Below are 57671 nucleotides of genomic sequence, written 5' to 3'. Positions count from 1 at the left end.
ACAACAGAAGATGGATGCCGAAAATGCGTGGGAAGCTAATTCTAATGCAAAGGCAGTCCTAACAAAATTAGGTATAACAGATTTTTCAAAGGTTGTTGGTGAGCTTTCAGGGGGACAAAAAAAGCGAGTGGCAATGGCGCAATGCTTAATCCAAACTCCTGACCTGTTAATTTTGGATGAACCGACAAATCATCTAGATTATTCAACCATAAAATGGTTAGAAGATTATTTATCTAGATACAACGGAGCATTATTACTCGTTACCCATGATCGCTATTTTTTAGATAGAGTAACAAATAGAATTTTAGAAATAGATCAAGGCAATCTATATAGTTATACCGGTAATTATGGTGATTTTTTGGAAGCAAAGGCGTTAAGAGAAGAGCAAGAACAGGCGAGTGAGTCAAAACGTCAAAATTTATTTAGAAGAGAGTTAGCTTGGATAAGACGTGGTGCAAAGGCACGGACAACAAAACAAAAAGCACGGATTGATCGGTTCGAGGAACTTGAAAAAACGAGTGGTCCTGTTGATAAGGAAAAAGTTGACATCGCTATTGGTGGAAGTCGTCTTGGAAAAAAAGTAATAGAATTAAAGGATGTTTCAAAAAGATTTGGAGTTCGAACTGTTTTAGACAACTTTAGCTTTCTAATTAAACCAGGTGATCGAATTGGAATTGTGGGTAACAATGGAAGTGGAAAATCTACACTCCTGAACATGCTCGCGGGAAGAGTGGGTGCTGATAGTGGAGAGGTCGAAGTAGGACAAACGGTTAAAATGGGTTATTATACACAAGAGAACGATGATATGGACGAAAATAAACGAATGATTGAATATATTAAAGAAACGGCAGAGGTGATTCGAACCTTAGAGGGAAAAGTAATATCAGCTTCACAAATGTTAGAGCGATTTCTTTTTCCTGTCCATACGCATGGTACACCAATTAGAAAACTCTCAGGTGGAGAAAAGCGGAGATTATATCTCCTAAAAGTACTTATGTCTGAGCCGAATGTATTACTCTTAGATGAACCAACCAATGATCTTGACACTCAAACACTTACAGTATTAGAAGATTATTTAGAGGAATTTCCTGGAGTTGTTATAACGGTATCACATGACCGTTATTTTCTAGACAAAATTGCAAAACAGCTGCTTACTTTTAATGAGAATGGAAATGTTGGTCATTATTATGGTGATTATTCTGACTATTTAGAGCAATTGGACCTGTCGATAAAAGAGAGAGAGCCTAAGCAAGAATCTAAAGTGGTTGCAGATGAAAAACAGACAAAGAAAATAAAATTAACCTATATGGAACAAAAAGAGTGGGGAGAAATTGAAGGGAAAATAGCTGTGCTTGAAGAAGAGTGTGTCGAAATTAATAAGAAAATTGAGCAAGCGGGTAGTGATTATGAGAAGGCACAAAGCCTATTACTAGAACAACAAAGTAAGAGTGAGGAGCTTGAATGGCTAATCGAACGTTGGACAGAGCTTTCTGAAATAGTTGAAGGTAATTAGAAAATTGTCATAAAATAAACCCGAATTACGCTATTTTTATGACATGTTTCCTAAGTTGTAAAAATGGAAACTGCTAATGGTCTATGATAGAATCTAGAATTATAACCCAGAAAGATACAAATTTTTAAGGGGCTGATAAAAGTGAAGATTACTTCAATAGAGCCGACTCCAAGTCCAAATACAATGAAGATAAACTTGGATCAAGAGCTTCCAGGTGGGAAAAGTAATAATTACAAAAAAGAAAATCGAGAAGAAGCTCCAAAACTTATCCAAGATATCATGTCAATTGAAGGAATCAAAGGTGTATATCACGTTGCAGATTTTTTAGCAATTGAACGAAATGCAAAGTACGATTGGAAGGATATATTACCAGAAGTTCGCAAAACATTTGGTGAAGACGTTGAGAGTATGAACGGAGAAAATCGAAGTTCAAGCGATTATGGCGAGGTTAAAGTATTCGTTCAAATGATACATGGTGTACCGATGCAGGTTAAACTAAATGATGGCAATGAAGAGGCTCGGTTTGGTCTTCCTGAGCGCTTTGTAAATGCTGTAATAGAGGTTCAAAAAAACAGTGAAAATGTTGTAAAGGAACGGACTTGGAATGAGCAGGGGGTTCGTTATGGGAAATTAGATGAAATAGGTAAGGAAGTTGTAGAGGAACTTTCTGCAGCATACAGTGATGACCGATTAGACAGACTTATTAAGAACTCATCAAGAGAAAAAGATTCAATTGTTGCTAAACGTGCAAGCTATAAGGTGACAATGGAGATGTTAGCTAATCCAGACTGGACCAAAAGATATGCCACACTAGAACAAATGGATCCAAAAGAGGATGATCTTCCTGTTTTAGAAAATGCACTATTTGATGAAAAGGCCTCGATTCGCCGTTTGGCTACTGTATATTTAGGGATGATAGAAACACCCAAAGCCCTCCCGTTGCTATACCTGGCATTAAAGGATAAATCAGTAACGGTTAGAAGAACGGCTGGAGATTGTTTGTCCGATATCGGTAATCCAGATGCGATAGGACCAATGGTTGATGCGCTTCAAGACCGAAATAAACTTGTCCGCTGGCGTGCCGCAATGTACTTATATGAAGTTGGAGATGAAACCGCACTCCCTGCACTAAAACAAGCGCAAGATGATCCGGAATTTGAAGTGAGCCTACAAATTAAACTTGCAATTGCACGTATTGAAGGTGGGGAAGAAGCAAAAGGCTCTGTTTGGAAGCAAATGACAGAAAGCCGTAATGAAAATAAATAGAAATAAAAAGACAAGGCTATTCTTATGAATAACGGGTTCTCTTTAAAGGTGCAAAACAGTAAATCACAATGCAAATAGGGTGCGAAATCATAGTGATTTTCTCACCCTTTTTTTTTTTGCTAGATCAATGTTTTTTTGCAATTTAACATATAAAATCGCATGATAAAAATAACTATTTGCGAATAGCAATTCTCTATCTGATAATTGCTATTCGCAAATAGATGTAAATTACTATGTTGAATTATGTATAAGATCGGATTATCGGAAATTTTGGCTCTATTATAACTAAATGCTGTACTTACCGTGTTTAAATAAAATTCCGTTTAAATTGGTAAATACGCATATTTTCCTAAAAATAAGGGAAGTTTTTCCGTTTATATTATCCAAATCCTTGGATTTTGTCTTATTTAGAGCAGTTAATCGGAATATCTCCGCTTATATCTGCATCTTAAGCCTCCACTATATACATTAGCAGGAAATTCTCCGCCTATGAATTCTTATTCCTACACGAAATTCAACAATGAATAATAACAGAGCCTTGATTTTAAGGACATTATTTATAAACCTTAAACACTATAAATTTTTGGGTTTTATTTAGGTTTAACGAAATATAAAAAGCATGGCGAATTGCCACGCCTTTTTGTAAGTTATATACCCTGTTTTTCACCTTTTGCACTAAAAGGGAACCCGTTATTCTTATGAATAGTTTGTCTTTTTAAAGCTCTTTGGCGCCCCCGCTTTTCCTAATCTGCTGGTCTAAATTGTAGGGGAGTTAGATCTTCTGTAATAGTTGAAAATGTATAGTCCTGATCGTCTAATAACTTGATAATAAGCTCTAGCGCTTCACTAGTTACTTTTTTATCATGAAATAGGATGACAGGTGTAATGTTTTTTTTGGCTAATTGTGCTAATTGTGTTTCCACACTGTTTTTCACTTGGTCATCGCTTGTTAAAGTCCAGTCCTCGCTATCTATGTTCCAGTCCCACATGATAAATCCAGCGTTATTGATAAGCTCCCTATGAGATTCTTTCATATAAGGGTAGCTTCCAAAGGGGACGCGAATGAGCTTTGAAGTATTCCCAGTTACATCAGATAAGCTTTGATTACAACTAAGTATTTCATTAAGGGTTGTGTTTGGGGTTGCATAAAATTGTGTAACATCATGGGTTACACCGTGACATCCGATTGCATTTCCTTCACGAACGATTCTCTTGACAATCTGAGGATATCTATCAATATTATTTTTTAGTGGAAAAAAAGTTGCCTTTGCCTGGTTTTCTAGTAATGTATCAAGTATTTCTTCAGTATATTTCGTAGGGCCGTCGTCAAAAGTTAAATAAACATTCTTTATTTCTTCTAAGGCATTTGACTCTGTTATAGCAGCTAGTGCCTTTTTAGCGGGGCTGGTTTGATTTGTTTTTAATATATTTACACTAGGTATTACCCGTTTTTCCTGTGCGGTCACAGTTAAAACAATTGCGTTTTTAAGAGTGGATTGGTTATTTATGATACCTCCTAATTCATAGGAACCAAGAAATAACAAAAAGGTCAGGACTGTTATCAATGTATAGAGGTGAAAGTATCGTTTTATCATAGGAGTAAGTATGGAGTTTCACCCTTTCTATCTTATAATCCTCTATTAATATAGTATATTTTTCGTAAGATAGATAGAGTTTTTTGGCAAAATTAGTAGAAAAATGCCTTTATTCAAACGAAACTAGGATTATGCACTTACTCATTGTTTGATTTTTTTACATAGCTTATAGTATGCTCTAAGTGGTAATTCTATTTTTTGGAGGGATATTTAATGTCGATGGCATATGAAGAATATATGAGACAAATGGTAATTCCAATGAGACAAGAACTTGTGCGAGCAGATTTTAAAGAACTAACTACGAGTGAAGAAGTAGAGGCATATATGGAGTCAGTAACTGGTACAACATTTGTTGTTATCAACTCAGTTTGTGGCTGTGCAGCAGGATTAGCTAGGCCTGCAGCAACACAATCCGTTTTGCAAAGTGATAAAAAACCTGATAACTTAATAACAGTATTTGCTGGACAAGATAAAGAGGCAACAGCAAAAATGAGAGAATACTTTGCTGGCTTTGAACCATCTTCACCTTCAATGGCTGTATTAAAAGGTAAGGAAGTTGTTCACTTTATACCAAGACATGATATTGAAGCTAATTCAATGGAAGCTATTATGGAAAATGTAATAACAGCTTTTAATAAATATTGTTAACATTAATGGGTGTCTTTGACATCCATTTTACTTTTTTACCCCGCATTAACGGGCAGTAAGACCTCCACTTCAAATCTTTGCGAATTCGAAGAAGTTTAAGTGGGGGAAATCAAGAGGGGGAATCGGGTTCGTCCGAGCGCTTCCTCTAAACGAGGATTAGTCCTCGTATGAACGGGGTAACAGCCCGTAAAAGCCCGATAAGTTCAACTAACCCTCAGTTGGGGATGAAAGAAAACCCCCACTGAGGGAAGTTTACTTTATCTTTATAGGACGAAAAGGTGATAAACTTGATTGTTACTACTGCAGGAAGAACGGATTCGCATATGATAGAGCAGGCCAAAGGTATTGCAAAAGATCTTGAATCAACCTTCATAGTTAGAAATAAAACGTCAATATCAGAACTTCAATCCCGAATAAATGATGATGTTTTAGTAGTTGGAAAAAGTCGATTGGAATTGTACGTTTTAAATGGAAAAGAACCCCTATTCTTTCATCCTAATTCTGCTATGTTTCGATTAAAACGGATAATAAGAGGAGAGGATGATCCTTTTTTAGAGGCAACTAAATTGCAAAAAGGGATGACGTTTCTTGACTGTACAATTGGTTTAGGTTCAGATTGTATTGTTGCTAGCTTTATTACAGGTCAAACTGGATCTGTTATTGGGATAGAGGGGAATCGATATCTTTCCTATCTGGTTGCTACTGGTCTAAAAACGTGGGACACAGGTATACCTGAAATAAATGCAGCAATGCAAACTATAGAAGTAATCTATTCAGAGCATCTTGATTATTTAAGGTCTTCTGCATCTAACAGCATTGATGTAGTATACTTCGATCCTATGTTTGAAGAAAATATAGCAGAATCTAAGGGGATAGAGGCTTTAAAGAAAGTGGCTATTTACCGTGATTTATCTTTTGAGATTATAGAAGAGGCAAGGAGGGTAGCTAAAAATAGAATTGTTTTAAAGGATCATTGGAAAAGTGAACGATTTATTAAATTTGGATTTAAAGTGAACAAAAGAAAAACATCAAAATTTCATTTCGGTGTACTAAATCTCTTATGAGGCTTTTCTAGGTTGGAGCTAATTCTATTATAATAATGGTTTTGATTGGACAAGGTAAACCTATGGAGGTGAAGAGAATGCCTAAGCGTCATAAAGATCCTTCAAAGGTAGGATTAAGTGCACCATCTGTTGAAGGTCAAGGGACTACAAGTAAAGAATACGACAATGTATCAAAAGATTCAGCTAGAAGAAAAACAAAAAGAAAATAATGAAAAAAACTCGTAGAACTTCTACGGGTTTTATTTCATTATCTGTGTAGAACTACTTGCTTACCTTGTAAGGGCAACTAGGCAGTCGCCACTTTATAAATGGTTTAATCTGCTATATTTAAGTAAACTAAGAATCCTAACGTAACAAAACTTGCAACTGCAAAAAACCAATCCATCCACCCTCACCTCGCATCATAGTTGTTTATCTTTATTTTACCAAATTGTGAATACTTTATGAACATATTATCAAACTATATTTAAAAAAACCAGATTATCTTCATTTCGTAGTATATATAGTGGATAATAGGTTCAAAGCTAAATTTTAGATTTCTGCTTCTACTAGAAAGAAACTTGTTAAAAATATTCTGGAAATGTGATAAAATAGAATAAATAATTTTTTATCTAGATTCTTTTACTAAAATTATTCCACTTGTTTACATAGCATTTGAAGGGATGAAATACCATGAAAAAATGGTTAAGGAAAGCGCTCGTAGTAACTTTTACGATTATGACGTTTGGATTAGTCACACCACCTTCGGCATTAACGATGGAGCAGACAAAGCCAGACGAACCATTAAAGCCAGATTTAATTGAAAGACATTCGTCACAGTCTCAAAGATTTTCTATAGAAAATCTTGAAAAGGATAGTACATCAGATTTTGTTGACTTTGCTATTAACCAAGCTGAAATATTATCTTTAGAAAAGTTTGGGAAAAAAATTGGACCTGTTATTGAAGATGAGTTTAGATCTGTTATATTACCACGTATTGAGGAAGTAATTTTATCTATATCTGAATTGTATCCTTATGAAGCTGTAAATAACTTAGTTATAACTGAACAACCTACTGGTGGAATAAGTGAGAAAATTTTTCATATCTATGATAAAACAAGTGGAAAAGATACTATTCGTTTTCACGTCAGACGTGACAACCCACCGCAGGAAGGGTTTTGGTTTAACTTTCATTACCACACCCACCATGATGCTTTTCAAGCTCATCACGAACTAGGTAAGATATACTGGGCTAAAAATACCCCTCCACAGTGGTTGAGTTAAAACCTTAGGCGAGAGTGAGCGTTGTAGGCTGCAACGTGGATACTGTATCCTAAACGTTGTGATTACTTTAAAGTATCCATTTGAGTTTACAGATTAGCGTTCGATACTTTAGAGAAAAAACGTCCTTATAGCATCTATTTAAAAGTGGTGAACCATTATCTGGGAAGCGGGGACCTTATTGCTTTGTTGTGAGTCTAACATTTGGGTATATAAAGAATAAGAGTATTGCAAGTAAGGCTAAGCTTAAAAATACCGTATTAAAAGAAAGACAGACACTTATGTCTGTCTTTCTTTTTTCATATTATATAAGGATAGATTATTTGGATTGGGGAATTTCTATATTTTTCATGCAATTCACATTAATCTATTATTCTGTTATACTATTTAAATAGTAAATAGTTTTTAATATTAGTATATTTACATTTTAATTTTATAAATTTCATCATTGATTATTACAAACATAAATAGGAGCGGTCCTTATGAAAAAAACCTTAGTCTTCCTACTAACAATAGCCCTCGTTTTCGTTCCGAACTTCAAAAAAGACATGCAAGCTTCACCAAATGGGATTATGCTTAAGGATTTTTCTTCAATAACTTTTTTTGTGAATAGTAAGCAAATATCTAATTACCAATTACTTGGAGATATTGTTGTCCTGCCAGAAGAGAATTTTAATGAAACAGAAGCGCTTAATATGATTAGACGGCTTGGTTTTGTGCATCCATCCATCCTTCGGGAGTTAATTGTTCAGGGTGTAACCATTAAGCTCTTCACAGGCACTTTAACAGATGAGCCATCAACAATACATCTGAAAGGAATTACACCCAGAGGCTACACAAGTAAACTCAAAACGTGGGATTCAGTCCCTGGAATTGGTGGTTCAAAAATTGTTCTTGCAAAAATAGGTTATAGTAACATAGGTCAGGGTCATGGTTCACTTAATTTAGAATTACACGAGCTAGCACATTCTGTTGATCGGTATGTCTTTAATTTAATAAGAGATGATACAATTTTTCAGGATATTTGGAGGCAAGAAGCGGGACAGTTATTTTCCAAAAGAAATTATTTTACTAAGTACGCAGAGGAATACTTTGCTGAAACCTTTGTCATGTATTATTTGAATCCCAAAACAAAAGATAAATTAAAAAATAAGGCACCATTAACCTATCAGTTATTTGAAAGATTGGAAAAAGCTGATTTGGATACAGGGATAAATGTTGCAACACATCGTTAGTAAGATTTGATATAATTAAATCTTATTAGAATTACGTAAAGGAAGTGCGCTAATGAAGCAATACTTAGATCTTTGTAAACATGTTCTGGAGAATGGTACGGTAAAGCATGATAGAACAGGGACAGGAACAATTAGTTCGTTCGGTTATCAAATGCGGTTTAATCTTCAGGATGGTTTTCCTGTTGTAACTACGAAAAAACTACATCTAAAATCGATAATTCATGAATTGCTATGGTTTTTAAGTGGCAATACGAACATAAAGTATTTAACGGACAATGGCGTTCGTATATGGAATGAATGGGCTGATGAGAATGGGGAATTAGGACCGGTATACGGGCATCAGTGGCGTTCTTGGCCAACTAATGGCGGGGAAACTATTGATCAAATTTCTAACTTAATTCAGCAAATTAAAAATAACCCTGATTCACGTCGGCTAATAGTAAGTGCTTGGAATGTTGCCGATGTTGACAATATGGCGCTTCCACCTTGCCATTGCTTATTCCAATTTTACGTGGCAGATGGAAAGTTATCATGTCAGCTTTATCAGAGGTCAGCCGATGTATTCCTTGGTGTTCCATTTAATATTGCTTCTTACGCTTTGTTGACGATGATGATTGCCCAGGTATGTGATTTAGAGGTTGGGGATTTTGTTCATAGTTTTGGGGATGTTCACATTTATTCAAATCATGCTCAGCAAGTAAAGCTGCAATTGACTAGAGAACCAAAAGAATTACCACAAATGCTAATAAACCCTAACATTAAATCTATCTTTGATTTCACGTTTGAAGATTTTACACTTATGAATTATGAAGCCCATCCACACATTAAAGGAGAGGTGAGTGTATGATATCTTTGTTGGTTGCGATGGATCGAAATCGTTTGATTGGAAAAGACAATGACCTACCATGGCATTTGCCAGCAGATTTGGCCTATTTTAAAAGAATTACCATGGGACACCCGATTATTATGGGTAGAAAAACTCATCAATCAATTGGACGAGTCCTTCCTGGTAGAGAAAACATTATATTAACTCGAAATCCAGATTATCTAGCGGAAGGCTGTAAAGTTATTCATTCAATTGAAGAGATTATAGCCATGAATAATCCTTCGGAAGAGTTATTTATAATTGGTGGTGCTGAAATTTTTAAAGAAATACTGCCCTTCTCTGACCGTCTATATATCACAGAGATTGATGAAGCTTTTACGGGGGATACGTTTTTTCCAGAGTTCTCAACGAATGAGTGGAAATTGGTTTCAAAAGAAACTGGAATAAAAAATGAGAAAAACCCGTATGCTTATTCCTTTGTTGTTTATGAACGTAATTTAAATTGAAAGATAAGTTGCTAATAAAACCCGTAAACCAAAATATGGTATACGGGTTCTTAAGTTGCTTCTAAAGATAAGTTTAAATTTAGACAAAAGGTACATCTGGCACGTAGAACAATATACTGAAGAACATTGCTGCACTTCCTGCTAATACAAATCCATGCCAAATTGCATGATGATAGGGGATTTTTCTCCATACATAAAAAATTGAACCTACTGTATAAAGTATTCCTCCAGTTAGAAGAAGCGTAAATCCTTCAGTCGTTAAACTTTGATAGAGTGGCTTTATAGCAATAATAATCATCCACCCCATCAAAATGTAAAACAACGTTGATAAGATTATAAACCGTTTAACAAAGAATATTTTTAGAATGACACCTAAAATTGCCAGTCCCCAGATGATTCCAAACAATGTCCAGCCTAATGAACCACGTAAAGTGACAAGCAAAAAAGGAGTATAGGTACCAGCAATAAGAAAATAAATTGCCGAATGGTCTAGAATTTCAAAAACATCCTTTGCTTTAGGGTGTTGAATACTGTGTACTAAGGTGGAAAATAAATATAACAGTAGCATTGAAACTCCAAAGATAGTGAAACTGACTACATGCCATACATCACCATATTTAACAGCAAAGATAATTAACATAACGAGTGCTGGAATGCTAAGTAATGCACCAATTCCATGGGTAATTGCATTAGCAATTTCTTCTTTTATTGAGTATTGCATTTAAATACCTCCTGCTAAATAATATAGGTCTCTAAAGACTGGAAGAAATCCAATCCCTCAGATGTAATTTTGGTTCCTGCCCGGCCCCGACCTTTTGTAACAAACCCATGTTTTTCTAAGAAATCGAGTCGATGGCGAATTTGTTGAGTTGTCAAAGGGTTAGTCCCTTTTTTACTTTTATCGGCTATGATACGTCTACTAGCAGGTTCACCATTTTCATTGCATTCCATGATTGTTTCGAGAATAAAATAATGTTCTTTCTTCTCCATTATACTTAAACCCTCTTGTTTTTCCTTTCGATCTACCGGAGCCTTTGTTTTCTTTTGGCTTTGTTTCTTAAATCTGTCAGGGGGTATATCATGTAGTTGGATAGAATGTCCATCACAAACGGTTAGCATGTATTCAATCGTATTTTTAAGCTCACGTACATTTCCGTACCACAAATACTTTGACAGTTTGGTAACAACTGCCTTATCTACTTTGATAGTTTTACCGCTTTTAGAAATAAAATGTTCTATCAATCCTGGAATATCCGATGAAATTTCTCGTAATGAAGGAAGACGTAAGGATAGTACATTTAATCTGTAATATAAGTCCTCCCTAAATGACCCTTCATCAATCAGCATTAGTAAATCTTTATTGGTAGCAGCAATTACTCTGAGATTGATAGGGACTTTAGCTGTCGCCATTTCCTGCAGCAAATGAAGTAGATGCGCCTGTGATCTTAGATTTAAATCACTAATTTCATCAAAAAAAATCGTACCACCGGTTTCTCGTTTAATTAAAGTTTGTGTCTGTGAATTATTTGCATCAGCAGTAGCTGAGACGTCATCTAAACCGAAAAGCGCATCATTTTCAAATTGGGTTTTAGATAATGTACTACAGGTTACAGTTCTGAATGGGCCCGGGGCTTGCCATGATTCATTGTGAATCGCTTGTGCAAACAGCTCTTTCCCTGTGCCAGTTTCACCTTCAATTAAAATAGGTAAATTTGTTTTTGCTAACTTTTGAGCGATGATCTTCGTTTCCTCTAAAATAGGATGTTTACCTATAATATGAGAAAATGAGTGCCTTGCTACCACGCCTTGTTCATATTGCTTATCATTTTCACCACGATGACTAGCCGTTGTTTTTTCAATATGGATACCATCTTTGGATAAAATTATATTTTTGTCTTTCAAAATACTTGAAAGGTTAGTATCCGCAGAAAAACTAGTAATTATCGATGAATCTCCATAAATAGATTTTAAAATTTCATGGACTTTCATTCTAGATGGTTCATTATCAGTAATTAAAATAAGACTATTTTCTTCGCTCATATAACTCCACCTTCTTAAGATTAATTTAATTATAACACCCAATTAGAACTAAATGGAACCAAAAGGATAAGATTTGTTTTAAAAAGTATAATTTCTGCTTGGTTTTAATGTATATTTTAAAGTCTCCGAAATAAAAATATAAAATTGTTAGAAAATTTACTTTTATAGAATCAAATTCGTGTTATAATGTACAAATTATAACCGTAACACTTTAAAGCATGAATTCACTAAGAAAGGATAAGAGGCAATATGGGACAACAAATTAAACAACAAAACGTTGGGATCCAAGTTGAGGATATACTTATTGCAAATCATCTTTTGAAAGATGTTGTAAACCATACACCTTTACAACGGAATGACCTTTTATCAGAACGATATGAATGCAATGTATTGTTAAAGCGAGAAGATTTACAAATAGTTCGTTCATTTAAACTTCGTGGTGCATACAATCGAATTAAAAACCTTTCTCAAGACGAACTTACTAACGGGGTAGTGTGTGCGAGTGCTGGAAACCATGCCCAAGGAGTGGCTTATTCGTGTCGAGCCTTAAAAATTCATGGTAAGGTGTTCATGCCATCAACAACACCAAGGCAAAAAGTGTCTCAAGTAGAACTCTTTGGCAAAGGATATGTTGACATCATCTTAACTGGAGATACATTTGATGACGCATATACTGAAGCAATTGCTTGTAGTTCAAAAGAACTTCGCGCCTTCATACATCCATTTGATGATTACGATGTCATTGCAGGTCAAGGAACTGTTGCCGTTGAGATCTTAAATGATGCTGACGAACCAATTGATTATGTGTTTGCAAGTATTGGTGGTGGTGGACTTGTTTCGGGAATCGGAACGTATTTTAAAAGTATCTCTCCATTAACTAAACTAGTTGGGGTAGAGCCGTCTGGGGCAGCTAGCATGAAGGAATCTATCATGCAATCAAATGTTGTAACACTTGATCATATTGATAAATTTGTTGACGGAGCAGCGGTTAAAACAGTAGGAGAGAAAACATTTAAATTATGTCTAGAGGTTATTGATGATATCATTACTGTTCCTGAGGGAAAGGTTTGTACGACGATATTAGATCTATATAATGAAAATGCAATCGTAGCAGAGCCTGCGGGAGCTCTCCCAATTACCGCTTTAGATTTCTATAAAGACCAAATTAAAGGTAAAACAGTTGTATGTGTGATAAGTGGCGGTAATAATGATATTGGTAGAATGCAAGAAATCAAAGAACGATCTCTTATTTACGAGGGTCTTCAATATTATTTTATTGTTAATTTTCCTCAACGGGCAGGTGCACTACGTGAGTTTTTGGATGGGGTTTTAGGACCTACGGACGACATTTCTCGTTTTGAATACACAAAGAAGAATAATAAAGAAAATGGACCAGCTCTAGTTGGAATTGAATTAAAAAATAAAGAGGATTATAACCCTTTAATAGAGAGAATGAAAAAGAAAAATTTTTCATTTACGGAAATAAACAAAGAAAGTAATTTGTTTCACTTGTTAATTTGAGTGCAAAAATTTTTATAAAAAATTCATTATTGTTTACATAATTAGACACACTTCGATAAACAATTAGGGTATAATATAGGAAACGGGTAAAAAAGAGGATTGATATTTTGCTATTTAAAAGCCTAGAGTTCAAACATTATAATGGACAGAAGGTTAAAGTCGTGGATATTCCGGTACTAGAAGAAGGCAATACGTATCATTTTATGCTCGGTATTCGTTTACAAACTTTTATGACACAAATTTGTGCTGAAAGAAACCCTAAAAGTGTCTACTCATTTAGACATTACTTAAAAAAAGTTTTAAAATGGCGTGATTATGAACAACTTTTTGAAACGAATATTCTAAAAAATAATGCCTAATGCTACAGTATTATGAGCCATATCACACAAAAAAGTGATATGGCTCTTTTTTCTTTTACTCAGAATGATGATACTATTCACAAATCGTTTTAGCTTCGGTCAACCTTTAACATTAAATCATTGACTCCACTCTTGTCTGATATAATCAATAATTAGAAAAATAGAGGATTATTTTCTAAAAAGGTCGAATTACTTTATTATTCGAAATTATTACAAGGGATTCTGAGGTATAAGATGATTAAACGAATTAAAAATTTTAGCATCTTTAAGAAAACGGTTTTATTTACATCTTGTATTATCATGGTGGTCGGTTTTGCAACTGCTGTTATTAGTTATCAAATACAAAGTAATGCAATAACACAAATTCTGTCTGATCAGGCAGTTAGTGTAGCGAATCTTTGGAAAACAACAATACCTAGTCAAGATATTATTGCTGCCAAAAATGCTGCAAATGTAGACGACCCATCAGTAGAAAAACTTACATATTTAATTGATAAAATACATGAAAAGAACTCGGTTTATTCACAAGGTTATATTTTCACATCTGAAATACCAGAAAATAGAGCGTTTGACCCAATTGCTGTCCCGTTTTCGCTTGTTCGACAAGGATTTGGTTATTCTGACCTTTATGTTGCAGGAGATGAGTTTTTTAGTGCATTTGAACATACCGTACTAAACAAAACAAGTACATATACGGATATCTATACTGATCAATATGGTACATGGATTTCTGCCTTTTCACCTATATTTGCAGAAAATGGTGAAGTCATTGCGGTTTTTGGGGTCGACATCGATGCTAGCATCCTAAATGATTTTCAATTAGATTTAATGATATCATTATTAATTTCTTGTATAGTGTTATTTACAGTTTTTTTTATTATCCAAGAATGGGGACTCAGAAAAGTTATGGCACCACTCCGTGGACTTTTTCAGGGGATTCATCAAGTAAGTCAAGGGAACTTTGATGTGAAATTAGTCCAAACAGATGATTCTGAACTTGGTGAGCTAAGCAAGATGTTTAATGATATGACTCGGCAGCTACACATCTTATTCGAAAGAGTTGCCGTAACCTCAGAACAGTTTGGTGATAATAGTCAACAGAGACAAGAACTTCAAGGTTTTGAAAAGGCACTTGGGGATATGGAGAATATAATTAAACAAAGCAAACTCCAAACTGAGCTTCAAAGGGCTGAAAGAATGAATGCAATCGGTCAATTAGCTGCTTCAGTTGCACATGAAATTCGTAACCCGATGACAGTTGTTAAAGGCTTTCTTCAAATATTTGAATCAAAAGAGTCGATGACTAAAGAGGAAATAGAATATATCCAATTAATGATTGCAGAGATGAATCGTGCTGAAACAATCATTAATGATTATTTATCACTTGCAAAGCCTGATTTAGAAAAATCCGAAGTAATTAATTGCAGTGAAGCCTTGCAAAATGTAACTGATTTAATATCATCTTATGCGTTGTTAAACAACAACATCTCTATAAATATGGAAATAAAAGGAACGTACTATATCAAAGGGAATAATTCAGAGTTGAAACAAGTCCTTCTTAATATTATGAAAAATGCAGTTGAGGCTATGAAAAAAGAAGGAGTCCTTACTGCCGGGCTTTTCTGTGAAAATAAGTATGTGCATTTTATTATCAAAGATACAGGTATTGGTATGACTACTGACGAACTCAAAAGACTAGGAACTCCTTTTTATTCACTAAAGGAAAAGGGTACAGGTATTGGTCTCATGGTATGTTATCAAATTGTTGACAGGATGAGGGGTAAAATAAAAGTAGAAAGTGAAAAAGGTAAAGGGACAATTTTTACGATCTCGATTCCTTTATATGAGAGTTAGTCAGTCGTACACACCCTCAATTTTAGGAGGGTGTGTTTGCTAACGCTTTCTCTCTGCCACTTATGACTTTTTTTGTTTCTCTAGCTTTATATCCAACTTTTTACCAGCAACTGATAAATAAGAGTAGACATCTAAATCGGCCTTTGCCTTTGACATTCCTTGGATAAAATGTGTAACTAAATCTTTATAGTCTTCACTAACGCCTTCTTCTTCGCAATGTCCATAAATATACATTTTTTTTTCATCAAATAAGAAAGCAACATAACCAACAGCTTTTTCATCTGGATCCACAATATTTAGAACTTGACAATCAGTTGTAACTAATTCAGGTGAGAAAAAAATTTGCAAAATGCTTCCTCCTTAAAAATAGTAGTAGTTCAAAATTATAATCTAAGTTAACTGCATCTTTTTAAATAAAGAATCATCTGCTGATTCACTTTCACTGGTCTCCTTTTTCGGTACTCTTATCAGTAACATACAAAGTAAACCGACGATTAAAGTGAGTCCTGCTGTTATAAAAAACATACCCCCACGAGACCAAGCCATTAGCGCCCCATATATTGGAGGGCCTATTGCGACTCCTAAAAAACGAACGGATCCGTATAAGGATGTGACAAATCCTCTTTTTTCTGCAGATACAGAACCTGTAATAAAACTGTTAATACATGGAAGCACCAAACCTGTCCCTATACTACTTAGCACTAGAATGGAAATAAAGGGGGTAAGACTCTCAAAAAATACAAGTGTTGAAAAAGAAAAGGTCATTAAAAACAGTCCTAAAACAATTAGTTTTTTCATTAAAGGCATTTTTTTCCCAATCTTACTTCCTGTTATATAGGAGGTAGTTGTCATGAATAATAAAGGAATAGCAAGTATGGCACCTTTTAGAACTCCGTCTGTATTATAGGTTGTTTCTAGCACGTCTGAAAGATAGAACAGGATTCCAAATAAAGTAAATAGACAAGTTGCACCAGCTAAATATGCTGTAAAGAGCCACCTACCTTCGTTTTTAAATACTGTCATTAGTCCTTTTGCATATTGACTGACAGGAGGCGGTTCTTTCTTTTGCTTTTTTTCTTTCACAAAAAATAGTGTTAATAAGATTGAGATTAGACAAAATAGTGGAAAGGCGAAAAACGAAGCATACCAAAAAAGTATTGCAAGCAATGATCCTATAATTGGTGAAACAACTTTACCAAAACCATTAGAAGCCTCAACAAGTCCTAATACTTTACTTTGTTTGCTTCCTTGATATAAATCACCAGTTAAAGCCATCGCAATTGGTGCTGTCCCAGCTGCACCAATACCTTGCATAATACGCCCAGCCATGATCCATGTAAAGGCATTGTCGAACCAAGCAGCAGCTATACCAGCTAACAATCCACCGACGCCATATAATGTCAATGCAGGTATTATTATTGCTTTCCTCGAGAACCGATCTGAGAGATAGCCAAGAATGGGTATCGAAATAGCAGCAGCAACGGAGAAAGCTGTAATAACAAGACTGACTTGGAATTGTGAAATCCCTAATTCCTTGGACATTTGCGGTAATATGGGTATCAACATGGAATTTCCAAGTACAAGGATAAGGGGAATTGACCCAATCGCAACAATCGTCATTCCTGTATTTTTTTGACTGGACAAGTAACTTACAACTCCTTATACAAAATTAATTGCCTTTATATTGTCGGGTAAATCAGAACACAATATGCTTACCATATAATGTAAATGCAATAACGCGAAAGCCCATTCTATACACCATTCACCTATTTTTGAATAACATAGCAACTGTAAAGTAAAGGAGGCGTTTATCCTAATGGATTTTTTGACATTACCAAAAAGAACGAAGGGCGAACGGTCATATGGACTTACTTCAATAGCCGACTTTGGAACACCACTAGGCCAGCTTGAAACTATTTTAGCGGATTATCATCAACTAATCGATATAGCTAAAATTGGTATAGGTTCCGCTTATGTTACTCCAAATGTAGATAAAAAGATTCAATTATATAAAAAATATAATGTGAAACCTTACTTTGGCGGGACATTATTTGAGAAGTGCTATCTGCAAGGGAAGCTCGTTGATTATATAAAATCCCTGAAAAACTTTGGGGTTGAATGGATTGAAATATCAAATGGAACGTTAGACATCCCATTACAATCTAGGATAGAGATCATAACTGCCGTGAAAAGTGAGTTTAATGTCATTGGAGAAGTTGGTTCGAAAGATACGGAAAAAGAAATGCCTCTAGCAAAGTGGGAAGATGAGCTCCAATCGCTATTGGATGCTGGATGTAAGTATGTAATTACAGAGGGAAGAGATTCAGGCACAGCGGGTATTTATGAAAGTAATGGTGAAATCAAAATAGATCTAGTTGAGAGATTAATGAAGAACATCGACATACGTAGTGTTATTTTTGAAGCTCCAACACCTAAAAGTCAGATGTTTTTCATCAATCAATTTGGAACAAATGTAAACCTAGGTAATGTTAAGTTACAAGATGTATTAGTGCTTGAAGCCCAAAGACAGGGCCTTAGAAGTGAAACATTTTTCTTGGGGGAAAATGAATGCAACTTGCCATTATAAGACACTTGCCAACAGCATGGAACAAGTTAGGTCTTTTACAAGGGAAAAGAGATATTGAAATTCTGGAACCGTCAAGTAGTGACAAGAAAAAGATTGAAAATAATTTTAAAAAAATAAGCGAGCATCAACCCTTTGATAGAGTTCTGACTAGCTCATTAATAAGAACTCAACAGTCAGCAAGTGTGTATGGTTTTTCATCGTTTCACAAAGAACCTTTATTAGACGAATTAAATTTCGGTTTATATGAAGGAAAACCAAAGAATTTACTTATTGAAGAGAATTATAATGACTGGTTGAATGAACCAAGAAACTTAACTTTAGGCGAACCTCTAGTTGATTTAGAAAACCGGATTGGTAAGTTCTTAGAAAAGTATAAAATGTATTCAAGCATTTTAGCATTTGGCCATGGTTCATGGATTAGGGCTGCAATGTCACTAGAACAAAGTGGAGACATTAACATGATGAACCAGATAACTGTTCACAATAATGATTTTATCATACTTGAATTTGATCAAAAGAAGGGATGATTCCTAGTAGGAGGGTAATAAAATTGTCCAAAGTACCAACATATGATTCTTGGAACGAAAGTGAAATTAATAATCTAAATTCTCAATGGAAAGATTATTTTGACGTATTGAAGTGGGCCTATCGTTCTTATAAGGATGAGCTTGTATACGCATGCAGCTTCGGTGCAGAAGGAATTGTATTAATTGATTTAATTAGCAAGGTTAACAAACATGCCAAAATTGTCTTCTTAGATACAGGATTACATTTTAGCGAAACATATGAACTAGTTGACAAAATTAAGGCAGCCTTTCCAACATTAAACATTGAGCTGAAACAACCAAACCTCACATTAAAACAGCAAGCGGAAAAACATAAACAAGAGCTGTGGAAATCCAACCCCAATCTATGCTGTCAAATTCGCAAAATTGAACCGCTGAAAGAAACTCTGTCAGGTGCAAAAGCATGGATTTCTGGTCTAAGAAGGGAACAATCTTCAACAAGGAACAATGTTCAATATATAAATAAAGACGAGAAGTTCAAGTCTATAAAGATCTGTCCTTTAATTCACTGGACCTGGGATGATGTCTGGAACTATATCAAATTAAACAACCTACCATACAATCAGTTACATGATAACAACTATCCAAGTATAGGGTGTGCACCTTGTACCTTTCAGGTAAAAGAACTTGGCGACTTACGATCTGGCCGATGGGCAAACCATACAAAAACGGAATGTGGATTACATCAAGACTAAATATGCAAGATTAATAACTTTATTATAAGGGTAAATTGGAGGTAATAGATGTGGGTTTAAGTAAACCACATGGTGGTAAATTAATAAACCGAATCGATGAGAAGCGTGAAATAGATGCTGTTGTTAATAAAATTGAACTAGATAATATGGCATTGAGTGACCTTGAATTAATTGCAGTTGGTGCGTATAGTCCATTAATTGGATTCTTAGGTAAAAAGGATTATGAGTCTGTTATCCATAACATGCGCCTTACGACAGGGGAACCCTGGTCAATACCAATAACACTACCAGTTGAGGAGAGTATAGCTGACAGACTCGTAATTGGTGAAGAAGTAAGGCTCGTGCAAAATGGCGAAACATACGGAATTATTACAGTAACTGAAAAATATATCCCTAATAAAGAAATCGAAGCATTTAAAGTATATAAAACAAATGATAGACAACATCCTGGAGTAATGAACCTTTTTAAACGTCCAAATGTATATATTGCTGGACCTATTAACTTAGTTCGTCGCCCTAAAAAGGAATTTTCAAACTATTATTTAGATCCGGTACAAACAAGAAATCTCTTTGATAGATTAGGTTGGAAAACGGTTGTTGGGTTTCAAACTAGAAATCCTGTTCATAGAGCACATGAATATATCCAAAAATCGGCCTTAGAGATTGTTGATGGGTTGTTTTTGAATCCATTAGTGGGTGAAACAAAGTCTGACGATATTCCTAGTGAGATCCGTATGGAGAGCTATCAGGTACTTCTTGAAAAGTATTATCCAAAAGATCGGGTATTCTTATCCGTTTTTCCAGCCGCAATGAGGTATGCTGGACCAAGAGAGGCAATATTTCATGCTCTTGTTAGGAAAAACTATGGCTGTACACATTTCATAGTAGGTCGTGATCATGCTGGTGTTGGAAATTACTATGGAACATATGATGCACAAAAAATATTCAGCAATTTTTCAAACGAGGAGCTTGGAATACAGACGCTATTTTTTGAACATAGTTTCTATTGTAAAAAATGTGGCAATATGGCTTCTGAAAAAACCTGTCCTCATGATAAAGATGATCACATCATTCTTTCTGGTACTAAAGTGAGAGAGATGCTTAAAAATGGGAAGAAACCACCAAAGGAATTTAGTAGACCAGAAGTTGTTGAGGTATTAATTAAGGGATTACAGGACACGTATACAAAGATTTAAAGGGTGGTAATAAAGATGGGGAATCGTCCTTATTTAACATGGCATAAGTCAGCTATAAACAAGGAAGATAGACAAAAATTAAATAATCATAAAAGCTGTGTACTTTGGTTTACTGGATTGTCAGGATCAGGAAAATCTACATTAGCTAACGCATTGGATAGAAAACTTTACACACTTGGAATGAGAAGCTATGTCTTGGATGGTGACAACATCCGTCATGGATTAAACAAAGGGCTTGGTTTTACTAAAGATGACCGTCAAGAAAATATTCGCCGAATCGGCGAGGTTGCAAAGCTATTTGTAGATAGTGGCCAAATCGTAACAACTGCTTTTATATCACCGTTTTGTGAAGATCGAAATAGTGTAAGGAACCTTTTTCCAGAGGGTGAGTTTATTGAAATATATGTTAAATGTCCTCTGGATGTTTGTGAGATACGAGATCCAAAAGGGCTTTATAAAAAAGCAAGAACTGGAGAAATACGTGAGTTTACCGGAATAAGCTCTCCCTATGAAGAACCACTAGAACCTGAGATCGTTATTGAAACGGATAAACAATCTTTGCAAAAATCTGTCGATGTAATTGTAGGTTATCTGCAGGAGCACCATATTATCTGAATAAACACACAAAGAACGAGACCATCTTATTGTCTCGTTCGCATCATTTTATTTTTTTCTCCAACCTAATGTTGGGGAATATGTATAGGGTAGCTTTAGATGGTAAATAAAGTCGATTATATTCGTAGAAATGGACTGGCAAATAATCGCATATATGACAATAGGTAGTTCAATTACAGTTGCAGTTAAAAGGAAAATAAAAAAATTTAGCCAAAGCATAGCTCTGCCTGGGGAGGTGCCTTTGTAATTTGCTATCATGAGTGCTGGAATAACCATACCACCACTTGATGCACCATTGCGTATTAATAACCCTACACCAATCCCAAATAAGATACCTCCACTTAAGAGGTCTAACCAAAAGGATGACAAGCCGCCACTATTAAGGTTAGATGTTATTAAGCTTACAGTGACAGAGGTAATGGTTACCGAAAACATTGTTCTAAAAGTCCAGGTATAACCGAAATACTTTAGGGCAAGTACTAAAAAAGCAAAATTCACAATCCATAATGAGAGGCCTAAGGGTAGTTGTAACCAATAATTAATAAGAATTGCAAGGCCAGCGGCTCCACCAGAGGGAATATTATGTGGGAAAAGAAATACCGCCATTGCTACCCCTTGGAGAATGGCGCCTAGAATGATACATATGTACGAAATTACTTTTTTAGAGGGCACTGTAAGGGTAACCTCTCAATGGTGTATGGAAATATGAAAATTGTATCCCGAAGTTTGGTTCACGATTGATCATAATAATAGATTCCCCCATAATTGGACAACTGTTCTCTCCTTGTCCATTCTATGATTATAATAGATAATTTATGAAATTATAAGAGGAATTTAGGGTGGAGTTAAGTTTTTCTTATTTATTAATTGAAAGGTGAGAATTACATGAAGAAGTTTATAATACTTTCTATAGTAGCGTTATTATCTGCATGTGGATATGAAATTGAAAACCCTACTAATTGGGAACTAGGTGACTTTTCTTTTCGGAATCAAGATGGTGATGATTTTGGATTAGAGGAATTAAATGGAAAGGTTTGGGTTGCGAATTTTATTTTTACCAATTGTGAAACCGTTTGTTCTCCGATGACCGCTCATATGGCTAAATTGCAAGGAATGATCGAAGATGAAGGCCTTAAAGCTGAAATAGTTTCATTTTCAGTTGATCCTGAAGTAGATAAGCCTAAAGTTTTAAAAGGGTTTGCCTCTAAATTTGATGCGGATTTAACAAACTGGCATTTCTTAACAGGATATTCTCAAGCTGAAATTGAAGCATACGCATTAGAAAACTTTAAAACATTAGTACAAAAGCCAAAGGGTAATGATCAAGTAAACCACGGTACATCTTTTTATGTAGTTGATAAGTCAGGTGTGGTAAAGCAAAGTTATAGTGGGGTATCAGATACTCCGTATGATCAAATGATCAAGGATATTAAATCTCTCCAATAATAAAATGGACCTTTGATTCATTTTATTTAAAAGATAAGACAGTATAAAAGTTTGTGCTTAGTTTTAGTGTCTAGCTCCAGGCGCCATCAGTTCATGGTCATAAGCCAATCCGTCCGGAAGGTAAAGAACAACCTTCCAGCAGGCTAGTCTTATGCTTGACTTGCACAGGATGTGCTGATGTCGATGTTCGCCACAGGACGTGGCGGGTTTTAATCGACGCGCCTTGCGCTTTTCTTTATTGCTTTACACCATCTTCAGCAATTGTTTTAAGCTCTTGCCAAAATAGATTATTGGCTATGTCAGTGTGACAATAATCGATATCAACACTTTTAAACTGGTCTTGGGTATGGTCACGATTGTTGTTTTTATTATCTTTCTCTTTATTCAATATAAATTCACTCCTCTATAAATGATGTAGAAGCTTATTGATAATGTTAGCTGCAGGCTCGATTGAGAATTCATCATGATAGTGATTTAACGAATGTCTGTATTTAACTAGCCTATCCTTATCATCAAAATGGGATAAAAGATGCTGCTCTAACTGATCATTGGAATGCCAATCAATTAAAGGGAAAACGACGCCTAATTTTTCTAATTGGTTTAAATTAATTTCTTCTTGTCCTGGAAGGGCATGATAGATAAAAATTGGGATACCCTTCATAAGGCACTCACTAATAGTTACACCACCAGGTTTTGTAATAATAAAGTCTGACCGTTCATAAATTTCGTCCATCTCGGCTCTAGATGAGATATAAGGCATCGGCTTTATAAAGGGGAGTTTGAGCTGTTTTAGTTGCTCATATAACCTATTGTTTTTTCCACATAAAATAACATAATGTACTTTGCCTGTTGGCCCCAGTTTCTTTAGAAGCTCCTCAATAGCTCCTACACCTAAACTTCCGCCCATTATTGTACATTCGTATTGATCTTTCTGAGTGAAATCCTTAATCTCATTCTTTACTATTTTGTGATGAAGTGGAATTCCTGTGACCTGTATCTTTTCACTTGAAATACCTTTTTGAAGAAGATAGTCCTTCATGTGACGGTGAGAAACAAAATGATAATCAATGTGCTGGGTTCCCCAAAAACTATGAATGAAGAAGTCAGTATATACATTAATTACAGGTACCTTAATAATTCCTTGTCTTTTTAAGTGATCAAGCATATAGGAAGGCAGAGCGTGTGAACATACTACAATATCAGGTTTTCTTTCAGTTAACATTTTTTTTATAAAATACATAAACAAGAATTCGTATAACCGATAATTTTTTTGATTATTTAGCCCGTTATATACAGACCTTTTGTATAACCAACTATAGGACCCGGGGGAATAATGGATCCACTTTAAATATATGGACGAAACTAAGGCTTCTAATTTTCCATATCCATAGTGTAGAATATCTATCTTTTCGCAAATAACATTGGTATTCAATTGTTCTAAATCTTCACGCAGTGCATCGGCAACCTGATGATGTCCTGAAGGTATTTGTAAGAAAGGCAAGAATAGAACCTTCTTCATGTAGATTTTCTCCTTAACTGCTCATCTGTAGGATTTAATTTCTAATCAAGACTACACTTTATAGTGTCTTTAATTGTCTTGATAATTATTCAGAAAAAATCCCTCGAATTTCCATAAATATATATGATCGTTTATTCAAAAAATGATAATAACACCATCATAAAGGAGCATTAAAACCACTAAAATGCTAAAGATGAGACTCTATTTTTTATCAATATGGTCAATTTTAGATCCGATCTATTATCTTTTTACAAGGTTAACCTATTTGGAGGATTGTGACAAAGAAAGAAATGTATTCCGCATAAGGTTAACACGCTACAGAGGTAGAGATGTGTTATTATCTGATGGGACCTATGTTAAAAAAAATGATTTGTTAATAAAAATACACTTGCACAATGTTCGCTTAATGAAGGAAATGCATGGATTAGATAGTGAAACAAAAAAAGGAAGATTAATTTTCACACATGTTAGAAGTGGTTTACCTAGTCTTGCTGAATATGTAAAGGAACATCCTAATAGTAATGAAATTAAGGGGGTTATCGGTATAACGATGTTACACAAAGGCTGCAACAGACTTGGGTTTGAAACATTTCCAATTAAGAATCGAATATATAAACTTATCAAACAGATTGTCTTTATACCAATGTATTGTTTATCAGTTTCAAAAATTAGTTCTAAAAGCTTAAAAAGACCACCTAAATATTTATTTATGTCAAAAAAGACTTTGCTAGGTCAATACCTTCAAAAGGGATAGTCCAGTAATTACCACTAACAAATCCTCCTCCAACTTACTATAATTATAAAGAGGGAGGGGGATAAACTATGTTGTTATCTATTTTTCTATCTTTTGTAATACTATCAATTGTTATCTACCGAGCAAACAAAAACACTCACAATGTTGTGATAAATAAAATAGATGTAAACAAAAACTTAAATGCACCAACAAATGTCACATCCCCATCTATAACTATACTTCACTTGTCAGACCTACACTTAGAAAATATTTCAATTTCACCAGAACAATTATTTTTAAAGCTTGAACTTGAAAAAATTGATTTAATTGCTATAACAGGTGATTTTCTTGATCGAAAACGTAGTATTCCAAGACTAATACCCTATCTTAACGTGTTAAATAAACTTAATGTTGAGTATGGAATGTATGCTATTTTTGGAAATCATGATTATGTCCTAAAGAAAAGGGATTTTTCTACATTAAAAAAAACCTTGGAAGAGTATGGTTGTAAAACGATGCAAAATGAGAATGCTACTATTATAGTTGAGGGTAAGAAGCTAAATATTATTGGAATTGATGATTTTAGCACGAAGCGTAGTGACTTAGATTTATCCTATAAAAATTTAGGCGAAGGTTATAATTTAGTGTTAACCCATGACCCTAATGTTGTCTTACACATGGATAAATATCATTTTGACTATCTATTATCAGGGCATTTTCATGGTGGACAAATTCATTGGCCGAAGCCCTATCACTTAGCGAAAATGGGAAAACTTGCTCGCTTAAACATTATTAAAGGGTTTCATACTGTAAATGGTAAACCCTATTATATTAGTGAAGGCTTAGGGCAAACAGGTGTAAATATTCGGATTGGTAGTTTTCCAGAAATAACGATTCACAAAATAAATATGCAACCTCTTGAAAGTAAAATAGCTTCAAAAGCTGTATAAGGGCACCTATGGTGTCCTTTTTCAAAACGATAAGAAAGTATAAAAGTTAGTACCTAGTTTTAGTGTCTAGCTCCGGGCGCCCTGCGCTTTTCTTGAAAGGTAAGAAAGTATAAAAGTTAGTACCTAGTTTTAATGTCTAGCTCCGGGCGCCATCGACTCGAGGTCATAAGCCATTTCCTTTAAGAAGGAAAAACCACCTTCTTAAAGGAACCATCTTATGCTTGTCGCCGAAAGGCGGGCGCCCTGCGCTTTTCTTATGATGTTCATTTTTAAAAATATAAAAAGTATGCAAAGTCAATAATGCATAGTTTCAGAATATGCTATAATACTATAAAATTAATTTGCGATATTCACATTGTATAGAAGGTGAAACAAGGATGATCAAAACTATTCTAATTTTATTATGCATTTCTTTACTTGTTTCTTGTTCTTCCTTTCAAACAGCAGGTGTGAGTACTGTTCAATCGAATGACGTGTCCTTATCCATAAAGCAGTCGGTACCCGAGTCATTTTTCCCTAAACATTATAATATTGTGGCATTTGGGGATTCTCTAACTGAAGGCATAGGTGATACGACGAATAGAGGAGGATATGTTCCCCTATTAGAAGAGATGTTACTTGAATATAAGGGTGTTAAAAGTGTAAAGATGACAAATCTAGGTATAAAAGGGAATCGTACGAGTCATCTTATTAAAAGACTTGAAACAAATGACGTGAGGTCGTCAATTTCTACTGCTAATATAGTAATAATTACTGTTGGCGGAAATGATGTAATGAAAGTTGTTCGAGATAATTTTCTATCTCTTTCATTTGAAGCCTTCGAGAGTGAGCAACGTAGCTATGAAAACAGATTAAGGGTGATAATTAATCAAATAAGGGCAATTAATGAAAATACACAAATTGTGTTAGTTGGTGTATATAACCCATTTTTTACTCTGTTAGGTGATTTACCAGAGATAGATCAAGTCATTACCAACTGGAATGAAGGGAGTAACACAGTATTACAGCAATATGAGAGGACTACTTTTGTGGAGGTAAGTGATATCTTCATGGATAGTGAAGTAAATCTACTGTACACTGACGAGTTCCATCCGAATTTGTTAGGTTATCAGCTCATGGCTGAAAGAATTAATCAGTACTTAGAAACGATTCTTAGTAAGTAAGCTGCAATAAGGGAGTAGAATATGAAGAAATGGAAATTATCTTTTTGGGGATTAGTAGCCGTTAATATAATCATTATAAGTGTTTTATTAATAGCTGTATTCATGCCTGAGAGAAAACCGGACAGTATTGATAGTGAAAATCAAATACCTAGTAGTGGTGTTGAATTAGATGTTTTTACAAATAAAATTGAGTTAACACGATTAATAAATAGCTTTTTAAAAAAAGAATCAAAGAATCAACCACTTGAATATCAGGTTTTATTAGATAAAGATGTTTTGTTAATAGGTACCATTAAAGCGTTTAATAAGGAAATAGATCTAGAGTTGAGATTTGTCCCAGTTGCTACTCCCAATGGTGACTTACTATTAGAGCAAAAGTCAATTTCATTAGGTCAACTTAGTATCCCTGTTTCCTTTGTCTTAACGTACATTAAAGAAAAGTATGCTTTACCTGAATGGGTTGCTATAAATCCAAAAGATAATACGGTTTATGTGTCACTCACTAACATGAAACTAGGAAGTGATGTCCAGGTTAAAGTGAATACCTTTGATTTAGAAAATGATGATATTTCATTTAAATTAGTTGTACCTGTGGAGTAATGATAAAAAATCACTTGGCATACATATGCCGAGTGATTTTTTGTATGGATTTAAATTATAAGAAAGTATAGAATTTTGTACCTTGTTTTGGTTTCTAGCTCCGGGCGTGCTGCGCTTTTGTTCAAAGGTAAGAAAGTATAAAAGTTTGTACCTAGTTTTAATGTCTAGCTCCGGGCGCCATCGACTCGAGGGCATAAGCCATTTCCTTTAAGAAGGAAAAACCACCTTCTTAAAGGAACCGTCTTATGCTTGTCGCCGATAAGCGGGCGCCCTGCGCTTTTCTTACTTATTTATCTTCATCATAACCAGTGCGGGGAATTTTTACATTTTCTCCATTAAGATCGTCAATAGTAGCCTCAATTGTCCCTTCCGTCCATGTGTCACTAGCTTGCTCATGTGTGATTGCAATTCCGTTTGAAACAACTGAATTACTCTTATAATCGGACGGGTTATAAACCTTACCTGCAACTTTAAGATTTTCTTTTTGAATTTCTTCATTGTTATTATTAGCCAAAATGAACCCTCCCATTTATCTATAAATAATTTTCGATACGCTATTTATTGTAGTCAATAAAATGGAAAATATTTTTAGAATGATTTTCCATTTACCGGTAGTTACGAAAATTTTAGTGTAAGCTCTAAATAAACTTATGCTGGTGATTTTCGTGTTCTACCACTTTGTACTAAATATGAATGAGTAAAGTGCTCTGTAACACCTAGTAAAAGACCAACGATCAAAGCACCAAGTAATGTTGCTGATGCCGTGGCAAAAAAGTTAGTTATAAAATAAACAATTAAGGTTGCGGCAATAAAATCCATACCAGTACTAAACCATACTTTGCCTTCCCTTAAAAATAAATATTCCATTAATACACCTGTAACTGCAAGGATTAACCCCACAATAATAGGCTGAAGAAAATTTGTATAGTTAACATTTGGCAAAAAAGCGGCAGACAAAGCCACAACGAGAGGACAAATAATGATTTTCATTAATAAACTGGTCATATTAAAAAAACCTCCTTATCTGTACACTTCCCCAAATATAAAAAAGAATACACCAGATTATTTATATAAAGGTAATAAAGAAAGTTACATATCTATTTCTTTATTTAATAGGCATTAGCCCTAACCTAAAGTCGTTAGTTGAATAAGGTAAAGTATAGACTTTAAAGGAGGTGTATTTAATGGGCTATGGATATGGATGTGGTGGTTACGGTTACGCAGCTCCTGTAGCAGGTGCAGGTTATGGTGCAGGTCGCGGATTTGCGTTGATCGTTGTATTGTTTATATTGTTGATCATTGTAGGAGCAGCTTGGTGCTAAGCAGTACCTACAAAATTAACTAGGTATTAATTTACCTACGATAATTAAACCCACCCTAGAGACCTTCTAGGTGGGTTTTTCAATCTTTTCTAATTTGCGGATTAGCGCTATACTAGAAAAAGATTTTAATGATAGGTGGATATAAATGGACTTTCAAATAGAATTTTTATCATTTTATGTAATAAAGGTCGATTCTGATGGTGGTAATAGTTCAAAACAAATGAAACATTTCCAAACATTAGATGAAGAAAAGTATTTAGAGAATGAGTTAAAAGGTTTTTTGGATGGCGAGCTCATGAAAATAGTGAAGCGGAAAGTGGAAAGAAACCCAAAGTCCGAACAAGTACCTACAAAAATAGGTAGGTTCGTGGTCGAAGATGGTCATGATCTCACCTCCAATCCAAATTACAATATGTTCAATAAAATTAGAATTGCTGAAGCGATAGACGGCTTTAAGGAAGCCAGTGAAACGTTGGTGAGACACTATTTAGATACGAGTGCAATAAGAGGTGGTGTTTTCATTGTTACTCGAGCGAAATTCACGAAATATTTTGATGAACCCTTTGTATTTTTGTTGAAATGTGATTTTGAACCAAAGGTTGCGTCAATTACGGATGAAAAAACATTAATTAATCATGTAGAAATGGCGATTAGCACAAAAAACATGAAATCTGTACAATATCCCTATATGCCTGAAGAGGGAATACTTGAAGAATATGAGCTTAAAATCCACCAAGCTTCACATGCTAGGTATTTTGAGGATTTCCTAAAATTTGTTGAATATGAGAGGTCAATGCCTGAGATTGTAAAAACACATGTTATCGAAATGGCTCAGCAACACCTTGCCCAAACTTTTGAGGAAAATAGTGAAGTTCGGTTGAAAGAGGAAGAGTATATGGAGGCATGGGCTAATACTCCTAAACGTGAGTTGCAAGAAAAATGGTCAACTGAGCAAGTGAAGGAGGTTTCGCACTTACTTATTGAGCAAGTACCAGATCTTGAGCTAAAGTTTAAGCTAGATCATATTTCGATAAAGGCACTACTCTCTGATTTTGGGGATAACATACATATCGCAAAAGTAAAGGATAAATTCGTATTACTTGTAGAAGGCGACTTATTTTCGTTTGAAAAGGGGTTTTCACCTGTTGAATTCCTAAAACCAGAACAACTACAAAATGTTATAAAAAAAATAGTTGCTAAGGAAGATTTGGAGGAGTGAACAATCCCTCTATATAGGCACTACCACCCTAGGTATTCGGGTTTAGGATAAAGGACATCACATCAGCAGGTGAATGAAGCCTCATTGATGGTGATGTCCTTTATAAAATTTATCACGTTGGGGCACTGATCACCTTACCCTCCATTTCCAGTACCGCTTTCCATTCCACCACTTCCTCCAGACGTTTCATTTGTTCTAGTTGTTTCATCATCTTGTGCTGCACCATTACACCCCGTTAATAATAGTGTTATGGCCACTACCGATATAAGAATACGGTTAATTCTCTTGTTTAACAAAGTTATCCACTCCTTTCTTGAATAGCTACGGTTATTATTCAGCAATAATAAAGATTTTAAGCAATTTCTTTAAATATAGGTTATGGCATTCTTGAACCAGGATCATCAACTACTAGTTGACCTTGTTTTTGAATATGAAAAGTAATTAGTGAAAAAACTATTCTTGAGGAGGGATCACATATGCCAAAACACAGAAAGAAACCATATAGCTTAAGTTATGAATCTGATGGGAAGATGGGCAAGAGCAAACAAGAATCAAAGAAAATCAAAAATAAAGAGGAGCAGTTGTTCTTTAATACTGATCAAGGTAGTGAATAAGAAAAAAATAAAACTAAGGGCTGTGTAATGTTTTCACAGCCCTAGCTTATTACTATGCTCGTTCCTCGAAATTCAGGGGCTTTTTGTCCTTTTTGAACAAACTCTAATAAAAACCTCCTCGGGAAATACATACTGTTTGGAGTAATCATAAACGATGCTATAATAAGATATAGAGTGATATATAGGAAAGGTTGATTTTTTATGGAACAAAATAATGTAGAGCTTGCAACATTTGCCGGGGGTTGTTTCTGGTGTATGGTGAAACCCTTTGATGAGCAGCCTGGTATTATCAAGGTCGTTTCTGGCTATTCTGGTGGCACAACAGAGAACCCAACCTATCAAGAGGTTTGTTCAGAAACAACGGGTCACTATGAAGTAGTACAAATTACATTCGATCCCACAATTTTCCCATATAGTAAATTATTAGATGTATACTGGCAGCAAATTGATCCTACAGACGCTGGTGGGCAGTTCTATGACAGGGGAGACTCCTATAAAACAGCGATTTTTTATCACAATGATGAACAAAAACTAATAGCTGAAGAATCGAAGAAGAAATTAGATGAAAGTGGCCGATTTAGTAAGCCTATCGTGACACAGATTATTCCTGCGGCACCTTTTTACCAAGCCGAGGAATATCATCAAGGTTATTATAAAAAAAATCCGGCTCATTATAATCGATACCAAAAGGGTTCAGGGAGAGTGGATTTTATTAAAAAACATTGGAATAGCATTGATAAAGAAGATTTAAGAACTAGGCTTACACCAATGCAGTACGAGGTAACACAAAACAAAGGTACTGAGCCACCTTTTAGAAATGAATTCTGGAATAACAAAAGTGAGGGCATCTATGTAGATATAGTGTCAGGAGAACCATTATTTAGTTCAAATGAACAGTATGATGCTGGATGTGGTTGGCCTAGCTTTACAAAACCTATCAGTGAAGAAGAAATAATAGAAGAGGTAGATATATCTCACGGGATGATTCGGACTGAAGTTAGAAGTAATACTGCTGATTCACATCTGGGTCATGTCTTCAACGATGGACCAGGGCCTGAAGGTTTGCGATATTGTATTAATTCTGCTGCGTTACGTTTTATCCGAAAGGAAGACCTTGAAAAAGAAGGTTATTCTCAATATATTAAATTATTTAAGTAAGAATAATGAAAAACACCCTAACCTCAATTAAGGGGTTCCGTTTAGGGAGAGAAAATAGCAAATAGCATTATAAATAGCAGGCCAATCCGTATATGAATTAGCCTGCTTTATTTGTTGTTATAACAATGTTCTCATTCGTTTTGGGAGTGAATTAGCACATCAAATAGCATCTTAATTAACAAGCGTACAATAATTATTGTACAGGTAAAACATGAGGTGCTAATTAGGAGGTTAAATGACTTGTCAATTCGCATCCTGTTCTTGCGATATGAGCCTCTATTGAGGAATTGTGTGATACAATTGTAAATAATGGATGTTCCATTAAAGGGCAGGTTAGTAAAAGAATGGATATTATAGTATAGTTTGAATTATTATTTAGAAAATAGATTCTAAAAGGAGTAGATTTATAATGGAAAAGGTCACACCATTTTTAATGTTTCAAGAGGGCAAAGCAGAAGAGGCAATGAATTTTTACACATCTCTGATTGAGGATTCAGCAATTACAAATATTGTTCGATATGGTGCAAATGAAAGTGGGGATGAAGGAACTGTTATGCAGGCTACTTTCACCTTAAACGGTCAAGAATTTATGTGCATAGACAGCAATATTAAACATCAGTTTTCCTTCACACCTTCATTCTCAATATTTGTTACTTGTAATACTGAAGAAGAACTTGACAATCTTTATCAGAAACTGATTGAAGGTGGACAAGCACTCATGCCAATAGGAGATTATGGATTCAGTAAGAAATTTGGCTGGCTAAATGACCGTTATGGAGTTTCGTGGCAACTAAATTTACCTAAATAATATGAAGAACTTAATACCCCTATTCATACCAATAAAAAAAAGCATAAATTGTTAAACTAACGGGGGCTTTAACGGAATAAGAAGTTAATAAAGACATAAAAACCCAGAGGCATTAGCTCTGGGTTTTTTACTGTTTAATATAGTGCTATTTACATCGCTATTTCTGCTGCTAAATTGGGGTGTGATTTAAGGTTTTCCCTCCCTCAACGGAACCCGTTAAACCTCAATAGGGAGTTTTTTCCATGTGTTTTAAGTTTATGTTTAAACTTGGTCTTTTGGGCCTTGCTCCTGGCGCGCTACGTTTTTTATTCTTTGAAAGAGAATCAGGCTAAAATAATCTAGCCTGATTCGATCATTAGCCTATGGTTGATCTTGTTAAAAATCTTTTACCCTCAGGGCCTTCAAGCGAAAACATTCCACCGCGGCCTTTTACAACATCGATAATGAGATTGGTATGCTTCCAGTACTCATATTGCATTTTACTCATATAAAATGGACAATTTCCAATTTCACCTATTTGAATATCTACTTCACCAATTAGAAAATCTCCTTGTTGAAAGCACATTGGTGAACTTCCATCGCAACAGCCACCAGATTGATGAAAGAGGAGAGGACCGTGTTTTCCTTTAAGAACTTCAATCAGCTGAAGGGCTTCTTCAGTTGCAGATACATTCATTTTAGAAGAAACCTTGTGCGTTCGGACTATAACTAACTAATAAATTTTTAGTTTGTTGATAATGAGATAGCATCATTTTATGGTTTTCTCTTCCGATCCCAGACATTTTATATCCACCAAACGCTGCATGTGCAGGATAGGCGTGATAACAATTGGTCCAGACACGCCCAGCTTCAATATTTCTGCCAAATCGGTATGCTTTATTCACATCTCTCGTCCAAACGCCAGCACCTAAGCCATACAATGTATCATTGGCTATTTCTAATGCTTCTTCCTCATCTTTAAAAGTAGTAACTGAGACTACTGGACCAAAAATCTCTTCCTGGAAGATTCTCATTTTGTTATTCCCTTTAAAAACAGTTGGTTTAATATAGTAACCATTAGTAAGGTCACCTTCAAGGTTGTTTTGTTCACCACCAATTAAACAAGTTGCACCTTCTTGCTTTGCGATATCAAAGTAAGATAAGATTTTTTCCATTTGCTCTGAAGATGCTTGAGCACCGATCATTGTATCGGTATCAAGAGGATTGCCTTGTTTAATTTGTTCTACACGTGCAATTGCGCGGTCCATAAAACGATCATAGATGGATTCATGAATGAGCGCACGTGAAGGACAAGTACAAACCTCACCCTGATTTAATGCAAACATAACAAAACCTTCAATTGCCTTATCTAAAAAGGCATCATCTTCTGACATAACATCTTCAAAGAAAATGTTAGGGGACTTTCCACCAAGTTCTAATGTCACAGGAATAATATTTTGGGAAGCATACTGCATTATTAAACGACCTGTTGTTGTTTCACCAGTAAAGGCTACTTTTGCCACACGATTACTTGATGCTAATGGTTTTCCAGCCTCTACACCAAACCCATTAACGATATTAAGAACACCAGCTGGCAATAAATCCTTAATTAAATCGATAAATACCATGATTGAAGCTGGTGTTTGTTCTGCGGGCTTTAAAATTACACAGTTACCTGCAGCAAGTGCCGGTGCTAGCTTCCATGTTGCCATCAATAAAGGGAAGTTCCATGGAATGATTTGTGCAACAACTCCAAGCGGTTCCTGAAAATGATAGGCAATAGTATCATTATCTATTTCCGATAAACTTCCTTCCTGTGAACGAATACATCCAGCAAAATATCGGAAATGATCAATGGCAAGAGGGAGATCAGCAGCTAGTGTTTCACGGATAGGCTTACCATTGTCCCAGGTTTCTGCATTAGCAAGCATTTCCAAATTTTCTTCCATGCGATCGGCAATTTTATTTAGGATATTTGCACGGATAGCTACAGCTGTCTTACCCCATGAATCTTTAGCGGCATGTGCAGCATCAAGTGCTCTTTCAATATCTTGATTATTTGAACGAGCAACCTCACAAAAAACTTGTCCATCAACAGGACTTACATTTTCAAAATATTCACCATTAACAGGTGGAATCCATTCCCCGCCAATATAGTTGTCATACCTATTTTTAAATTCCACTTTAGAGCCTACTGTTCCAGGTTTATTATAAATCATTCTTTTTCCTCCTACATCTTTAATGAAGATGAAACAAGCTGAACTAAACGCTACTTTAAGCGTATTCACTAAGATGGAAGTATAGAACCTAAAAGTATGGTCTGACAGAGCCTTATAAAAATGTTTTAGCTAGATAAATTTTCAGTAATTCAAAGTGTGTATTATTGACTAAAGTCTTTTGTAAATGGTATCCTTAATATGACCGTTTTACATATACAAGTGTTAATATAAGAAGAAGATACGATAGTATGATAGATTCATTGTATTAATTTTATGTAACTGTAAGGGTCAAATATTTGGGATACACAAAGACATTGTGTGTTAATTTTTAGGAGGCATATGCACATGCAAAATGGTAAAGTAAAATGGTTTAACAGTGAAAAAGGCTTTGGATTCATCGAAGTTCAAGGTGGAGAAGATGTATTCGTACATTTCTCAGCAATCCAAGGTGAAGGTTTCAAAACATTAGAAGAAGGTCAAGAAGTTTCTTTCGAAATCGTTGAAGGTAACCGTGGACCTCAAGCAGCTAACGTTACAAAACTGTAAGCTTGAAGTCGTAAATATAAAAAAGCAGTTCCATTTTTGGAACTGCTTTTTCCACTTTTAAGCAAGAAAGTGTCTAGGTGCCCTGGCATTGATACCAATAAAAAGTAAAGGGCAAAGGTCACCTAAATCTAAAGGTGACTTTTTTGAAGTACTAATTTAAATTCTTTTTAAATTCTTGCTTTATTTGTAAAAGTAACTCTGGATTAGTTAGCACATCAAGACCTGTTAGTGCCATTGCTTTTGCTCCTAAAATCATTGATTCTTGCGCTTTTTCACTCATTGCCGCTTCTCTAAACTCATTAGTATGACAAGCGTAAGGTTCAGTACAAATCTGTATATAGGGGTGAATGGAAGGAACAACCTGGCTTACATTTCCCATATCAAGTGAACCGGAGCCACTATTTTTCTCGTTAATGTCACCTTTCTCTATTCCTAAAGCAAGGAGTGAGTTGCTAAAAGCATTTGAGAGATTTTCATTTGTAACCATATTGTCATACGAGAATTCATAGAATGAGGACTCAACAGCACATCCAGTTGCTAGTGCTGCACCTTCTGCAATTTTCTTAAGTCTCTCGACAAGTTCATTAACATAGCTTCTTTCATTTGCTCTAACATAGAATTGGGCGACTGCATAATCAGGCACGATGTTTGCTGCTTTTCCACCCTCAGGGATTATGCCATGTACTCTAGCGTCTGGTTTAATATGTTGACGTAAGGCATTCATACTGTTAAATACCTGAATAACAGCATCTAAAGCATTTATTCCATCATGTGGACTAGCTGCAGCATGGGCTGATTTTCCGAAAAACTCAAATTGTATCGCATCCATAGCGAGGGATTTACCACTCTTTTCGTGGCGATTAAGTGGGTGAACCATCATTGCGACATCAAGTTGATCGAATAGGCCTAATTCTGCCATTGTAACCTTTCCGCCCTTTGTTTCTTCAGCAGGTGTACCGAACACAATTACTTTACCACCACATTCGTGTAAAACTTTACTTAAGCCAATTCCTGCTGCGGCTGCCATTGTTCCAATCAAGTTATGTCCACAGGCATGACCGATTTCTGGAAGGGCATCATATTCTGCCATATACCCGATTGTTGGGCCGGGTAAACCGCTATCAAATACAGCTTCAAACGCTGTTGGAAGCCCAGCAGTTCCGAGTGTTACCTCAAAGTTATGTTTTTTAAGTTCATTTGCAAGTATTTCAGACGACTTAAATTCTTCATGCCCTAATTCAGGGTTTTCCCCTATGAATTTACTAATACGGTAAAAGTCTTGGGAATAATGGTTTATTTGTTCAATTATTTTAACCTTCATTTGATTACCTCTTTCCATCTTAATTAAGTCTTTATGAATAATTATACAAGAATATTAATTAATAATCTATTTAAATTACTATATTTATTAGCCTTTAGCCACATCACTTTAACAACTTTTGGTATAGATGAACATCGAGAAGTCTGCCAAACTTCCTTCCAACCTGTTTCATCACTCCTATATATTCAAATCCATTTATTTTATGTAGGTGAATGCTTGCATCATTTCCTTCGGTAATCCTAGATATAATTGTATGGTAATTTAGTTTGATTGCTTTCTTAGTAATGGCATGAATTAATATTTTGCCAATCCCTTTACCATGGTACTTTTCTAACACATAGAAAGATATTTCTACCGTTCCATCATAAGCAGCTCTGTCAGACCATTTACTTAACGAGGCCCAACCTACAACGGTTCCGTTAGCTATAGCTACAATTACAGGGTGGGTAGAACCGTGATCCTTAAACCACTTTTCCTGTTGTACTATGGTGCGGGGCTCTGTATCGAAGGTGGCTACAGTTAATTCTACAGCTTCATTATAAATTACAAGTGTTTCATTTAAATCAGACTCTGAAGCTTCTCTGATTAAAACCATATTAATCACTTTCCTTTTTTAAAAATAAGTTAAACATATTATACTTGAATACTTCATTTGTGAAAGTAATTAATACTGAATTTTAAGTATTTTTATTGACATTACTTAGTTGTTTGACGTATTATCACTTTAATAAGTTAAAAATTTCATTATTCTTCTTATCAAGAGAAGCGGAGGGACATGGCCCTATGAAGCTTCGGCAACGGATTCATATAGTTAGAACACCGTGCCAATTCCTACAAGCAGTTAATGCTTGATAGATGAGAAGAGAGTATGTTGCTAACAGCCTCTCTTCATAAGATGAGGTTTTTTTGTTTTTAAAAGATAAGAAAGTATAACTAGTTTTAGTGTCTAGCTCCGGGCGCCCTGCGCTTTTCTTAACAACTGTATAATAGCGTTTTAAACCAAGCTTTGCTTACTATTCAGCTACAGATTTACCTTTAAAACCAAGTAAAGAGAGAGGAGTAATATAAATTATGGTTAAGGAAATTTTTATCCCTGGTAAGGAATTATGGAGTGCGGTTTCGAAGCTTCCTACAAATAGACCACCAGCTATACTATTTAACTCCCATATAACTGGACTTGCGGTCGCTAGGTCACTTGGGAGAGAAGGTGTACCGATAATAGCGCTAGACAGAGATGGAAGGGCTTATGGGCTCCAATCAAAGTATGTTCACATAGCAGCTCATTGTCCAAATCCGCTTACTGATGAATTATCATTTATTGAACTATTAGAGGAAATAGGAAAACATCTCCCGCAAAAGGGTGTTTTATTTCCGTCAAATGACGAGTGGGTTTTTGCCGTTTCAAGGCATCGTGAAAGATTGTCAGAATATTACCACTTTCCATTTTCTGAATTGGAGATTATCGATCAAATTTTAAATAAAAAACATTTGTATAAAAAAGCTGAAGAGCTAAACATCCCAATACCTAAAACATGGTATCCAGAAGAATGGGAATCAAAGGAAGAATTAACAGAAGCACTTCCATACCCATGTATTGTTAAACCAGTAGAGCAAAGAAGTTTTTATGACGCCTTTGGGGTAAAAGTATTTGAAATAGAGAATAAAGAAAAGTTACTTACAACACTATCTAAGGTAGCTGGACATGGTGTCGTAATTCAGGAAATAATCGGCGAGTCATTATCAGATTTCTTTTCACTTTGTTCATATGTTGGAATAAACGGCAGTGTCAAAGGCGCCTTTGTCGGTCAAAAAATAGAACAGTACCCAATATCGTTTGGTACAGGGTGTTTAGTAATCTCGAAATATATTGAGTCTATCGTAAAAGATGGCTCTGAAATATTAGAAATTCTTAGCTATCAAGGTATCTCTGAATCTGAATTTATTTTTGATTCAAGGGATCATACATACAAATTATTAGACATTAACACAAGAACATGGAAATGGATTGACTTACCAATAAAGGCCGGGATTAATTTGCCGCTAATGGCATATTCTGAAGCAATTGGAGAAGATGTTGAGACAAAGACCACTCAAAGGGACGATGTGAAATGGGTCTATTTTAAGGACTACCTAAAATTAAAACAAGAGAAAAAAGCGGGTAGTACATTTGGACATTTGACTGACGTTGAATTAGAAAAAATAGTTACTGGACAGCTACCAAATGAGTTCTTACTTGATGCGGTAATCGATAAAGACGATCCTGAGCCAGCAGTCCAATTAATAAAAAATAGTTATAACAATGGCTATGTTTGTCCTTGTTAATTGAGTAAAGCAATAAGATATACGAAAAAATAGCCTTAATAATTGAAGGGAGAATACTAACATGAAATACGGATTTTGGTTACCAATCTTTGGAGGATGGTTAAGAAACGTTGAGGATGAAGGAATGCCACCAACATTTGAATATGCAAAAGAAGTAATTCAAGCTGCTGAAAAATGGGGGTATGATACAACTCTTATCGCTGAACTTTATTTAAATGACATAAAAGGAGTAGAGGCGGATTCATTAGAAGCGTGGACAACCGCGGCTGCATTAGCTTCTGTAACGGAAAAAATTGAGATCATGACCGCTGTTAGACCGGGATTTCATAATCCAGCTGTAACAGCGAAAATGGCTGCTAATATTGATAGGATCTCAAATGGACGTTTCACATTAAATGTTGTATCAGCATGGTGGGCGGAAGAAGCGAAGCAATATGGTGGAATATTCACAGAGCATGATGAAAGATATGATCGAACAGAGGAATTTATTAATGTGCTAAAGGGATTATGGGAGAATGATAGCTTCTCATATGATGGTCAATTTTATCAAATTCAAGATACCAAGCTATTTCCAAAACCTGTTCAAAGGCCAAATCCTGTTCTATATGCTGGAGGGGAAAGTCCTCGTGGAAAACAGATGATAAGCAACCATTGTGATGCTTACGTTATGCATGGAGGTACTGTAGAAGAAATTAGAGAAAAAATTGCGGGTATGAAGGAATTACGTGCAAACACAGAAAACCAACCGTTTTCTTCCTTTGGAATGGCTGCGTATGTTGTTTGTAGAGACACAAATGCTGAGGTAGAACAAGAGTTAAATAGAATAACAGATGTCAAAAACGCTGCAGGATATGTAGGTTTTAATGACTTTACTTCAAAATCTCAACTTGAACAAAAAGTAAGCCTTTATGACTATTCTGTTTCAAATCGCGGCCTACGTCCGAATCTAATTGGTACTCCAGAAGAAATTGCTGATAAAATCATTGAATTCGAAGAGGCCGGACTAGATTTATTATTGCTTCAGTTCTCTCCGCAACTAGAGGAAATGAAACGGTTTTCAGACAAAGTAATGCCTTTAGTTGAAAAACGTAGAGCCGAAAAAGCAAAAGTAACGCAGTAAACCGTGAACTTCGCAAAAGTTAGAACACGGTCTTCAAATCCACTGAATGATGGTCGTGAACTTCGTAAAAGCAAGAACACGGTCATCAATCACGAACAATGTTGCTTATGATATAAAAAAGAACAAACATAAGGTGAACTAGCACCCAATCAATCATTTATTGTATCCGTCCCTAAAACCGCATGTACTTCTTCGTGTAACTAGTTAAAAGAGGGGCAAAATGGATTATGTGCAATGATCTAATAATGTTTTTAAATTAAAAATTTTCTGAAAAATATTGACAACTCTTCCATTATTTTCTACTATCAAATTGATAGCATAATATAAAGGGGGAATTCGAGTGAATAGTATTTGGTTAGCGATCATTGGAATGGTTGTATTTGCGCTGGGTTATCGTTATTATTCTAAGTTTGTTGCAGAAAAGATTTACCGACTAGATCCAAATTATGTGACCCCAGCTCATAAATACCAAGATGGTGTTGACTTTGTTCCAACAAACAAATGGATATTATGGGGACATCATTTTACCTCTGTCGCAGGAGCGGCACCAATTGTGGGTCCGGCAATTGCTGTATATTGGGGTTGGTTACCAGCGTTTTTATGGGTTATTCTAGGTACAGTATTTGCAGCTGGGGTTCATGATTTTGGCACACTTGTCTTATCAGTACGCAACAAAGGACAGTCAGTTGGAACTTTAGCCAATACGCTAATTGGAAAACAAGCGAAGATCTTATTTCTATTTATTATTCTTATCTTGGTTTTAATGGTTAATGCTGTGTTTGCGTGGGTTATCTCTAACCTATTTATCAAATTCCCAGCAAGTGTAATACCTGTTTTCATTGAAATTCCACTAGCGATTTGGATTGGGTATGCTGTTTACAAAAGAAAAAAAGAGATGCTCATTCCTTCAATTATTGCCTTACTTGTAATGTATGGTACAGCAGTGCTATCCAGTAAGATTCCTGCATTGCAAATAGATTTAGTTAAATACTTTGGTGGAGCAGAAAACACTGTTTTATTTGGGCTTGATGCTGTCGCAATGTCATTCTTTGTATGGATTATTATTTTAATGATTTATTGCTATATTGCATCAACTTTACCTGTATGGAAGCTATTACAACCTAGGGACTATATTAATTCACATCAATTGGTAGTGGGTTTATTTATTCTTTATGCTGGGTTATTAATCACGCAACCAGAAATTACAGCACCACTTACAAATTCATCTGCAACTGATGTTTCATGGTTCCCGCTGTTATTTATTACCATTGCGTGTGGTGCAATTTCAGGTTTTCACGGGTTGGTTTCTTCTGGTACTTCTTCAAAACAGCTTGACAAAGAAACTGATGCAAGATTTGTAGGGTATTTGGGTGCAGTTGGAGAAGGTGCGTTAGCTTTAATTGCTATTATTGCTGTTGTAACTTTCTTTGGGTCAGCAGGAGAGTTTAAAGAAGCGTACAGTAGTTTTGCCGCTGCGAATGGTGGAGGTTTAGGGGCATTCATTGGTGGGGCTTCTAAGCTAGCAACAGGTTTAGCAATTCCTGCAGATGTTGCAAGTACAATTGTTACTGTTATTGTGGTTAGCTTTGCAGCAACTACACTTGATACATCGGTGCGATTAATGAGATATATCATAGCAGAATTAGGCATGGAATATAAAATTAAGTCACTTACAAAGGCACATGTAGCGACATCAGTTGCCGTTTTTACAAGTGCTGCCCTTGTATTATTACCAAAAGGTCCAAATGGATTTGGTTCGGGTGGGTACTTATTATGGCCGCTCTTTGGTACATCTAATCAATTATTAGCTGGAATAAGTCTTCTGCTTATATCCATTTGGCTAAAAAGACAAGGTAGAAACTTCTTAGTAACCTTTATCCCGATGATTTTCTTATTAGTGATGACAATTTGGGCAATGGTTCAACAAGTCGTCTTCCAATGGTCAGGGTACGGAGAGAGCGATGCAAATATGTTTTTATTCATTTTAGGTGGGATAATCTTGGTGTTCGCATTATGGATTATACTGGTAGCGTTCTCATCACTTACAAAAAAGAATGATCCGATTGATATTAATCACAATATGTAAAAGGATTGATAGGGGACAGGAAGTCTGTTCCCTATTTGCTTTCATAATCTATATGGAGGGGGGAGTTAGGTGGAAAATAAAAAGTTCTCGTTAAAGACACTCTTTATGTATTACGATGAAGTTCTTCGCTTACCACATAGAGCCGAAATAGCAAGGGAATTGCGTGATGAAGATGATCTTTTTATGCTTTTATGTTATTCAGAGATGTTAGGAATACCGAATCCGGCTTTTTACTATACTTTAGAGCTGTATCCATATATTATCGAGAAATTCCATGAATGGCATTTAAGAATGGGCCTTGAAAAATCACCTTTAACAGGAATTCGTTGTTGTTAAGAAAATGTGCTATTTGTAAAAAGAAAACAATAGTACTTAGAAAATACAAGTTACTTTAGAATACTATTTATTAAATACAACAAATTGTAACCTAAAGCCACACATTACAAGAAGGTGTTTTAAAAATGGAAATAAATGATGCGAAAATTATTTTTGTAGGGGGAAAAGGAGGGGTTGGTAAATCTACTAGTGCTGCAGCAATTGCACTTCTTTCGGCTGGGCAAGGGAAGAAAACATTATTAGTATCAACTGATCCGGCACACAATGTTGGTGACATATTCCATCAAGATGTAGGAAATAAGTTAACCATTGTTTATCCAAAGCTGTCAGCATTAGAAATTAATCCCATTGATGAATCAAAACGTTATATTAGTGGTGTAAAAGAAAATTTAAAGGGTTTAGTTAAGTCAACAATGATTGACGAAGTCCATCGTCAGATCGATACAGCAAGTTCATCTCCTGGGGCAGAGGAGGCAGCTCTGTTTGATCGAATCGTTTCGATCGTTCTTGAAGAGGGTGAGCAGTTCGATAGAATCGTATTTGATACTGCTCCTACTGGACATACGGTTCGTTTACTATCCTTACCGGAATTAATGAGTGTTTGGATAGATGGAATGCTCGAACGAAGAAAAAAGATTAATAAAAACTATTCCCAGCTTCTTAATGATGGTGAACCGGTTGAAGACCCAATTTATGAGGTTTTGCAAAAAAGAAAGCAAAAGTTTGCTAGAGTGCGAGAAATACTGTTAGACTCATCCCAAACAAAGTTTATTTTTGTATTAAACCCTGAAAGACTGCCAATTTTAGAAACACAAAGAGCAATTGAACTTCTAGATAGCTATCATCTACATGTTACAACATTAATTATTAATAAACTATTACCTGAAATAAATGACGGAGACTTTTTTCGAAAGCGAAAAGAGCAGGAAAGTGAATATCTAAATATAATTAAAGCTAAATTTTCGAAACAAAAATTGAGATATGTACCTTTGTTTGAAGAAGATATCTTTTCAGTTGAAAAGTTAGAGAAGTTTGCGAATATTTTAAGGTGAACAATAGATAACAACAACCACAGGAATAATAGGCTCTGTGGTTGTTTGAAGTACAGATTTTATCCCACATTGACGGGCAGTAAGACCCCCCGCTGAGGGAAGTTTCCTTTATAAATACAGGTTTTGAAATTCGACCTTAAGTGTATCTACAATTGGACGATCGGCTGAAAGTTCGACCTCATCGATTTTAGAAATAGGTAGTACTTCTACAGACGTACTTGTAATAAACGCTTCATCACATTGTTTTAGGAAAGATACATCAAATTTCATTTCTTCAAATGGGATGTTCATTTTGTTTGCTAATTTAATAACAGCAGCTCTTGTAATCCCATGAAGAATTTGTATTGAAGCTGGAGTTGTATATAACGTACCTTCTTTAACAACAAAGATATTACTACTAGAACCTTCTGTAATAAATCCATCTCTTACTAGAATGGCTTCTTCATGCCCTTCTGAGGCAGCCTTTTGCTTAGCTAACACATTAGGTAATAGATTGAGTGATTTGATGTAGCAGTTCTTCCAACGCTCATCTTCCATTAACGTAACTGTAACGCCCTTTTCTCGTTTATCCTTATCAACTATGCGAGCGTTCTTAAAAGTCATTGAAAGCTCGGAAGATACAGTTGGAAAAAGATGTGCTCTTGGCGCAATTCCACGTGTAATTTGAATATAGATCTCAACTTCCGTAAATTCGGTTTTTTGTAATCCTTCATTAATGATTTGTTTTAGTTCTTCAATAGTGGTTGGTAACTGTAACATAATTGCTTTTGCACTATTTTCTAATCTTTCTAGATGTTCGTTCAGTAGAAAGGGGGTTCCATTGTAGACGCGGATAACTTCATATATCCCATCTCCAAATTGATGACCTCTTTCTTGAATTGGAATAACTTTTTCGTTAATATCAACAAATTTGTCACCATAAAAAGCGATTTCCATTAAATTTCCTCCTATAATAATTAATAGACTCCCGGCATTCACCGAGTTAAATGAGACAAGACTATTCTTGTGCCATCTCTTGTTCTTACCTCCTAAAGGAGTTTTTTTATTTGATCAATAGACCGAACTTGAAATAAAATGTTGGAATATTGTCATTAAATACTTAAAAATCACTTTACTTTTCAAAATTGATCCAATAATTATGGTTGAAGGGATTTTTCCATACTAACTATGACCTGAGGTGTATATAATGAAACCGATTTTTATTCCGCATGAAGTCAATTAAAACTTTGACCGCGGGATTTTCGCCCTTATACGCCCGATTTATAATTTACTTAAAAACTAAAATTCATATCTATGTAATCTTTTAACGAGTATAACACGTTGTTATCTCTACCAACAGTGGTATTTGCGGTAATGAGAGAATTAATTATGGCTTCTTCTGTCGCATCTGCAACTGCAACGAAAGCTTGATCCATTTCGTCCTCGGGAAGTTGTGAAATAGTGTTTAACCTACCAGTGCTATAGTGTGGTATTTTGTTGGCTGTAGAAAAACCTATGGCAATGTCTCCACTTCCATTCCCAATATATGAACCAGTTTTGCTCAGACCTATAGAGGCTCTTTTAATGATTCGTTTTAGCTGTCGGTCAGATACAGGAAGGTCTGTAGCAACAATGATAATAATTGAACCTTTATCTTTTTCGGATTGATGAGGGATAATCTTTTCTAATTTTTGCCCAAGTGGCCTACCTTGTAATTGAAAGTCTGATAATTTTCCGAAATTAGATAAAACTAGCACACCAAGTGTATAGGTTTGGTTATGTATATTGATGATCCTAGAGGACGTACCTATGCCACCCTTAAGACCGAAGCACTTCATTCCAGTACCTGCTCCGACACCACCTTCTTCTACAATTGTGGAAGCGTTTGAGATCGCACTCAGTACGTGTTCCTCAGTAACTGCAAATGAACGAATGTCATTTAAGAACATATCATTGCATTCACAGACGACCGGATTAATAGTACCGGTAGTTCTTCCGATAGCGGTATTCTCTTTAATCATATACTTCAGTAAGGCATCAGTGCAAACACCTATGCTTAAAGTGTTGGTTAACAGAATTGGAGATTCAATTATGCCTAGCTCCTCGATTTGAATAGTGCCAATTGTTTTACCAAACCCATTAATTACATGGGTTGCACCAATGATTTTATCTAGGAAAATATTTCCTCTGTGTGGTATAATTGCGGTTACGCCAGTTTGGATTGGTCCGTTACTTATTGTTGTATGACCTACTGTAATTCCTTCAACATCTGTAATGGAATTTGACGTACCTGTTTCTAGAATGCCTATTTTTATACCGTAATCTCTTAATCTTTTTTGATAACTCATAGTGGGTTACCTCCATGTTACATATTTTTCTTAAAGGGGGACATAGTATGATTGAAGCATTAATACACGGCATTATTTTAGCATTTGGCCTAATTTTACCTCTTGGGGTTCAAAATGTCTTTGTTTTCAACCAAGGGGCAAGTCATCTGAAATTTCGCAATGCACTACCCGTTGTAATTACCGCAGCAGTGTGTGATACAGTGTTAATTATTCTAGCGATAGTAGGAGTTTCCGTCCTTGTATTGACGTTCGTTTGGTTCAAGCTCATTCTTTTTTCAGTTGGCATCTTATTTCTATTATATATGGGCTATACAATTTGGAAAAGTGATCCGGCAACAAATGAGAGAGTAAATGAAAAAATGTCAGTACGAAAACAAATTTCATTTGCGGCCTCCGTATCTTTACTAAATCCACATGCTATTTTAGATACAATTGGTGTTATCGGTACTAACTCCTTAAACTACATCGGAATTGAAAAGTTGATGTTTGCGATTGCGACCATTACAGTATCTTGGTTATGGTTTTTCGGATTAGCGGTTACTGGACGGTATGTTAAAAGATTTGATAAAAACGGAAGTTGGGTAAGAGTAATAAACAAAATATCAGCGATTATCATTTGGGGTGTGGCTGTTTATTTATTGTTACAGTTGGTAGGAATTTAATTTAGCGTAAAATAAAAGCAGTAATTATTTTTAAAATCTAGGCATTCGCACATACATAATAGCTATGGGCACATAACCTAAGTTGTATAACGTTTACATTCGCAAAAAGGAGATGTGTTGTATGTATCATGGGTATCACAACCACTTTGGGTATAGTAATGGCGGTTATAGAGGCGGTCATAGCTTTGTATTAATTGTAATACTATTTATTCTGTTAATAATCGTTGGTGCAGCATTCGCACGTTAATTGTCCACTGAACTTAGGTAGCCCCTGTGACTATCTGAGTTTTTTATGGCTGAAATTAATTAGCTTCAGGCTATAAACACGAACGTTAACTAATTGTGGTTGAAAATAGTTCGTGTTTTAGTTGACCTGTGATAGATATTTTGTTATATTTACATATGGAAATAGAAGAACGTGTGATTTTATAATCATCGGAGGTATTTCGATATGAAAACGAATTACGATGTTATCGTTGTAGGTGCAGGCCCTGCTGGGATTTTTTCCTGCTATGAATTAAACCTGAAAATGCCGGAAGCTACTATCCTTTTGCTTTAAGAGTTAATTAAAATCGGAATAAAGGGAACACATAGTGACTGCTAAAATACCATAATTATGAAGAGGAAAAGCGTAATTATTGGAGTTAGGTAAAATGTGGAAAAACGGATGGAACCTGCGGAAAGTTCTAGCAGGAAGAAAATAACAGATGACCAAGCATCATCGTTTTTTTACCATAGACTTTAGATTTAGAAAAAATTTCACATTTAAAAGGTATTTTATGTCCGATAGTAGAATGATAGTCATAAATAACTAAAAGGAGAAATACTTTATGAATCTATTAATACTAGGAGGAACAAAGTTTCTAGGTCTACATTTGGTAAAGGAAGCCTTAAATAGAGGACATGAAGTAACGATATTCACGCGTGGGTCTGTAGATTCATCATTTTTACCGAAACAAGTTGAAAAATTATTCGGAGACCGTGAAGGTAATTTATCTGCATTAGAAGGAAGAAAATGGGATGCGGTTATTGACACAAGCGGTTATGTTCCACGAATCGTAAAAGACTCTGCACAGCTTCTTTCAAAAGCATGTGATATGTATGCATTCGTTTCTAGTATCTCGGTCTATAAAGATTTTTCAAAACAGGTCGATGAAAATTCACAAGTAGGTGAACTGGAAGATATAAGTATTGAAGCGGTAAATGGTGAGACATATGGACCTTTAAAAGCATTGTCCGAAAATGAAGTAAGAAATGCTTTTCCAGAAGGAGCATTAATTATCCGCCCTGGGCTGATTGTAGGTCCAAATGACTATACAGACCGGTTCACATATTGGCCTGTTCGAATCGCTTTGGGTGGTGATGTAGTAGTACCTGGTAATTCGGATGCCGCTGTTCAATTTATCGATGTAAGAGACCTTGCTACTTTTATATTAAAAGCAATTGAGGAGAAAAAAATAGGAACCTACAATGTTACTGGACCAAAAGAAACACTTTCATTTAAAGATTTTGTTGAAGTGTGTAAAGAAGCAACTCAGAGTGATGCCGAGTTTGTGTGGGTTGAGGATGAATTTTTACTTGAACAAAACATTGGTTTTTGGGTGGAACTTCCACTTTATATTCCAGCAAAGGAAAATATGCAGGGATTCTTAACGGTTAGTATTGATAAGGCACTTTCAAATGGTTTATTATTTCGACCACTATCTGAGACAGTTCTTGACACACTAAACTGGGACAATACAAGACAAATAAAACAAGAAGACCGAAAAGCTGGGCTTGATCCATTAAAAGAAAAAAGTGTTCTGAAAAAGTGGAATAAGCGAAATGATGTTGGACAATAACAGGACTAATATTCACATTTTTATCGGAGAGTAACTGTTTTTAGTTTTTATTCTGATTGTATAGCTCTTTAAAATCGTACACATCCTAAAATAAATACTATGTTAGGGATGTGTTTTATTATGAATAACTCATATGACTGTATTGTTGTTGGAGGAGGCATTGCAGGCTTACAAGCTTCCATTCAACTTGGTAGGTATAATCATAATGTTTTGGTGATTGATTCTAATGATGGTCGATCAACGATTTGTAGAAGCTATCATAATATTTTGGGTTATCCAGATGGGGTAAGTGGTGAAACCTTACGTAGCCTTGGAAAATCTCATGCTGCAAAATATGGAGTGAATTTTATCAATGATCGGGTCACAGATGCTTCAAAAAACAACAGTCTATTTACATTAAAATGTGAATCAGGGGGTACATATCGAGCCGAAAAAATTCTATTAGCAACAGGGGTTATGGATCGTATACCCGATATTCCCAACATTTTTCCTTGTCTAGGGATTTCGATTTACGTTTGTCCAGATTGTGATGGCTATGAGGTTAAGGACAAATCAGTTATTGTCCTTGGTGCTGGAGCAACAGGGGCTAACCTTGCACTCACATTATCATATTGGACTTCTAAAATTACATATATTAACCACGATGGTCATGATATTGATGAGAACGTTAAAGTGAAATTGGGTAAAAAAGGTATCCGGTATCTAAAAGAGGGTATCAAGGAAGTGCTTACAGGAGAGGAACCTTCAGAATTTAAAGGAGTAAAGCTAAATAATGGTGAAAATGTTGAGGGAGATAGGGCATTCATCGCTTTTAGTGGAAACGAAGTAAGAACAGATCTCGCAACACAGCTAGGAGTAGAAAGATTAGAGAATAAGCATTTAAACATCAATTTTCGAACGAAAGAAACTAATGTTTTGAATGTTTGGGCAGCTGGAGATATATTGCCTCACTCAGAACAGGTAACAATTGCAATGGGTGATGGAATACAGGCTGCGATTTGGATGCATAAGAGCATTATCAATGATTGTCATTAGCCAGGGTAGAAGGGTCTCGATATTTTGTTCTTAGAACGAAATTATCGAGACTGTCTTACATATGATGTAAGTATGAGGAAGTTAAATTTGTAAGCGTTTTCAATTTGCTTGATTTGACTGGAGGGGAATCTATATGAATAAATCCCATTTAATTAAGCCTGTTTTAGAACAAGATTATCCCACTGTAAACTATGGTGATGGTATTTATTTATTTGATACAACAGGAAAAAAATACATTGATGGCTCTTCAGGAGCGGTAACGGCAAGCATAGGGCATGGAGTAACTGAAATAATTGAAGTCATTACGGAACAGGCTAAGAAAGTTTCATTCGTATACCGCTCACAATTTACCAGCGAACCTTCTGAAGAACTTGCCACAAAGCTAAGTCAGTTAGCACAAGGTGATTTGAATTACTCATTTTTTGTAAATAGTGGTTCTGAAGCAACAGAAACAGCTATGAAAATTGCCATCCAATATTGGCAGGAAAGAGGAATAAAAGGAAAAAACAAAATTCTATCAAGATGGATGAGTTATCACGGAATTACGATTGGTGCTCTTTCAATGTCAGGTCATTCGTCCAGAAGAGCACGTTTTGTATCAATATTAGAAGATTATCCATCTGTTTCTCCACCATATTGCTATCGATGTCCATATGATTCTAGTTTCCCCTCATGTAATCTTAAGTGCGCGACAGAATTAGAGCTTGCTATAAAACGAATAGGGTCTGAGAATATCGCAGCCTTTATTGCAGAACCAATAGTTGGTGCGGCTGCAGGTGCAATTGTCCCACCTGAAGGGTACTACGAAAAGATCAGAGAAATATGTGATAAGAACGAAATTTTGTTTATTGCCGACGAGGTTATGTCTGGAATGGGACGTACAGGGAGAATGTTTGCGATGGAATATTGGGATACCAAGCCTGATATCGTCACGATTGGGAAAGGCATGAGCGCAGGGTACACACCGATAGCGGCTGCAATTGTTAGTGATCAAATTATCGAAACGATTTCAAAAGGATCTAAATTAATCATGAGTGGTCATACGTATAGCGCAAACCCTCAGTCAACTGCAGTTGCACTTGCAGTCATCCAATATATTGAAAAAAACAACCTTGTTAAAAATGCTGAAAAAAATGGAAGATATTTATTAAATAAACTAAGAAACTTACGGAAACTTTACCCTATCATCGGTGATGTTAGAGGGATGGGGCTTCTTATAGGAGTTGAATTTGTTTCTGACTTTCTAAAGAAACTACCATTTAGTCGTGAAGTTGCCTTAACAAGTATGGTCATAGAAAAAGCACAGAAAAATGGTCTTTTACTCTATCCCTCCGCAACAGGAATAGAGGGAGTTGGCGGGGATGCGATCCTTATAGCTCCTCCATTAACGATTACGACGGAACAAATAGATGAATTAGTGAAAATTTTCGAACGAACAATCAATCAATTACAACATGACCTGCAACTAAAAGGAATTATTTCTTCGTAAAAAGAGGTGGAGCAAATGATAAAAGATGAATTTAATAAGATTGCTAGCTTAGAAGAGGCATTATCATATATAAAATCAGGGTCTACACTAATGTTTGGTGGATTTGGTGGAATAGGCACCCCTCCGAGCCTAGTAGACGGGATTTTAGAGAAAGGAATAAATGAACTAACCATTATTGGGAATGACACAGGCTTTCCGAACATAGGAATAGGAAGATTAGTAAGGGAAAGACGTATAAAGAGAATTATTGCATCTCACATTGGCTCAAATCCTATAGCCGGTCAATTAATGACAGCTGGTGAAATAGATGTAGAATTTGTTCCTCAAGGTACTCTGGCAGAGCGAATACGAGCTGGCGGCGTTGGCCTTGGAGGGATCCTAGTTGATGTTGGAATGGATAATGAAATTGTTTCAAAGAACAAACAAAGGGTTACTGTTGATGGGGCTGAGTTTCTTTTAGAGAAGCCACTGGCTGCTGACGTTTCGATTATTTTTGCTAAAAAAAGCGATCCTTTTGGAAACCTTGTATATGACAAAAGTGCACGAAATATGAATCCACTAATCGCAATGGCTGGAAAATTCACGATTGCCGAAGTTGAAGAAATTGTCCCGCTCGGAAGTCTTGAGCCAGAAGAGATTATAACACCAGGTGTTTATGTAGATCTAATTGTAAAAAGTAATGGGGTGAATTGGCAATGGGTTTGGGAATAGATACGAGAAATCGAATTGCAAAGCGTGCAGCACAAGAAATAAAAGCGGGAATGATTGTAAATTTAGGGATTGGCATTCCTTCACTGGTCCCAAACCACCTCCCACAAAACATGCATGTAATGATTCAAGCCGAAAATGGCATATTAGGCATTGGTCCAACTCCTTCAAACGGGCTTGAGGATGAGAATCTATGTAATGCTGCCGGGTACCCAGTTAGTACTGTTAAAGGGGTATCTTACTTTGATAGTTCGGTTGCATTTGGAATGATAAGAAGGGGTTATATTGACATCACGATACTTGGCTCTTTACAGGTTAGTGAAAAGGGTGATTTAGCTAATTGGATCGTTCCTGGAAAACGAGTACCTGGAATGGGTGGGGCAATGGAATTAGCACAGAAAGCTAAAAAGGTCATTGTTCTTATGAATCATACAAGTAAAACAGGAGAATCAAAGATTGTTAGAGAATGTACTATACCTTTAACAAGTAAACAATGTGTTGATTTAATTATTACAGAAATGGCAGTAATTCAAGTTACTAATGAAGGTTTACGATTAACTGAAGTGATGGAGCCATATACCGTAGCAGAAGTAGTTAGTAACACGTCAGCACAGTTAATTTTAGCTGAGACCATTGAAAATATTTCCTATTAAAACAATAAAAAAATAGAATTGTAGTTTCTTAGTGAAAGGAGTGGTCGATATTGAATGATTATAAGGAGCAAATACATCAATGGATTACTGATAATCGTTTAAAAGGTATCCGATTGCTTAAGAAATTAGTTCAAGAGCCAAGTATTCAGGGGAATGAAGGAAGTGCTCAAGCAATTGTCGTTGAAAAATGTCGTGAAATGGGATTAGACATAGATATTTGGGAACCAGCAGGTACAACTTTACTTAGTCACCCTTATTTTGTTTCACCACGAAATCATTTTACAAACAGTCCAAATGTTGTTGGTGTATTAAAAGGAACAGGTGGAGGAAGGTCGATCATTTTAAATGGCCATATTGATGTAGTTCCAGAAGGTGAGCTTGCTCAATGGGAATATGACCCTTATGCAGGAGAAATTACAAATGGGAAATTGTACGGTCGTGGCTCAACTGATATGAAAGGTGGAAACACAGCATTACTTTTAGCTATTGATGCAATCAGATCATTAGAAATAAAACTTCAGGGTGATGTTATCTTCCAAAGTGTTATTGAGGAAGAAAGTGGTGGTGCAGGGACGCTTGCGGCCATTTTGAGAGGGTATAAGGCAGATGGTGCAATTATTCCTGAACCCACTAATATGAAAATATTCCCAAAGCAACAAGGCTCAATGTGGTTTCGTTGTATTGTGCAAGGTAGATCTGCACATGGCGGTACAAGATACCAAGGGGTAAGTGCAATTGAAAAAAGTACAATTGTCCTAAGACAAATTGAAAAGCTTGAAATGAGAAGAAATGCAAAAATAAACGATCCTCTTTATAAAGACGTGCCAATACCAATACCAATTAACATAGGAAAAATACATGGTGGCACATGGCCGTCATCTGTACCAGATCAGGTATCGTTTGAAGGGAGAATTGGAGTATCTCCTGAAGAAAAGATAGAGGATGTAAAGGAAGAATTTGAACAATGGTTGGAAGGACTATTTAAAATCGATTCATGGTTCCGGGAGCATCCTATTAAGGTAGAGTGGTTTGGTGCAAGATGGGTACCTGGAACAATTAAAATGGACCATGAGTTAATGACAAGTTTAATAGCTGGTTACAAAAAAGTTAGAGAAACAGACCCTATAATTGAGGCGTCACCATGGGGGACGGATGGTGGTTTATTTACAAAAGTAGCAAATATACCAACAATCGTTTTCGGTCCAGGAGTAACTGAAGTTGCCCATTATCCAAATGAATACATTGACTTAGAACGAATATTTGAATATGCGGAAATAATCGCCTTAACGTTAATAAACTGGTGTGGAATAGAAACAACTAACAATGAAGAGGATAATTGAATTCAAAAATACTAAATTCAATACACCTAGTCGTTTTAGACTAGGTGTTTTTATGTAAGAAAATTTTGTACCTAGTTTAAGTGTCTAGCTCGGGCGCCCTGCGCTTTTCTTGCCTAATCAGAATTTATATCCATAAATTCTAAAACGCATAAGTGTAACTACACCTCTGTCTTCGCCTTTAAGGCTCACCACTTGGCGAGTTTACTTTACACTTAAGTAACATAATTGAGAAATTAATGGTAATACTTTAGATAAGTTGAAAAATAATGTGGTGGTATCGATGGTTACATTTGCATTTTTAATTGTACTAACAATATTTTCAAGCGTTCTCGCAATAATAGATAGTTATCTATACACTTCATCATTCATAGAGACCTTTCAAACTGTTATTTTTAGAACAGAAGGTACGAGACGGTGGATTGTAGAGTTAGGGATGTTATTTGGGCTTATTTCTAGTCTAATTATTGATTATAGGTACAAACAAAACAATTAATCAACTCTTTATGCGAGGTTAATTCAATGAGGGTCCATTTAATAGAAAAGATTTCACTTTGGCAACTTTTTATTTTAATTTACGTTTTTGAACTTGGAAGTGCAATTGTAATTGGTTTAGGGAATGAAGCGAAGCAGGACGCGTGGTTAGCGGTTTTCTTATCCACGCTAATCGGGATATTGATAACTTTTTTCTACTGGTATCTACTTACACGTAAGCCTGGTAAAAATTTGTTTGAGATTATAGAGTTCTGCCTCGGTAAGCTATTTAGCAAAGTTATTATTATGGGTTACATTTTTTATTTTTTTTATATTGCCTCAAGGGTCCTTAGAGATTTTGGTGAATTAATAGTTTCCTCAATATTTGTCCTTACACCAACTGAAATTATCTCTTTAACAATGATTTTAGTCATAGCTTACATTGTTTATCTTGGTCTTGAAGTGCTGAGCAGAACCTCTGAAATATTCTTACCTTACTTGGTTGTGTTTATTTTATTGGTTGGTATATTTATTCTATTTTCAGGTGAAATGCAGTTTGCTAACTTTCGGCCTGTTCTTGCAGAAGGTTTTTCACCGATTATTGATGCAATGTTCCCGACGTTACTAACCTTTCCGTTTGGAGAGATGATTGTGTTTACTCTAATCATTCCATATGTAACAAGGTTTGAGTATGCCGGCAAAGTCAGTATGATAGCTGTTTTTTTGAGTGGATTATTTTTAATGTATGCTTCGATGGTGGAGATTGCTACGCTCGGGGCTGAGATGAAAGGTCGTTCCAATTTTCCATTGCTTTCAGCAGCGCGTGAAATATCTTTGTTAGATTTTATTGAAAGGGTCGATCTCGTAATTGTTTTTGTGGTGATGTTTGGAATCATCGTAAAAGTTAGTGTTTTCTTTTTTGGAGGATTAAAAGGATTAGAACTAGTCTTTAATCGTCCATATAGATTATTTATCCTTCCGATGAGTACAATAATTGGGTTAATTTCAATAACTGTTTCTGATAATTTTGCTGAACATATAGAAGAAGGCTTAGTACTTGTTCCATATCTATTTCACATTCCATTCCAATTTGTCATTCCTGCTGTTATTTTAGTAATCTTATTATTTAAAAATAGAAAGGTGCAAAAAAGGAGAAAAAATGATGTTCAATTCAAAAACACTATTTAAACGGAAGGCTAATAAAAATAGTGGTCATACTACAACTGATGAACTATATTCTTCAGATAATAGTCAAAGTGACTTTTCGAGGATTGAAGAAACTAAAAGGAATATTCAAAATCAATTTGGTAACTCATCTGATTTTACAATTACACCTCTTTTAATGGGACAGTCGAATGGAATGGTTGTGTATTTAAATACTATGATTGACAAAAATCTTCTCGCTGAGTATGTTGTTACGCCTTTGAAAAAATTTAATAATCAAAATGGAATGATTACTACGGGGGATTTGGAATCTTTTCGTAAAGATTATTTATCTGGACTCATATCAGAGAGGATAACGAATTTTCACCAACTCACTTGGTGCATCTTATCGGGGTATGCGGTCATTATAGTTGATGGGATTTGCGAGGCAATCGGAATTGAAATTGGCAATGCTGAGAAGAGACCAATCACAGAACCAAGTACACAAACGATTATACGTGGACCAAAGGATAGTTTTACAGAATCCCTTCAAACCAATATAAGCTTAATCAGGAGAAGAATTAAAAATCCGAATGTAAGGTTTACATCCTATGTAATAGGCAAAGATACTCGTACGTCCGTTTCAATTGGTTATATTGAGGGGATAACGAACCAGGATATTTTAGATGAGGTAACAAAAAGAGTTGAAGCCATCGAAACCTCCTCAATTTTAGATTCGGGAAATATCGAAGAGTATATAGCTGACAAGAGCTTTACACCGTTTCCTATGTCAAATAATACGGAAAGACCAGACGCCATTTCTGCGGGGCTAATAGAAGGTAGGATAGCGATTCTAGTAGATGGAAGTCCGTTCGTTTTGCAAGTGCCAAGTGTTATGACCGACTTTTTCAAGTCTTCTGAAGACTATTATCAGCCATTCTTTATGGCGTCCTTTATTAGGTTAATAAGGTATATGTCATTTATGATCGCTCTGGTATTACCTTCTTTATATGTGGCAATTACAACATATCATCAGGAGCTAATGCCCACCCAATTATTAATTAGTGTACAAGCTCAACGCGAAGGAGTCCCATTTCCAGCGGTTTTTGAAATTCTTATGATGGAATTAACCTTTGAGGTGCTAAGGGAAGCTGGAATAAGAATGCCACGTGCAGTTGGTCAAACTGTTTCGATAGTTGGTGCTTTGGTTATTGGTCAAGCAGCAGTGGAAGCTGGGTTAGTCTCGAATGTATTAGTCATTATTGTTGCATTTACAGCAATCGCAAGCTTTGTATCACCTATTTATAATTTTTCGATTTCAACAAGGTTACTACGATTTGTATTAATCATTGGTGCATCCTTATTGGGTTTATATGGGATTCTTATCATATTAATTTTAATGGTTGTTCATTTAACTAGCTTACGTTCTTTTGGAGTGCCATATTTAACTCCAGTAGCCCCGCTTATTATCGAGGATCAAAAGGATTTATTTGTCCGTTTTCCGATTTGGAACCTTCATTCTAGACCAGCTTATTTAAAGAGTAGTTCTCCAAAATTTAGTGAAGAAACAAAAACACCCGCCCCACCAGAAGGAAATAATGGTGGTGAAGTTTGATGGTTAACTGGATTAAATTAACATTTTCTCTGCTATTCCTATTAGTCTTAAGTGGATGTTGGGATCGGATTGAATTAAATGAGTTATCTATCGTGTCAGGAATTGCAATTGAAAAAGGAGAAGAGCATAAATACAAATTAACAGTTGAGGTAATAAATGCGACGGAATTATCAAAAGACGCTAAAGGAGGTAATACCCCAGCTCTTGTATATTATCAAGAAGGTAATTCAATCTCTGAGTTATCAGATAAAATGAACATAGGTCTAAGTAGAGTATTAATTTATTCACACACGAGGGTTATTGTAATTGATGAGGAGGTAGCAAGAGAAGGAGTGGCAGAATTTTTAGATTTTCTTGAGAGAACTGGAGAATTTCGGAATGATTTTAATATTCTTATTGCAAAGGATGTTAAAGCATCAGATATCCTTAAAATTACCTATGCTGTTCAAAGGGTCCCGTCCTTAAAATTACATGCCCAAATCGAAGCCTTTGAAAAAGATTGGGGTGGTGACCCTGATGTGAAATTAA

General features: G+C 35.6%; 61 protein-coding genes and 1 riboswitch (2 of these 62 cut by a window edge). Of the genes, 44 read left to right on the top strand and 17 right to left on the bottom strand.

The features are described from left to right. Positions 1 to 1513: the 3' portion of an ABC-F family ATP-binding cassette domain-containing protein gene (locus tag PY093_RS03325; RefSeq protein WP_275644442.1), read on the top strand. It extends 371 nt beyond the left edge of the window; 1513 of the gene's 1884 nt are visible here — the last part of the coding sequence; its start codon lies beyond the left edge, outside the window; its stop codon occupies positions 1511 to 1513. A 141-nt stretch (positions 1514 to 1654) separates the two neighbouring features. Then, positions 1655 to 2779: a conserved virulence factor C family protein gene (locus tag PY093_RS03320; protein WP_275644441.1), complete on the top strand. Its 1125-nt coding sequence runs from the start codon at positions 1655 to 1657 to the stop codon at positions 2777 to 2779. Positions 2780 to 3522: 743 nt separating this feature from the next. Here the strand turns inward: PY093_RS03320 and PY093_RS03315 are convergent. Continuing rightward, a complete protein-coding gene (locus tag PY093_RS03315; RefSeq protein ID WP_275644440.1) occupies positions 3523 to 4323 on the bottom strand; it encodes a polysaccharide deacetylase family protein in 801 nt (266 codons plus the stop codon). Between the two features lie 264 nt (positions 4324 to 4587). On the opposite strand from PY093_RS03315, the gene PY093_RS03310 reads away from it, so the two are divergent. The 7 genes from PY093_RS03310 (at position 4588) to PY093_RS03280 (ending at position 9913) form a co-directional block, all read left to right on the top strand. Beyond that, the gene (locus PY093_RS03310) at positions 4588 to 5022 is read left to right on the top strand and encodes a BrxA/BrxB family bacilliredoxin (RefSeq protein ID WP_275644439.1); all 435 of its coding nucleotides are present in this window, start codon (positions 4588 to 4590) and stop codon (positions 5020 to 5022) included. A gap of 278 nt (positions 5023 to 5300) precedes the next feature. Further along, a complete protein-coding gene (locus PY093_RS03305; RefSeq protein ID WP_345774214.1) occupies positions 5301 to 6086 on the top strand; it encodes a class I SAM-dependent methyltransferase in 786 nt (261 codons plus the stop codon). A gap of 77 nt (positions 6087 to 6163) precedes the next feature. After that, positions 6164 to 6295, top strand: coding sequence for a YuzL family protein (locus PY093_RS03300; RefSeq protein WP_275644437.1), 132 nt, complete (start codon positions 6164 to 6166; stop codon positions 6293 to 6295). A 463-nt stretch (positions 6296 to 6758) separates the two neighbouring features. Continuing rightward, positions 6759 to 7349, top strand: a complete 591-nt coding sequence (locus PY093_RS03295) for a YpjP family protein (protein ID WP_275644436.1) — start codon at positions 6759 to 6761, stop codon at positions 7347 to 7349. Between the two features lie 479 nt (positions 7350 to 7828). Next, positions 7829 to 8581 (top strand): anthrax toxin lethal factor-related metalloendopeptidase, encoded by a 753-nt coding sequence (locus PY093_RS03290; protein WP_275644435.1) that lies wholly within the window; start codon positions 7829 to 7831, stop codon positions 8579 to 8581. A 52-nt stretch (positions 8582 to 8633) separates the two neighbouring features. Beyond that, positions 8634 to 9428, top strand: a complete 795-nt coding sequence (locus tag PY093_RS03285) for a thymidylate synthase (protein ID WP_275644434.1) — start codon at positions 8634 to 8636, stop codon at positions 9426 to 9428. Beyond that, complete coding sequence (locus tag PY093_RS03280; protein WP_275644433.1) at positions 9425 to 9913, top strand: dihydrofolate reductase; 489 nt, start codon at positions 9425 to 9427, stop codon at positions 9911 to 9913. Before PY093_RS03285 ends, PY093_RS03280 begins: the two co-directional genes overlap by 4 nt. A 79-nt stretch (positions 9914 to 9992) precedes the next feature. Here the strand turns inward: PY093_RS03280 and trhA are convergent, their stop codons facing one another. After that, complete coding sequence (gene trhA / locus PY093_RS03275) at positions 9993 to 10634, bottom strand: PAQR family membrane homeostasis protein TrhA (protein ID WP_275644432.1); 642 nt, start codon at positions 10632 to 10634, stop codon at positions 9993 to 9995. Between the two features lie 14 nt (positions 10635 to 10648). Further along, positions 10649 to 11953, bottom strand: coding sequence for a sigma 54-interacting transcriptional regulator (locus PY093_RS03270; RefSeq protein WP_275644431.1), 1305 nt, complete (start codon positions 11951 to 11953; stop codon positions 10649 to 10651). 249 nt (positions 11954 to 12202) lie between these two features. Here PY093_RS03270 and ilvA point away from each other — a divergent pair, with 249 nt between their 5' ends. The 3 genes from ilvA to PY093_RS03255 all read left to right on the top strand — a co-directional run bounded on the left by ilvA (position 12203) and on the right by PY093_RS03255 (position 15687). Then, positions 12203 to 13474 carry a threonine ammonia-lyase IlvA gene (ilvA, locus tag PY093_RS03265; RefSeq protein WP_275644430.1) on the top strand — a complete coding sequence of 424 codons (1272 nt, stop codon included), beginning with the start codon at positions 12203 to 12205 and terminating at the stop codon, positions 13472 to 13474. Between the two features lie 107 nt (positions 13475 to 13581). Further along, positions 13582 to 13833 carry a DUF2535 family protein gene (locus PY093_RS03260; RefSeq protein ID WP_275644429.1) on the top strand — a complete coding sequence of 84 codons (252 nt, stop codon included), beginning with the start codon at positions 13582 to 13584 and terminating at the stop codon, positions 13831 to 13833. A gap of 234 nt (positions 13834 to 14067) precedes the next feature. Next, positions 14068 to 15687: a sensor histidine kinase gene (locus tag PY093_RS03255; protein WP_275644428.1), complete on the top strand. Its 1620-nt coding sequence runs from the start codon at positions 14068 to 14070 to the stop codon at positions 15685 to 15687. 60 nt (positions 15688 to 15747) lie between these two features. Here PY093_RS03255 and PY093_RS03250 read toward each other — a convergent pair whose 3' ends face one another. Both PY093_RS03250 and PY093_RS03245 read right to left on the bottom strand, forming a co-directional pair. Beyond that, on the bottom strand, positions 15748 to 16035 hold the full coding sequence (locus PY093_RS03250; RefSeq protein WP_275644427.1) for a hypothetical protein: 288 nt from the start codon (positions 16033 to 16035) through the stop codon (positions 15748 to 15750). Positions 16036 to 16077: 42 nt separating this feature from the next. Further along, positions 16078 to 17307 carry an MFS transporter gene (locus PY093_RS03245; RefSeq protein ID WP_275644471.1) on the bottom strand — a complete coding sequence of 410 codons (1230 nt, stop codon included), beginning with the start codon at positions 17305 to 17307 and terminating at the stop codon, positions 16078 to 16080. A gap of 196 nt (positions 17308 to 17503) precedes the next feature. On the opposite strand from PY093_RS03245, the gene PY093_RS03240 reads away from it, so the two are divergent. The 5 genes from PY093_RS03240 to cysC are packed head-to-tail and all read left to right on the top strand — an operon-like array spanning position 17504 to position 21346. Beyond that, positions 17504 to 18274 (top strand): phosphosulfolactate synthase, encoded by a 771-nt coding sequence (locus PY093_RS03240; protein ID WP_275644426.1) that lies wholly within the window; start codon positions 17504 to 17506, stop codon positions 18272 to 18274. Continuing rightward, a complete protein-coding gene (locus PY093_RS03235; protein ID WP_275644425.1) occupies positions 18256 to 18801 on the top strand; it encodes a histidine phosphatase family protein in 546 nt (181 codons plus the stop codon). The genes PY093_RS03240 and PY093_RS03235 overlap by 19 nt, the downstream gene beginning before the upstream one ends. Before the next feature lie 23 nt (positions 18802 to 18824). Next, positions 18825 to 19535, top strand: a complete 711-nt coding sequence (locus tag PY093_RS03230) for a phosphoadenylyl-sulfate reductase (RefSeq protein ID WP_275644424.1) — start codon at positions 18825 to 18827, stop codon at positions 19533 to 19535. A gap of 50 nt (positions 19536 to 19585) precedes the next feature. Continuing rightward, a complete protein-coding gene (sat, locus tag PY093_RS03225) occupies positions 19586 to 20731 on the top strand; it encodes a sulfate adenylyltransferase (RefSeq protein WP_275644423.1) in 1146 nt (381 codons plus the stop codon). A gap of 15 nt (positions 20732 to 20746) precedes the next feature. After that, positions 20747 to 21346 (top strand): adenylyl-sulfate kinase, encoded by a 600-nt coding sequence (gene cysC / locus PY093_RS03220; RefSeq protein WP_275644422.1) that lies wholly within the window; start codon positions 20747 to 20749, stop codon positions 21344 to 21346. 48 nt (positions 21347 to 21394) lie between these two features. On the opposite strand, the gene PY093_RS03215 is transcribed toward cysC, so the two are convergent. Then, entirely contained in the window at positions 21395 to 22018 is a 624-nt protein-coding gene (locus PY093_RS03215) for a YitT family protein (protein WP_481769266.1), read from the bottom strand. A 213-nt stretch (positions 22019 to 22231) separates the two neighbouring features. Here PY093_RS03215 and PY093_RS03210 point away from each other — a divergent pair, with 213 nt between their 5' ends. Then, entirely contained in the window at positions 22232 to 22792 is a 561-nt protein-coding gene (locus PY093_RS03210) for an SCO family protein (RefSeq protein WP_275644421.1), read from the top strand. 235 nt (positions 22793 to 23027) lie between these two features. On the opposite strand, the gene PY093_RS03205 is transcribed toward PY093_RS03210, so the two are convergent. Beyond that, complete coding sequence (locus PY093_RS03205) at positions 23028 to 23180, bottom strand: hypothetical protein (protein ID WP_275644420.1); 153 nt, start codon at positions 23178 to 23180, stop codon at positions 23028 to 23030. Positions 23181 to 23195: 15 nt separating this feature from the next. Continuing rightward, positions 23196 to 24311 (bottom strand): MGDG synthase family glycosyltransferase, encoded by a 1116-nt coding sequence (locus PY093_RS03200; RefSeq protein WP_275644419.1) that lies wholly within the window; start codon positions 24309 to 24311, stop codon positions 23196 to 23198. Between the two features lie 184 nt (positions 24312 to 24495). On the opposite strand from PY093_RS03200, the gene PY093_RS03195 reads away from it, so the two are divergent. The 4 genes from PY093_RS03195 (at position 24496) to PY093_RS03180 (ending at position 27757) form a co-directional block, all read left to right on the top strand. Next, complete coding sequence (locus PY093_RS03195) at positions 24496 to 25065, top strand: YkoP family protein (protein ID WP_481769265.1); 570 nt, start codon at positions 24496 to 24498, stop codon at positions 25063 to 25065. A gap of 68 nt (positions 25066 to 25133) precedes the next feature. After that, positions 25134 to 25994, top strand: coding sequence for a metallophosphoesterase (locus PY093_RS03190; RefSeq protein ID WP_275644418.1), 861 nt, complete (start codon positions 25134 to 25136; stop codon positions 25992 to 25994). Between the two features lie 377 nt (positions 25995 to 26371). Next, complete coding sequence (locus PY093_RS03185) at positions 26372 to 27157, top strand: SGNH/GDSL hydrolase family protein (protein ID WP_275644417.1); 786 nt, start codon at positions 26372 to 26374, stop codon at positions 27155 to 27157. A 21-nt stretch (positions 27158 to 27178) separates the two neighbouring features. Beyond that, entirely contained in the window at positions 27179 to 27757 is a 579-nt protein-coding gene (locus PY093_RS03180) for a YpmS family protein (RefSeq protein ID WP_275644416.1), read from the top strand. Between the two features lie 286 nt (positions 27758 to 28043). Here the strand turns inward: PY093_RS03180 and PY093_RS03175 are convergent, their stop codons facing one another. Both PY093_RS03175 and PY093_RS03170 read right to left on the bottom strand, forming a co-directional pair. After that, positions 28044 to 28271 carry a YozQ family protein gene (locus PY093_RS03175; protein ID WP_275644415.1) on the bottom strand — a complete coding sequence of 76 codons (228 nt, stop codon included), beginning with the start codon at positions 28269 to 28271 and terminating at the stop codon, positions 28044 to 28046. Between the two features lie 134 nt (positions 28272 to 28405). Continuing rightward, positions 28406 to 28762: a DUF2512 family protein gene (locus tag PY093_RS03170; protein WP_275644414.1), complete on the bottom strand. Its 357-nt coding sequence runs from the start codon at positions 28760 to 28762 to the stop codon at positions 28406 to 28408. A gap of 179 nt (positions 28763 to 28941) precedes the next feature. On the opposite strand from PY093_RS03170, the gene PY093_RS03165 reads away from it, so the two are divergent. Beyond that, positions 28942 to 29079 carry a YjcZ family sporulation protein gene (locus tag PY093_RS03165; protein WP_275644413.1) on the top strand — a complete coding sequence of 46 codons (138 nt, stop codon included), beginning with the start codon at positions 28942 to 28944 and terminating at the stop codon, positions 29077 to 29079. A gap of 145 nt (positions 29080 to 29224) precedes the next feature. Next, positions 29225 to 30298 (top strand): DUF3900 domain-containing protein, encoded by a 1074-nt coding sequence (locus tag PY093_RS03160; RefSeq protein WP_275644412.1) that lies wholly within the window; start codon positions 29225 to 29227, stop codon positions 30296 to 30298. A gap of 134 nt (positions 30299 to 30432) precedes the next feature. On the opposite strand, the gene PY093_RS03155 is transcribed toward PY093_RS03160, so the two are convergent. Further along, positions 30433 to 30594 carry a hypothetical protein gene (locus PY093_RS03155; protein ID WP_275644411.1) on the bottom strand — a complete coding sequence of 54 codons (162 nt, stop codon included), beginning with the start codon at positions 30592 to 30594 and terminating at the stop codon, positions 30433 to 30435. A gap of 180 nt (positions 30595 to 30774) precedes the next feature. Here PY093_RS03155 and PY093_RS03150 point away from each other — a divergent pair, with 180 nt between their 5' ends. The 3 genes from PY093_RS03150 to PY093_RS03140 all read left to right on the top strand — a co-directional run bounded on the left by PY093_RS03150 (position 30775) and on the right by PY093_RS03140 (position 32878). Further along, positions 30775 to 30912, top strand: a complete 138-nt coding sequence (locus PY093_RS03150; protein WP_275644410.1) for a hypothetical protein — start codon at positions 30775 to 30777, stop codon at positions 30910 to 30912. Between the two features lie 201 nt (positions 30913 to 31113). After that, positions 31114 to 32070: a peptide-methionine (S)-S-oxide reductase MsrA gene (msrA, locus tag PY093_RS03145; RefSeq protein WP_275644409.1), complete on the top strand. Its 957-nt coding sequence runs from the start codon at positions 31114 to 31116 to the stop codon at positions 32068 to 32070. Between the two features lie 409 nt (positions 32071 to 32479). Beyond that, positions 32480 to 32878, top strand: coding sequence for a VOC family protein (locus PY093_RS03140; RefSeq protein ID WP_275644408.1), 399 nt, complete (start codon positions 32480 to 32482; stop codon positions 32876 to 32878). 355 nt (positions 32879 to 33233) lie between these two features. Here the strand turns inward: PY093_RS03140 and PY093_RS03135 are convergent, their stop codons facing one another. After that, positions 33234 to 33554 carry a DUF779 domain-containing protein gene (locus tag PY093_RS03135; RefSeq protein WP_275644407.1) on the bottom strand — a complete coding sequence of 107 codons (321 nt, stop codon included), beginning with the start codon at positions 33552 to 33554 and terminating at the stop codon, positions 33234 to 33236. A 1-nt stretch (position 33555) separates the two neighbouring features. Beyond that, complete coding sequence (gene adh / locus PY093_RS03130; protein ID WP_275644406.1) at positions 33556 to 35076, bottom strand: aldehyde dehydrogenase; 1521 nt, start codon at positions 35074 to 35076, stop codon at positions 33556 to 33558. 345 nt (positions 35077 to 35421) lie between these two features. Between adh and cspD the strand changes: the two genes are divergently transcribed. Continuing rightward, a complete protein-coding gene (gene cspD, locus PY093_RS03125) occupies positions 35422 to 35622 on the top strand; it encodes a cold-shock protein CspD (protein WP_193468961.1) in 201 nt (66 codons plus the stop codon). A 151-nt stretch (positions 35623 to 35773) separates the two neighbouring features. Here the strand turns inward: cspD and PY093_RS03120 are convergent, their stop codons facing one another. Beyond that, positions 35774 to 36943, bottom strand: coding sequence for a M20 family metallopeptidase (locus tag PY093_RS03120; protein ID WP_275644405.1), 1170 nt, complete (start codon positions 36941 to 36943; stop codon positions 35774 to 35776). 103 nt (positions 36944 to 37046) lie between these two features. After that, entirely contained in the window at positions 37047 to 37538 is a 492-nt protein-coding gene (locus PY093_RS03115; RefSeq protein WP_275644404.1) for a GNAT family N-acetyltransferase, read from the bottom strand. A 155-nt stretch (positions 37539 to 37693) separates the two neighbouring features. Continuing rightward, positions 37694 to 37805: riboswitch (SAM riboswitch) on the top strand. A 209-nt stretch (positions 37806 to 38014) separates the two neighbouring features. On the opposite strand from PY093_RS03115, the gene PY093_RS03110 reads away from it, so the two are divergent. From PY093_RS03110 to PY093_RS03090, 5 genes are all read left to right on the top strand, one after another. Beyond that, positions 38015 to 39265 (top strand): carboxylate--amine ligase, encoded by a 1251-nt coding sequence (locus PY093_RS03110; protein ID WP_275644403.1) that lies wholly within the window; start codon positions 38015 to 38017, stop codon positions 39263 to 39265. 61 nt (positions 39266 to 39326) lie between these two features. Further along, positions 39327 to 40385, top strand: a complete 1059-nt coding sequence (locus tag PY093_RS03105) for an LLM class flavin-dependent oxidoreductase (protein ID WP_275644402.1) — start codon at positions 39327 to 39329, stop codon at positions 40383 to 40385. A 340-nt stretch (positions 40386 to 40725) separates the two neighbouring features. Next, positions 40726 to 42471 (top strand): carbon starvation CstA family protein, encoded by a 1746-nt coding sequence (locus tag PY093_RS03100; protein WP_275644401.1) that lies wholly within the window; start codon positions 40726 to 40728, stop codon positions 42469 to 42471. A gap of 105 nt (positions 42472 to 42576) precedes the next feature. Next, a complete protein-coding gene (locus PY093_RS03095; RefSeq protein WP_275644468.1) occupies positions 42577 to 42807 on the top strand; it encodes a cory-CC-star protein in 231 nt (76 codons plus the stop codon). A gap of 125 nt (positions 42808 to 42932) precedes the next feature. After that, complete coding sequence (locus tag PY093_RS03090) at positions 42933 to 43859, top strand: ArsA family ATPase (protein ID WP_275644400.1); 927 nt, start codon at positions 42933 to 42935, stop codon at positions 43857 to 43859. A 108-nt stretch (positions 43860 to 43967) separates the two neighbouring features. On the opposite strand, the gene dat is transcribed toward PY093_RS03090, so the two are convergent. Continuing rightward, on the bottom strand, positions 43968 to 44795 hold the full coding sequence (gene dat / locus PY093_RS03085) for a D-amino-acid transaminase (RefSeq protein WP_275644399.1): 828 nt from the start codon (positions 44793 to 44795) through the stop codon (positions 43968 to 43970). A gap of 335 nt (positions 44796 to 45130) precedes the next feature. Further along, positions 45131 to 46186 (bottom strand): DmpA family aminopeptidase, encoded by a 1056-nt coding sequence (locus tag PY093_RS03080; RefSeq protein ID WP_275644398.1) that lies wholly within the window; start codon positions 46184 to 46186, stop codon positions 45131 to 45133. Between the two features lie 47 nt (positions 46187 to 46233). On the opposite strand from PY093_RS03080, the gene PY093_RS03075 reads away from it, so the two are divergent. From PY093_RS03075 to PY093_RS03025, 11 genes are all read left to right on the top strand, one after another. Beyond that, positions 46234 to 46848 carry a LysE/ArgO family amino acid transporter gene (locus PY093_RS03075; RefSeq protein ID WP_275644397.1) on the top strand — a complete coding sequence of 205 codons (615 nt, stop codon included), beginning with the start codon at positions 46234 to 46236 and terminating at the stop codon, positions 46846 to 46848. A gap of 121 nt (positions 46849 to 46969) precedes the next feature. Then, on the top strand, positions 46970 to 47095 hold the full coding sequence (locus tag PY093_RS03070; RefSeq protein WP_275644396.1) for a YjcZ family sporulation protein: 126 nt from the start codon (positions 46970 to 46972) through the stop codon (positions 47093 to 47095). A 583-nt stretch (positions 47096 to 47678) separates the two neighbouring features. Next, a complete protein-coding gene (locus PY093_RS03065) occupies positions 47679 to 48689 on the top strand; it encodes an NAD-dependent epimerase/dehydratase family protein (RefSeq protein WP_275644395.1) in 1011 nt (336 codons plus the stop codon). A gap of 120 nt (positions 48690 to 48809) precedes the next feature. Next, complete coding sequence (locus tag PY093_RS03060) at positions 48810 to 49724, top strand: NAD(P)/FAD-dependent oxidoreductase (protein WP_275644394.1); 915 nt, start codon at positions 48810 to 48812, stop codon at positions 49722 to 49724. Positions 49725 to 49857: 133 nt separating this feature from the next. Next, entirely contained in the window at positions 49858 to 51213 is a 1356-nt protein-coding gene (locus tag PY093_RS03055) for an aspartate aminotransferase family protein (protein WP_275644393.1), read from the top strand. Between the two features lie 15 nt (positions 51214 to 51228). Then, positions 51229 to 51924 (top strand): CoA transferase subunit A, encoded by a 696-nt coding sequence (locus PY093_RS03050; protein WP_275644392.1) that lies wholly within the window; start codon positions 51229 to 51231, stop codon positions 51922 to 51924. Then, on the top strand, positions 51909 to 52574 hold the full coding sequence (locus PY093_RS03045) for a 3-oxoacid CoA-transferase subunit B (RefSeq protein WP_275644391.1): 666 nt from the start codon (positions 51909 to 51911) through the stop codon (positions 52572 to 52574). The genes PY093_RS03050 and PY093_RS03045 overlap by 16 nt, the downstream gene beginning before the upstream one ends. A 50-nt stretch (positions 52575 to 52624) precedes the next feature. Further along, entirely contained in the window at positions 52625 to 53914 is a 1290-nt protein-coding gene (locus PY093_RS03040) for a peptidase (RefSeq protein ID WP_275644390.1), read from the top strand. Positions 53915 to 54433: 519 nt separating this feature from the next. Continuing rightward, a complete protein-coding gene (locus PY093_RS03035; protein ID WP_275644389.1) occupies positions 54434 to 55573 on the top strand; it encodes a GerAB/ArcD/ProY family transporter in 1140 nt (379 codons plus the stop codon). After that, the gene (locus PY093_RS03030; RefSeq protein ID WP_275644388.1) at positions 55548 to 57143 is read left to right on the top strand and encodes a spore germination protein; all 1596 of its coding nucleotides are present in this window, start codon (positions 55548 to 55550) and stop codon (positions 57141 to 57143) included. The genes PY093_RS03035 and PY093_RS03030 overlap by 26 nt, the downstream gene beginning before the upstream one ends. Next, positions 57143 to 57671, top strand: the start of a protein-coding gene (locus tag PY093_RS03025; RefSeq protein ID WP_275644387.1) for a Ger(x)C family spore germination protein. It continues 689 nt past the right edge of the window; only the first 529 of its 1218 coding nucleotides appear in the window; its start codon is at positions 57143 to 57145; its stop codon lies beyond the right edge, outside the window. Before PY093_RS03030 ends, PY093_RS03025 begins: the two co-directional genes overlap by 1 nt.

Origin of the sequence: Cytobacillus sp. S13-E01 (genome assembly GCF_029193815.1) — a bacterium.
Classification (GTDB): Bacteria; Bacillota; Bacilli; order Bacillales; family Bacillaceae_L; genus Bacillus_BV.
This window is presented reverse-complemented; position numbering and strand designations above follow the sequence as displayed.

Coding starts and splice junctions, on each gene's coding strand:
- PY093_RS03310 (WP_275644439.1), top strand. CDS start 4,588: ATGTCGATGGCATATGAAGAATATATGAGACAAATGGTAATTCCAATG.
- PY093_RS03120 (WP_275644405.1), bottom strand. CDS start 36,943: ATGAAGGTTAAAATAATTGAACAAATAAACCATTATTCCCAAGACTTT.
- PY093_RS03240 (WP_275644426.1), top strand. CDS start 17,504: ATGGATTTTTTGACATTACCAAAAAGAACGAAGGGCGAACGGTCATAT.
- PY093_RS03140 (WP_275644408.1), top strand. CDS start 32,480: ATGGAAAAGGTCACACCATTTTTAATGTTTCAAGAGGGCAAAGCAGAA.
- PY093_RS03075 (WP_275644397.1), top strand. CDS start 46,234: ATGATTGAAGCATTAATACACGGCATTATTTTAGCATTTGGCCTAATT.
- PY093_RS03195 (WP_481769265.1), top strand. CDS start 24,496: ATGCTAAAGATGAGACTCTATTTTTTATCAATATGGTCAATTTTAGAT.
- PY093_RS03045 (WP_275644391.1), top strand. CDS start 51,909: ATGGGTTTGGGAATAGATACGAGAAATCGAATTGCAAAGCGTGCAGCA.
- PY093_RS03080 (WP_275644398.1), bottom strand. CDS start 46,186: ATGAGTTATCAAAAAAGATTAAGAGATTACGGTATAAAAATAGGCATT.
- PY093_RS03200 (WP_275644419.1), bottom strand. CDS start 24,311: ATGAAGAAGGTTCTATTCTTGCCTTTCTTACAAATACCTTCAGGACAT.
- PY093_RS03180 (WP_275644416.1), top strand. CDS start 27,179: ATGAAGAAATGGAAATTATCTTTTTGGGGATTAGTAGCCGTTAATATA.
- PY093_RS03290 (WP_275644435.1), top strand. CDS start 7,829: ATGAAAAAAACCTTAGTCTTCCTACTAACAATAGCCCTCGTTTTCGTT.
- PY093_RS03115 (WP_275644404.1), bottom strand. CDS start 37,538: ATGGTTTTAATCAGAGAAGCTTCAGAGTCTGATTTAAATGAAACACTT.
- PY093_RS03060 (WP_275644394.1), top strand. CDS start 48,810: ATGAATAACTCATATGACTGTATTGTTGTTGGAGGAGGCATTGCAGGC.
- PY093_RS03150 (WP_275644410.1), top strand. CDS start 30,775: ATGCCAAAACACAGAAAGAAACCATATAGCTTAAGTTATGAATCTGAT.
- cspD (WP_193468961.1), top strand. CDS start 35,422: ATGCAAAATGGTAAAGTAAAATGGTTTAACAGTGAAAAAGGCTTTGGA.
- PY093_RS03065 (WP_275644395.1), top strand. CDS start 47,679: ATGAATCTATTAATACTAGGAGGAACAAAGTTTCTAGGTCTACATTTG.
- msrA (WP_275644409.1), top strand. CDS start 31,114: ATGGAACAAAATAATGTAGAGCTTGCAACATTTGCCGGGGGTTGTTTC.
- PY093_RS03285 (WP_275644434.1), top strand. CDS start 8,634: ATGAAGCAATACTTAGATCTTTGTAAACATGTTCTGGAGAATGGTACG.
- PY093_RS03160 (WP_275644412.1), top strand. CDS start 29,225: ATGGACTTTCAAATAGAATTTTTATCATTTTATGTAATAAAGGTCGAT.
- PY093_RS03090 (WP_275644400.1), top strand. CDS start 42,933: ATGGAAATAAATGATGCGAAAATTATTTTTGTAGGGGGAAAAGGAGGG.
- PY093_RS03050 (WP_275644392.1), top strand. CDS start 51,229: ATGATAAAAGATGAATTTAATAAGATTGCTAGCTTAGAAGAGGCATTA.
- PY093_RS03210 (WP_275644421.1), top strand. CDS start 22,232: ATGAAGAAGTTTATAATACTTTCTATAGTAGCGTTATTATCTGCATGT.
- PY093_RS03245 (WP_275644471.1), bottom strand. CDS start 17,307: ATGACGATTGTTGCGATTGGGTCAATTCCCCTTATCCTTGTACTTGGA.
- ilvA (WP_275644430.1), top strand. CDS start 12,203: ATGGGACAACAAATTAAACAACAAAACGTTGGGATCCAAGTTGAGGAT.
- PY093_RS03035 (WP_275644389.1), top strand. CDS start 54,434: ATGAGGGTCCATTTAATAGAAAAGATTTCACTTTGGCAACTTTTTATT.
- PY093_RS03255 (WP_275644428.1), top strand. CDS start 14,068: ATGATTAAACGAATTAAAAATTTTAGCATCTTTAAGAAAACGGTTTTA.
- PY093_RS03055 (WP_275644393.1), top strand. CDS start 49,858: ATGAATAAATCCCATTTAATTAAGCCTGTTTTAGAACAAGATTATCCC.
- PY093_RS03135 (WP_275644407.1), bottom strand. CDS start 33,554: ATGAATGTATCTGCAACTGAAGAAGCCCTTCAGCTGATTGAAGTTCTT.
- PY093_RS03070 (WP_275644396.1), top strand. CDS start 46,970: ATGTATCATGGGTATCACAACCACTTTGGGTATAGTAATGGCGGTTAT.
- PY093_RS03235 (WP_275644425.1), top strand. CDS start 18,256: ATGCAACTTGCCATTATAAGACACTTGCCAACAGCATGGAACAAGTTA.
- PY093_RS03170 (WP_275644414.1), bottom strand. CDS start 28,762: ATGACCAGTTTATTAATGAAAATCATTATTTGTCCTCTCGTTGTGGCT.
- PY093_RS03190 (WP_275644418.1), top strand. CDS start 25,134: ATGTTGTTATCTATTTTTCTATCTTTTGTAATACTATCAATTGTTATC.
- PY093_RS03110 (WP_275644403.1), top strand. CDS start 38,015: ATGGTTAAGGAAATTTTTATCCCTGGTAAGGAATTATGGAGTGCGGTT.
- PY093_RS03030 (WP_275644388.1), top strand. CDS start 55,548: ATGTTCAATTCAAAAACACTATTTAAACGGAAGGCTAATAAAAATAGT.
- PY093_RS03185 (WP_275644417.1), top strand. CDS start 26,372: ATGATCAAAACTATTCTAATTTTATTATGCATTTCTTTACTTGTTTCT.
- cysC (WP_275644422.1), top strand. CDS start 20,747: ATGGGGAATCGTCCTTATTTAACATGGCATAAGTCAGCTATAAACAAG.
- PY093_RS03280 (WP_275644433.1), top strand. CDS start 9,425: ATGATATCTTTGTTGGTTGCGATGGATCGAAATCGTTTGATTGGAAAA.
- PY093_RS03165 (WP_275644413.1), top strand. CDS start 28,942: ATGGGCTATGGATATGGATGTGGTGGTTACGGTTACGCAGCTCCTGTA.
- PY093_RS03300 (WP_275644437.1), top strand. CDS start 6,164: ATGCCTAAGCGTCATAAAGATCCTTCAAAGGTAGGATTAAGTGCACCA.
- PY093_RS03095 (WP_275644468.1), top strand. CDS start 42,577: ATGTATTACGATGAAGTTCTTCGCTTACCACATAGAGCCGAAATAGCA.
- adh (WP_275644406.1), bottom strand. CDS start 35,076: ATGATTTATAATAAACCTGGAACAGTAGGCTCTAAAGTGGAATTTAAA.
- dat (WP_275644399.1), bottom strand. CDS start 44,795: ATGGAAATCGCTTTTTATGGTGACAAATTTGTTGATATTAACGAAAAA.
- PY093_RS03270 (WP_275644431.1), bottom strand. CDS start 11,953: ATGAGCGAAGAAAATAGTCTTATTTTAATTACTGATAATGAACCATCT.
- trhA (WP_275644432.1), bottom strand. CDS start 10,634: ATGCAATACTCAATAAAAGAAGAAATTGCTAATGCAATTACCCATGGA.
- PY093_RS03295 (WP_275644436.1), top strand. CDS start 6,759: ATGAAAAAATGGTTAAGGAAAGCGCTCGTAGTAACTTTTACGATTATG.
- PY093_RS03105 (WP_275644402.1), top strand. CDS start 39,327: ATGAAATACGGATTTTGGTTACCAATCTTTGGAGGATGGTTAAGAAAC.